Raw genomic sequence first — 55,155 nt, 5'->3', positions numbered from 1 at the left:
CCGCTCACCTGGTACCCGCCGCTGCTGAACTGGCTCGGCGGCTCCATAGGCCTGCCCGAGCCGTTCGGCCTGCGGCACGCCTGGGCCGACCAGCCCTGGCGGCACCGCTTCATGGCCGACGACGCCCTGCGCGCCGCGACGCCCGTGCTGCGGGTCGTGCACTCGGCGGCGATCAAGGTGCTGGAGGACAACGGCGTGAACACCGAGAAGTTCGGCGCGCGCTCGGCGTTCCTCAGCACGGCGGTGCAGGACGTCTCGCCCAGGAAGGCCGACGTGTACGACGCGTGACGCCCTCGGTGGGGAGCGTTACGCGGGCCAGGCCTCCGCCAGCATCTTCCGGGTGTCGGCCAGCAGCTGCGGCAGCACGCGCGTGTGGCCGACGACCGGCATGAAGTTCGTGTCGCCGCCCCAGCGCGGGACGATGTGCTGGTGGAGGTGGGCGGCGATGCCCGCGCCGGCCACCGAGCCCTGGTTCATGCCGATGTTGAACCCCTGCGCGCCGGAGGCGGTGCGCAGCGCCGTCATCGCCTGCTTGGTCAGCTCCCCGAGCTCGGCCGTCTCCGCCGTGGTCAGGTCGGTGTAGTCGGCGACATGGCGGTAGGGCACGGTCATCAGGTGACCGCCGTTGTACGGGTAGAGGTTCAGGACCGCGTACACCTGCTCACCGCGCCTGACGACCAGCCCGTCCTCGTCGGACTTGGCCGGGATGGAGCAGAAGGGGCAGCCGTCGTCGGCACCCGGGCCGGTCGGCTTGTTCTCGCCCTGGATGTAGGCCATCCGGTGGGGCGTCCACAGACGCTGGAACGCGTCCTGGGTCCCCACTCCCCACTGCTGCTCCGGCTCACTCGTCATGCGTGCAGCATATGGCTTCGCCCGTTCGCGACGTGGCGCCGGGGCTCCCGCCCGACCGCCCCGGGCCAAGCTGGGCCGATGGACGACGACAGCCGGCAACTGCGCTGGGAACGCCGGGCCGAGATCCCCCTCGCGGTCGGCTCGCTGCTCTTCCTGGGCTCCTACGCGGTCTGGGTTCTCTGGCCCGGCCGGCCCAGCGCCTGGCGCGACCTGTGTCTGGCGGTGACCTTCGCGACGTGGGCGATGTTCCTCGTCGACTACGCGGTGCGCTGGCGGCTCAGCGGCGAGGGTCCGCGTTTCGTGCGGCGGCACTGGATGGACACGGTGGTGGCGGCGCTGCCCCTGCTGCGGCCCGTGCGGATCGTCAAGATGTACGAGACCGTGCAGCGTCGCCGGGGAGAGCCCCGCCTCGCCCTGCACCTGCGGGTGATCGCGTACGCGGGGCTGTCGACCTCACTGCTCGGGTTCGCGGGCGCCCTCGTCGTATACGACCAGGAGCACACGGCGCCGAACGCGTCGATCAGGACGTTCGGCGACTCGATCTGGTTCGCCTGTTCCACCCTCGCGACCGTCGGCTACGGCGACGTCGTCCCCGTCACCTCCGGCGGCCGCGTCGTCGCCGTCGCCCTCATGGCCTGCGGCCTGGCCCTCCTGGGCGCCGTGACGGGCTCCTTCTCGTCCTGGCTCCTCCAGACCTTCGCCCGCGGGGACGAGGAGAGGCCCCCGGGGAGCTGAACCACACCGTTGGCGAATTCCGGGGCGGGCGCGGGGCAAGGCGTGCGGACGTCAGCCTGTGCGGCGTTCCGCGACGGCTGTAACCGCCAGGGCGGCGACGGTCAGCAGCAACAGCAGTGCCCAGGCCGGGGTGAAGCTGCTGGTGAGGTCGACCAGCAGGCCAAGCACGGGCGGCACCGTGACTATGGCGATCTGGTTGACGGACATGGCCAGACCCAGGGCGAAGCCGGTCTTGCCCGGTGGGGCCGCTTCGGTGACGTAGGCGACCCACGGGCCGTACCAGCCGAATCCGAAGAAACCGAGCCAGACGAAGACGCCGGAAGCGACGACCGGTGCCCGCCCTGCCGGTGTCATCAGCACGGTCAGCCCGGCGATCACGGCGACCATGCAGACCAGCACGATGGCATAGCGTCCCGAACCGCTCCGGTCGCTCCAGGCCGCCAGGCATATCCGGCCCGCAACGCCCGCACCCTGGGATGCCACCAGGATCAGGGCCGCCTGCCCGGCGCCGACCGATGACGCCTGGTGGAGGTGGAGCACGGTCAGGATGCCCACGCCGTACTGCACCGAGATCAGGCTGGTCCCCGACAGCATGATCTTCACCGTGGACGGTTCACGGAGCATGCGTAGCCGGCCGCGGAGCTGAGCCGCGAGCGAGGCCGACGGTTCCTTGTCCTGTGGGACGGGCAGCGTGGGCGGCCGACGGTAGCAGCCCATGAAGAGGCCGGCTCCGAGCAGCGCGACGAAGCCGCCGGTCAGCAGTGTCGCCCGCCAGCCGAACTCCTCAGCGATGAGTGGGAGTACGGCCGAGGCGAGCGCCGCGCCCAGCGGCAGCCCGGCCTGCCGGATACCCATGGCGAAGCCTCGCTGTGACGCGTCGAACCAAGACGCAACCGATTTGCTCCCACCCGGCTGGACGGTGCTGTAACCCATGCCGACCACCAACAGTGCGACCAGCAGGGCCGCGTATCCCGGCGCCAGGCTCCCCGCGCCCAGAGCCAGCCCGACCGCGCCGGCCCCGATCCCGACCACCCAGCGCTCGCTGTAGCGGTCCAGCAGCTCACCGGCCACCAACAGCCCGGCCAGCGGCACGAGTTGAGCCGCTGAGATCAGCAGCCCCAGCTGCGCCGTGCTCAGGTCCAGGGCACTCCGAAGGTGGACGCCGAGGGCTCCGATGCCGCCCACGAAGAACCCGGACGCGGCCTGGGTGAAGGTGGCGATGCCGAGCACGATCCAGCGATAGCGCCACGGGTCGCGGGCCTGGGATCCGGTGAGTCCGGCGGTTTGTTGTGTCATGCCGACCACACTGTTGTAATGGTCTTATGCTGCTCAACCCTTACGGCGAGGATGCGGTGAACCTGGCCGCGGACCTGGTCAACCGCCGGCCCCAGAGCGCGGATGAGCTGGCGGACCGCTGCCGCGCCGCCGGTCTCATGCTGGAGCGCCCGGTGACGGCGGACGATCTCGGCCGCGCCCAGGCCGCACTCGATGCCTGGGAGAGGGTCGTCGACGCCGCCGGAGAGCAGGAGCGCGCCGATCTGCTGAACCGGATGCTGGCCGAGGCCGCCGCCTACCCGCGGCTGACCTCCCATGCCGGTTCCGGCTGGCATCTGCATTACCGGGACTCGGAACAGCCACTCGGCTCCGTACTGTTCACGCTGTTCGCGGTCGGTACCGCACTGCATCTGGCCGGCCGGGGCATGCACCGGCTGCGGCGCTGCGAGACGACTGAATGCGACACGGCCTTCGCGGACACCTCACGCACCGGACGACAGCGCTACTGCTCCCAACGCTGTGCCAACCGCGACGCCGTCCGCAGGCACCGGGCGCGAGCCGCTGACTACTCCTCCCCGGGCTCGAAGTCTTCCAGGAAGTAGCTGTCGTGCCGGATGCGAAACTGCTTGAGCTCTTCGCCGCCGCGCTGCGCGATCTCCGCGACCTGCTCGAAGTACTCCTCGCGTGGGGCGCCCGGGGAGAAGAGCATGAGCATGGACATGGGCTCGTCGGTCACGTTCTTGAAGGCGTGCAGGCCGCCAACCGGTACGTACAGGAAGCCGCCCGCGCGGCCCGTGACCCACTTCTCGCCGTTGTACAGCTCCAGTTCGCCGGAGAGGATGTAGAAGGACTCCGACATCGCCTTGTGGAAGTGGGTCTTGGCCCCCGCGGACCGTGCGCCCAGCTCGACCTTGTACAGGCCGAATTCGCCGCCGGTCGACTCGTTGGTGGCGAGGTAGTGGGTGGAAGCGCCGGGTGAGGAGATGTCCGGTGGGCTGTCGGCCGGGCGGAAGGCCGCGTTCACTTCGCCCTTGGTGCCGTGGTAGCGGGCTTCCGGGTACTTGAGGTGTTCCGGGTACGACATGATGCGCTCCTCTTGGCAGGTCTCCACCAGCATGGTGGCTCCCACATCAAGTCGGCATCGGGCTTGCGGATGATCTTGGGTTTGCCCGGGCTGAGGTCTGCGGACCTAGTACTGCCGGGAGAAGCCGCCCCAGGAGGCGGACACGACGTCGGCCTTCACGACCCGGGCGGGTCATGAAGGCCGACGTCACGCTCGCCCCGGAATTTCGCGAACGGTGTCAGCTGAAATCCCGGGGACCCGCACACGTTGCCCGATCAGACCTGCGTACGCTCCTCGACGACCTTCGCGATCTTCTCGATGGCCTCGTCGAACGGGATGCCGTTCTCCTGGGAACCGTCGCGGTAGCGGAAGGACACCGAACCGTTCGACATGTCCTCGTCGCCCGCGATGACCATGAAGGGCACCTTCTGCTTCTGGGCGTTGCGGATCTTCTTCTGCATGCGGTCGGAGGAGGAGTCCACCTCCACGCGCAGCCCCTTCTTCTTCGCCGCGGCGGCGAACTTCTCCAGGTACTCGACGTGACCGTCGCCGATCGGGATACCGATCGCCTGCACCGGCGCCAGCCACGCCGGGAACGCGCCCGCGTAGTGCTCCAGGAGGACGGCGAAGAACCGCTCGATCGAGCCGAACAGGGCTCGGTGGATCATGACCGGGCGCTGCTTGGTGCCGTCCGGACCCGTGTACTCCAGGTCGAAGCGCTCCGGCAGGTTGAAGTCGAGCTGGATCGTCGACATCTGCCAGGTGCGGCCGATGGCGTCCTTGGTCTGGACGGAGATCTTCGGCCCGTAGAAGGCGGCGCCGCCCGGGTCGGGGACGAGGGGCAGGCCCTGCTTCTCGGCGACCTGGCGGAGCGTTTCGGTGGCCTCCTCCCACACCTCGTCGGTGCCGACGAACTTCTCCGGGTCCTTGGTGGAGAGCTCCAGGTAGAAGTCGGTCAGGCCGTAGTCGCGCAGCAGGCCGAGGACGAAGGTGAGCGTCTTGTCGAGCTCCTCCGACATCTGCTCGCGCGTGCAGTAGATGTGCGCGTCGTCCTGGGTGAAGCCACGTGCCCGGGTCAGACCGTGCACGACGCCCGACTTCTCGTACCGGTACACGGTCCCGAACTCGAAGAGGCGCAGCGGCAGTTCACGGTAGGAGCGGCCGCGCGCGTCGAAGATCAGGTTGTGCATCGGGCAGTTCATGGGCTTGAGGTAGTAGTCCACGCCCTCGTCGAGCTGCATGGGCGGGTACATGCCGTCGGCGTACCAGTCCAGGTGCCCCGACGTCTCGAAGAGCTTCCCCTTCGTCGCGTGCGGGGTGTAGACGAACTCGTAGCCCTCCTCCTCGTGGCGGCGGCGCGAGTAGTCCTCCATCACGCGGCGGACGATGCCGCCCTTGGGGTGGAAGACGGCGAGGCCGGAGCCGATCTGCTCCGGGATGGAGAACAGGTCGAGCTCGCTGCCCAGCTTGCGGTGGTCGCGCTTCTCGGCTTCGGCGAGGAAGTCGAGGTACCCCTTCAGCTCGTCCTTGGTCGGCCAGGCGGTGCCGTAGATGCGCTGGAGCATGGGGTTCTTCTCGCTGCCGCGCCAGTAGGCGGCCGCGTTGCGCATCAGCTTGAACGCAGGAATGGCACGGGTCGACGGCAGGTGGGGACCGCGGCAGAGGTCCTTCCAGCACAGGTCGCCGGTCTTGGCGTCCAGGTTGTCGTAGATCGTCAGCTCGCCGGCGCCGACCTCGACGTCCGCGCCGTCGTCGGAGGAGGCCGAGCCCTTCAGGCCGATCAGCTCCAGCTTGTACGGCTCGTCGGCCAGCTCCTCGCGGGCGGCGTCGTCGGTGACAACGCGGCGGGCGAACTTCTGGCCGCGCTTCTGGATCTCCTGCATCTTCTTCTCGATGGCCTTGAGATCCTCGGGCGTGAACGGCTTCTCCACGTCGAAGTCGTAGTAGAAGCCGTCCTTGACCGGAGGGCCGATGCCCAGCTTGGCCTCGGGGAAGAGCTCCTGTACGGCCTGGGCCATGACGTGCGCGGTGGAGTGGCGCAGGATGTTCAGGCCGTCCTCGGAGGAGATCTCGACGCCCTCGACCTCGTCGCCCTCCGAGACCTCGTACGACAGGTCCTTCAGCTCACCGGCCACTCGCGCGGCGATGATCGAGCGCTCGCCGGCGAAGAGGTCCGCGGCCGTGGTGCCCGTCGTCACCGTGCGCTCTTCCCGCTCGGAATCGCGTTGGATGATCACACGGACGTCTGACACCGGTCTCTCCTGACTGAAGGTGGAAGCGCATCCCTGGACGTATTGCATGCGCAATAGGGGATCGTACCGACCCCGGGCCACCCTCTGCGAAATCACTCCCCTCCGCAGGCCTCCTCGAAGAAGGCCGCGATCTCGGAGTTCTCCTGCACCGACTTCAGCAGCCGGTCCCGCTCCGCCTCGTCCACCTGCACCGGTACGACACCGGTGGCGCCGGTGAGCCTGCGGAAGCCGCCCCTGCGCTCCAGCCGCCCCTGCACCCGCACCGGCAGTCCGACGAGGTGGGCGTGCCCGGCGATCCGGTAGGCCTCCTCGTCGAGGGTGAGCCGTATGTACGGCACGTCGGCTCCGGCGAGGACCCGCAGCCGTACGGAGCCCTCGCCGCGCGGGCCCGACCTGCGCATCCGTACCACCGCGCCGGTGATCCGCACCGGTACGCAGGGCTCCTCGCGCAGGAAGCGGGCGCCGGCCTCGCGCAGCGCGGGCAGGTCGCCGGGCGAGAACTCGACGGGGTCGGCGGTGGCCGCGCAGTCCTCGGGGACGCCTGCGGCGGGCGCCCACTCGACGGCGATGCGGGCGCCCTCGGTGCCGCGGACGAGGGCGATGAGCGCGTCGGTGAGCTCACGGCTGACGCCGGCCTCGACGGCGCCGTCGAAGGCGTCCATGCCGCCGGTGGCCCGCTGGTAGTCGATGGCCTCGCGGGCGGCGTACAGGGCCTGCTGGAGGCGGACGGCGAGCGGACGGCCGGTGGCGACGGGTACGAATGCGGTCAGCCGGCGGCCGCCGGCCGCGGTGCCGACGAGGACATCGTCCAGCATCGCGGCGGCGGAGCGCCGGTGGCGGGCGCCGTAGTAGCCCGCACGCGCGCGTGTGGCGAGCGCGCCGGCGAGCAGCATCTGGCGGGCGGCGCCGCGCAGCTGTTCCTCGACGGTCCAGGGCGCGGCGCCGGCGGGGCCGTCCGGGGCGTCCCGCCACCAGTGGATCTCGTCGCTCGGCACGGACAGCGCGACCAGCACCTCGCGGGCGGAGGGTGTGCCGCTGCGGGAGAGGGCGAGGAGCGCCTCGGCGAGCAGGTCGTCGCTGTCGGGGAACGCGCGGCTCTCGGGGACGAGGAGGCTGGTGGCGTTGGCGCCGGGCCCGGGCGGGGTCCAGCGGCCGTAGCGTCCGGCGGCGCCGCCGCGCCGCTGCCAGCCGTGCCGGCGGAGCAGGGCGCCGAGGACGGCGGGGTCGACCTCGCCGGGCCCCGGGGGGCGGTGCCACTGGTCCTCGTCGGGGTGCCGGCGGACCGGCCGCAGCGGTTCGTCCAGCGGGCGGTGGGTCATGGTCTGCCTCCCGTCCCGACCCGCGTCATGATCTCGCACAGCGCCCGGTCGTCGAAGATGCGTGAGCTCGGTATCCGCACGGTAGTGCGATACCGCCCGGTGATCGGGTGTCCGGCGAGGTTGACCCAGTAGCAGCAGTGCCGCAGGTCGAGCCGGTCGTGGCCGGCGCGCAGCCACTGGTCCTGGGACCGGGGGACGATCATCACGACGAGGATCTTGTGCACCGAGACCGGGGTGCGGGCGAGCTTCCTCAGGTGGTCGTTGTCGAGCGTGAAGGAGAAGGAGCGGCCCGGTGGGTTCGGCGGGAGCTGGTAGGTGCACTTGAGCTGCACCTTGATGGTGACCTCGTCGTCGACGGTGTGCCCGGGCGCGCTGTGACTGACGTGCCAGTCGATGCCGTTGTCCGGGAACGGCTGGGACAGCGAGCATCCCGCGGCCGCGGCGACGGCGTGCAGGTAGCCCACCTGAAGTGTCTCCATGCAGGCGGTGGTGGCGAGGGTGCCGCGATGTGGACCCATGCTCTCGGGCAGCAGCCCGCCCCGCTCGGGCTGCGCTATCGCCATGACGGAACAGCCTTTCCAGCCAGGTGAATCCCCGTGTCGAGCCGCTGAACAGCAAAGACCCGTACTCCTGTTGTGTCCTTCCGGCGTACGGCGCAAACAGCCCGGGTATCACCAAACGGGCAGAAGACGGTGCGTCAGCTGCCGTGGTTGAACGAGGGGTTGTGTTGGTATGACGTGCTGGTACGAGGGCCCTTTGGCCGCGTTCGACACGGAGACGACAGGCGTGGACGTCGAGACCGACCGGATCGTGTCGGCCGCCCTGGTCGTCCAGGACGCCGCGGGCACCCGTCCCCGGGTGAGCCGTTGGCTGGTGAATCCCGGTGTGCCGGTGCCCGCCGAGGCGACGCAGGTGCACGGGCTGACGGAGGATCATCTGCACCGCAACGGCCGCTGGCCCGCGCCGGTGATGTACGAGATAGCCGAGCTGCTGGCCGAACAGGCCACCGCGGGCCGCCCGCTGGTGGTGATGAACGCGCCGTTCGACCTGACGCTCCTGGACCGTGAGCTGCGCCGGCACCGCGCCTCGTCGCTGGAGCGCTGGTTCGAGGCGTCGCCGCTGCTGGTGCTGGATCCGCGGGTGCTGGACAAACACCTGGACCGCTACCGCAAGGGCCGCCGCACGCTCACCGACCTGTGCGCGCACTACGGCGTGACCCTGGACGAGGCGCATGACGCGGCCGCGGACGCCAAGGCCGCGATGGACGTCGTCCGCGCGGTGGGCCGGCGCTTCGCGGCCCGTCTGGAACGCCTCTCCCCCGCCGAGCTGCACACCCTCCAGTCGGCGTGGCACGCGGCGCAGGCCCGGGGCCTTCAGGCGTGGTTCGCCCGCAGCGGCTCGGAGGAGATGGTGGATCCGTCCTGGCCGTTGCGAGGGGAGATGCCTGCGGCGGCGTAGGAACGAGTACCGCGCTGAGCCGCGGACGCGGGCCACTGACCCGTCTCATCAGAAGCGGGCCGCCGCCACCAGGAGCCGCCGCCACCGCCACCGCCGCCTCCGCCGACGTCTGAGCCGCCTCCTCCGCCACCGCCACCGCCGCCTCCGCCACTGGAGGCCGGGGCGGTGCTGGAGGTCAAGGTGGAGGCGCCCAGGCCCACGGCGAGGGCGGGCCCGATCCGGGAGGCGAGGGTGGAGCGACGGCGGGGGGCGGTCGCGGTGTCGGTGACCGCCCGTTCCCAGGCTTCGGTCGCGTCGAGGGCCACGGCCCAGGCGGTGTACAGCTCCTCGCGTTCCTCGTCGAGGGGTTCGCCGGCCGGTTGTGCGGACGGATCGAGGAGGTAGCGGCGGAACGCCTCGGTCCGCAGCCAGAGGGCGGCGCCGCGGGGCGTGCGGGTCTGCAGTTTCCCAGCCGTTCAGCCGCAGCGCCAGACCGGCACCGACGGCGATCACGCCCGCCGCGAGGATCGGCCATCCGGCCGTGGCCCGGCCTCCGCCCAGCCACGCGCCGAGGATCGTCGCGACGAATCCGAGCACCACGGCGAGGGTGCCCCGGGTGCGTGCGCGCGCCGCGCGGCTCACGGTGGCCGTGTCCCACAGGCCACTGTCCTTCTGCCACTGCGTCAGCCTGCGCGTGAGGCTCTCCCAGGCCGACGCGAACTGCGGGTCGTACGCGCCCAGGACGAAGGCGTCGCGTCCGGCGAAGATACTGCCGAAGACGACGCGGGCGTCCGGGTCAACCGGTGCGTCGGCGACGTCACGACGTATCAGCATCGGACGCCGCTCGTTTCCCTCGATCGTGATGTGGCCGTCGATGGCCGCGCAGAGCAGCCAGGCCGCACAGTGACGGTTCTCGACACTCTCGTCGAGCAGGATCCCGCCCTGGGCCGGGGTCAGGCCCTCCGGGGGGAGAGCGGACGGGGTGAGCGAGGCGGCGAGCCGGCGGAGGTCCACGCGCCGGGTACGGCCGGGCGTACCGTCGGGCGCTTCCTCGACGAGCCGGTCGCGCCCTGCGAGACGCAGGAGTCCGATCGTGCCGACGGCGCAGGCAAGCGCGATGACGATCGCGGCAAGGGCCATCCGCATGGGGTCGGCCACGGTCGTGCCGTCGGCTTTCCCCGAAGGTGGCACGGGGAGTGCGGGCCCGCTCCCGGCCAGGGCCTGCCCGCGGGAGGCGTAGAGGGTGACGCCCTCCTTACCCTTGAGCTTGTCGAGCGAGACGGCGAGGTGACCGGGCGCTTTCCCGTCAGAGGTGCAGGGGTCCTCGGAACCGTCGGTGCCCCGCACGCAGCGGATGCCGGTGAGGTCGTAGGGGGCGACGACGTGGAGCCGCACGTCGGAGCGGTCGACGCGCCACCCGGTGCCGACCGCGTCCCAGGCGAGCCTGCCGTCCTTGACGACGTCCGTGAGGGTGTACTGGATTGCGGTAGCGGTGCACCCCTGTGACGGTGCGGTCCGGGTCGCCCACCTGGATGCGGGTGGCGATCCTGCGTTGGCCGTCCGGTTCTTCGTAGCGGTCGCCGACCCTGAGTTCCCACGGCACCCGGCCGCCGTCCATAGTGGCGACGACCTTGGCGGCTTCCTCGTCGTAGGGCAGGTCCGGCAGGTCGCGGTAGATGCCGTGTCGGCTGTCGGCGGGGTGCCCGAAGTCGTAGTCGATGACCTCGGTGACACGGGCACTGCCGTCCTCGGCGATCTCGGCGCCGACCCACATCGTGTTGACCCGCTCTTCGTTCCCGGTCGCCCAGAAGAGGGCGACCAGGCCCGCCGAGCAGCAGCGTGGTGAAGAAGATCCTGAACGGTCCGCGGGTCCTGCGCCGCCTGAGCGGCGCCCCAAAGGGCTTGCGGTTCCTGCTCTTTGCCACGTTCCGCACAGTTCCCCCAGCACGCCACGGGAACCTCCTGCGCCCGTGAAGATCGGAAGCGCATACCGGTCGCGGGAGAACAAGAAGAGCCGATCCGCGGAATGCGGACCGGCTCTTTCCCGGTGGGCGATACTGGGTTCGAACCAGTGACCTCTTCGGTGTGAACGAAGCGCTCTCCCACTGAGCTAATCGCCCGGGAACGGACTGAACAATACAGGGCCCCGCGCGTTTCGTTCAAACCGCTTGGAGGTGGGCGGCCAGCCCCCGCCGCCCGGCGCACATCATCAGCCGGTGGTTGGCGCGGAAGACCGGCCGCCCGGGCACGGCGAACGTCCTGAGCAGCCGCTTGTTGACGTCCACGGCCTGGTCGTAGCGGGCCAGCGTGCCGGTGCCGACCGCGGTGACCGTCCAGCGCGCCCAGCCGTCGATGTCGCCGGACAAGGCGGTCTCCAGGACGCCCGCGGCGGGGTCACGGCGCACCTCGCGGGCGGTGAAGGTGATGTCGTACGGCAGGAGCGAGCGGATGCGGATGACGCCGGTGGTGCCGTCGAGCCGGGTCACCTCGCGGACCTGGCGCCACCAGCGCGGGTAGCCCTCGACGCGCTGGAGCACCTCGTACACGGTGTCGGGGGGCGCGGGCAGGGTCCACAGGCTGCGGAAGCGGTAGTGCGTCCAGTCCATGGTCAGAGTGTGCCCGCACCGGATGGATGGCTGAGTACGTTCTGAGTACGCGCACTCATGCCGGGTGACGTGACTGGGACCACACTCCGAAGGTATGACGCACATTCCGCCACCGGCCGAGGAGTTGCGGCTCCTCGACACCGAGCTGTGGCAACTGGACGCCCGCCGGGCCCAGTTGCTCGCTCGCCGCGCCTGGCTGATCGCCCACCTCCAGCCGCCACGACCGCTCCCTCCCCCTCAGCCGGCGCCGAATGGACCAGTTCCGGAGACCACCGCCCCGCGCGTCCAGAACGTGCTCCTGCTGCTCGGCGGTGTCCTGCTCACCATCGCCGCCATCGCCTTCACGCTGGTCAGCTGGGGGCACATGGGCATCGCCGGGCGCGCCCTGGTGCTCGGCACGGTCACGGCGGTCACGCTGGCCGCGCCGGTGCCGCTGCTGCGGCGGGGGCTGCGCTCGACCGCCGAGTCGGTGGCTGGTCTCGGGGTCGCGCTGACGGTGCTGGACGCCTACGCCCTGCACGAGGTGGCGCTCACGGGCGCTGACGGAGTGTCGTACGCGGCGTTCGCGTCGGCGGTCCTGGCGCTGCTCTGGGCGGGGTACGGACTCGGGCTGGGTGCGGTCACGGCCGCACGGCCCGCGGCGGAACCCACCGCGCCGGCTCGCCCGGCCGGCCTCCGGCTGCCCTTGCCGTTCGCGTCGGTGGCGGCCCAACTGCCGCTTCCGCTGTGGGCGATCGCGGCCTCCGCGGGGACGTACGGCGTGGCGGCCGCCCTTGTGGTGACGGCCGGGTTCGACACGGCTGTGGCGCTCCTGCGGCCGACGACGACCGCCAAGTCCGTCCGTGTCACCGCCACGGTCGGGGCCTACGCCGTGGGCGGGGCGGGTGTGTCGGCGGCCGGCTGGCTGGCGTGGACGGCGGCCGGTCCGGGCGCCGCCGCCGGTGCGGCGGCACTCCTGATCCTCGCGGCGGCGATCGCGCTGGTCGCGGCGTGGCGGCTCGCGGGGCCGGCCCTCGCGACGGGCCACGCGGTCGCGGGCGGTGTGCTGCTGGTGGCGGCCTCCGGTTCCGTCCTGAGCGCCGCCCTGCCCGCCGGCTGGGCGGTGCCCGCCCATCTCGCCTGCGGCATCGCGCTGTTGGCGGCGATACGGGCCCCACTGCCCGAGCCCGTACGGCGCGGCCTCGCCTGGGCCTCCGGCTCGGTGCAGGCGTTGGCGCTGCTGTGGACGGTGCCGTTGGTCTCGGTCGCGCTGCTGGGGCCGGTGGGCTGGGCCGAGCGGCCCTGGTCGGGTGTGCCGTCGGACGCCCGTGCCGCGGTGACCGTGCACACCCCGTGGCCTCCGTACCCGCTCCAGGCACTCCTCGTCCTGGTGGCCGTCGCCGGTGTGCTGGCTCTCGTGGTCCGCGACGCGACCTGGCGTCCGAGGGCCCTGACCGGTGCGCTGGTCCTGGCCTGGGCGACGGCGGCAGCACTGCCTTCGGCACTGGGACTGCCCTACCTCGCGGCCCTGCTGGTGCTGGGCGCCCTCACGGCGGCAACGGTGTTCACGTCCCGGTCGCCGGCCACGATCCTGCTCGCCCTGGTCGGTGCCCTGAACCTCGCCTTCCTGTCCTTGGCCTCGCAGACCGCCGACCTGGTCGTGCTGTCCGCCCTGACCGTCCTGTTCGCCGCGGCCTCCTGGCGACCGCGCACGGCACCCTTCACCGCCCCGGCCGCCCTCGGGTACGCCACCGCGCTCGCCTGCGCCACTGGCGCGGCGGCGGACTGGCAGCCGCAGTACACGGCCCTGTTGGCCCTCGTGGTCCCCGGTGTCGCCGCCCTGCTCGCGGCGCGCCTCGGCGGCGCCCCGGCGACCGTGCCGGTGGAGGCGGCGGGCCTCGCCGCCGGGCTGCTCGCCGTTGCCCTCGCGGTCACCGACGGGCCGGTGCTGGCCCTGGTGCTGGCCCTGTGCGCGGTGATCACGGCGGGCACGGCGGTGCGCGCCGAGCGCCGGCCCGTGGGGTACGTGGCCGCCGCCCTGTTCCTGCTGGCCACCTGGGTCCGGCTGGCCTCCTGGGACGTCACCACCCCTGAGGCGTACACGCTCCCGGTCTCCGTCCCGGCCCTGCTCGTCGGCGCGCTGCGACGCCGCCGCGATCCGGCGGCCTCGTCCTGGACGGCGTACGGTCCCGGTCTCGCCGCCACTCTCGTGCCGAGTCTGATGGCCGCCTGGACCGACCCGCACGGGACACGTCCGCTGCTGCTGGGCGTGGGCGCGTTGCTGGTCACCCTGCTGGGGGCCCGGCACCGGCTGCGGGCGCCGCTGGTGGTGGGCGGCTCGGTGCTGGTGCTGGACGCGGTGCACGAGCTGGCCCCGTACCTGGTCCAGGTCGCCGACGCGCTCCCCCGCTGGGTGCCGCCGGCGCTGGCCGGCCTCCTGCTGCTGGCCCTCGGGGCGACGTACGAGCAGCGCCTGCGGAACGTCCGACAGGTGCGGGACGTGCTGGGCAGGATGAACTAGCCCGGAGAGGAGGTTTTGTTCCGCATCCACTGCGGGCCGCGGCCGTCGTGTCGTACGTTTTCCGGATCTGGCGGGGGCACGGGACGGGGGCGCTGTGGCGGATCCGGGGGTATCGGCGGGCTGGGACGCGGCCGGTGAGACGCGGGTGACGCTGGAGCGACTGCTCTCCGTCGTGGGGGCGGGCGCCGTGGAGTTGCACGCGGCGCCCGAGGGCCTGGGCGCCACGGTCACCGGCGTGAACGTGCTGGACCTCCTGGAGCCCCTGGTCAGACCGCGGGAGCTGCTGCTCGCCGTGGGCGTCGATCCGCGCTCGGCCCAGGCGGTCGACGTGGTGCGCCGGGCGGGCGAGTCGGGGGCGGCGGGCGTGGTGTTCGGGCCGGACCGGACCGCACCCGCCGCGGGAGCTCTCCAGACGGCCGCCGAGGAGGGTGGGACGGCGCTGCTCTTCCGTACCGCGTGGTGCACCTGGGCGCATCTGGTGGGCGTGCTGCGGGCGGGGCTGGCCTCGGCGGGCGTACCGCCGCCGGCCGGGCTCGGCGGGCCGCGCCTGGGGGACCTCAATTCGCTGGCCGACGCGGTGGCGGCCCTGGTGGGCGGCTCGGTGACCATCGAGGACACCGAGTCCCGGGTGCTCGCCTACTCCTCGACCGAGGAGAACGTGGACGAGCAGCGCCGGCTGACCATCCTGGGCCGTCGGGTCCCGCCGTGGCGGGTGGCCGCCATGCGGGAGGCGGGGTTCTTCCAGGCCCTGTGGGCCGGGGACGACGTACTGCACCGGCCGGCGCACGGGCAGAACCCGGAGCGTCTGGTGGGTGCCGTGCGGGCCGGCGGGGAGGCGCTCGGGTCGATCTGGGTGGCCGCGGTGGCCGGCCGGCCGCTGGCGCCGAACGCCTCCGAGGCCCTGCGCGCCGCGACCCGGACCGCCGCCGCCCACTTGTTGCACCACCGCACCCACAGTTCGGACGACCGCCTGGTCGAGGACGCGGCGCGCGCCCTGCTGGAGGACCGCGGCTCGGTCGAGGTGCTCGCGGAACGGGCCTCACTGCCGGCGCGGGAGCCGTGCGCCGTCCTCGCGGTCGGTACCGGGAGCGCGGGGCAGGGGGACGACGATCCGTCAAGGCCGCACGGGCTGCTGAGCCTGCACTGCGCCGCCTATGGACACCGCGCGGTGGTAGTCCCGGCGGGCGGCCGCATCCTGGTGCTGCTGAGCGCCCTGGACCGGGATCCCGGCCGGGCCGAGAGCCAGGTGACGCGACTGGGGGAATCGCTGGCGAGCCAGGTGTCGGCCGCCCTCCGCAGGCCGGTGAAGGTCGGGTTGGGCGATGTGGCCCCCGGGCTGGCGCGGGCACCCGAGTCGCGCCGCTCGGCCGAGCTCGCCCTCAGGGCGCTCACCGAGGCCGCCGGGTCGCGCACCGTGGCCCGGACCGCGGACGTGGCGGACACGGTCGGCATCCTGCATGTCATGGGCGCCCTGCGCGGGCTGGCCCTGCCGGCGCAGACCTCGGTGGCCCGGCTGCGGGCGTTCGACGCGGAGCAGGGCGGCAGTCGGCTGGTGGAGACCCTGCGCGCCTACCTCGACCACTTCGGCGACGTGTCCGCCGCCTCCCACGCGCTGGGCGTGCACTCCAACAGCCTGCGTTACCGGCTGCGGCGCATCACCCAGGTGTCGGGGCTGGACGTGGACGATCCCGACGCCCGGCTGCTGGCGCAGTTGGAGTTGCGCCTGGGCGACCAGGTCGACGACCGCCGCCTCTGAGCAGGTCACCGACCGCACTTCCGCCGCTTGTGCGCCGGCACCACGAGAACGCGGTTTCTTCGTCGGAGCGCACAACGGCACGCCTGCCCGGGGCAGTTGTTTGCCTCCGACCGCCGTGCGGCGGCCCCGCGGCTCTGCCGAACCGACGAAGACGCCCTCCCGGTGCCGGCCGCAGCCTGGTAATCCGCCCCGGGACGGTCCCGGGCGCCGGCCACACCACCCCGGAAGGCTCACCATGACCGGACTGATCCCCGCCCCCTCCCCCGCCGCCGAGCGACGCGAGCGGATCCTGCGGGAGGCGGTGCTGCAGGGGCTGCTGGACCCCGAGCGGTCGCAGCTGGCCGCCTTCGTCGACCTGGACGGCGTCGCCGCGACGGTCGAGTCCCTGCACCGCGCCTTCCCCTCCGCCCCGCCCGTGCTGCACGCGTTCGCCGCCAAGGCCAACAGCCTGGTGCCGGTGCTGGCGGAGCTGCGCCGGCTCGGCATGGGCTGCGAGGTCGCCACCGCGGGTGAGCTGGCCCGCGCCCTTGCGGCCGGCTTCGCACCGGACCGGATCGTCTTCGACTCGCCGGCCAAGACGCAGGCCGAGCTGCGGCGCGCCCTGGACCTGGGGGTGGCCGTCAACGCGGACAACTACCAGGAACTCGCCAGGATCGACCGGGCACTCGACGGCCGCGCCCCGGTCTCGAGGATCGGTGTGCGGGTCAACTCCCAGCTGGGCGGCGGCACGATCGCCGCGATGAGTACGGCCACGAGCACCTCCAAGTTCGGCGTCCCGCTGGCCGACCGGGGCAGTCGGCGGGAGTTGCTGCGCGCCTACCTCGACCGGCCGTGGCTCACCTGGGTGCACACGCACGCCGGTTCGCAGGGCTGCCCGCTGGACCTCATGGCGCGCGGGGTCGCACAGGCCGTCGAGTTCGCCGAGGAGGTCAACGCCGCCGTCGGACGGCGCCAGGTCGTCGGCATCGACATCGGCGGCGGACTGCCCGTCAACTTCGCCGACGACGAGACCACGCCGACGTTCGAGTCGTACGTCGGACAGTTGCGCACCCACGCTCCCGCGCTGTTCTCGGAGGCCTCCGGTCTGCGCGACGGGTACGAGATCGTCACCGAGTTCGGGCGCAGCGTCCTCGCCAAGAACGGTTTCACCGCCGCGTACGTCGAGTACACCAAGAGCATGGGCGGCCGGCCGATCGCGGTCACCCACGCCGGTGTGCAGGTGGCCACCCGGACCGTGTTCAATCCCGACGCCTGGCCCCTGCGGATCGAGGCGCACGACGCGAGCGGCCGGACCAAGCAGGGCCGCTCGGTCCGTCAGGACATCGCGGGCCCCGCCTGTTTCGCCGGTGACCTGCTGGCACGTGACCGCGCCTTGCCGCTGCTGGAACCCGGTGACATCGTCGCCGTTCCGGACACGGGCGCCTACTACTTCTCGACGCCGTTCCACTACAACAGCCTGCCCGAGCCGGCCGTGTACGGGGTTCGCACGGCCGGTGACGGCCGCGTCGGCTTCGAGCTCCTGCGTCGCGCGCAGGACCCGTGGGACGTGCCCGTGCTCGAGCCCGCTGTCGGAGCCAGGTAAGGAGCGCTCAGGTGCCACAGGCCAACCGTCGGCGCACCGGCCGGGGCGGGCCGCTCCTCACTCAGCGCGCCGCCATCGTCTTCCTGCTGGCAACCCTGGTGGGCATCGGTGCCACCGTTCTGTCGGCGCTGGCCGGCAACGCGTGGCCCGTCGCGGTGAGCGTCGGCGGCGGGGTGGTGGCACCGGCCGTGCTGTTCTTCCACCAGATCATCGACTAGGAGCTGACGAGCCGGCGCACCGGCTCGTCGGGTGTCGCTCGGCCACGGCGGGGACCGCCTGGACGGGCGGAACCGGGGCGTCGCCACGGTTCCGCCCGTCCGGCTCCCCGCTACGGCATCCTGTCGCCGAGCAGCGCCAGGTTCTCGATGGCGGCGAGTCCGTAGAGCGCGGTGTCGTTGGTGGAGATCCAGGCGGCCTCGCTGCCCGCGACCAGGGTGGCGGGGCCGCTCAGCTTCTCCGTCCGCCAGGGAGCGGACTCCTTGTAGCCGTCGGAGTTGTAGAACTTGTCCCACGCGCGCGTGGCGAGCTTCGTGTCCCCGGTCTTTACGGCCGCGTACGCGTCGAGGCGCGAATGGCCCTGGAAGAGCAGCAGGGAACCGAAGTTGGTGCCGTAGCGCGCCGCCTGTTCCGCCTTGGTGGCGTTGAAGTAGCGGCAGTAGTCGAAGTACGCCTCGTTGAACTTCGGCATGTCGACGAGGTGGATGAGCTCGGCGCACAGCTCGTTGAGGCCGAAGACGGCGGAGAGGTGCGAGACGCTGACGACCGGCTTGTCGGCGATGGCGAACTTGCCCGTGTCGAGGTCGTAGAGCCCGGTCCCCTGCACGAATCCGTTGGGCTGGGCGGCGATGGTCTCCATGGTCGACAGGACGCGCGCCTTGGCCTTCTCCCACTTGGGGCCCTTGCGTTCCCACTCCGTGAGCCACGCCGAGACCAGGCCGCTCCAGTCCGTGCCGAAGCCGATCGACAGGGCGTGCCGGTCGGGTGTGTAGGGCTCGGTGCGGATCTTGCGGATGGGGTCGAGGACGAGGAACGTCTCGTCGGAGTCGACGTTGGCGTGCATGAGGTCGCCGACGCGTTCGTCGGCGGTGAGGAAGTAGTAGTAGCGGCGGTAGGTGGTGTTGGCGATGCGCTGCTGCTTGGCGCTGTCGGCGAAGTGCTGGACGCCGTGCCGGGTACCGAGGCCCGCCCATTTGCCCAGGTGGTAGACGTCGACCTCGCCGGTGTGCCGGGTCATGGATTCGGCGAAGCGGAAGATGTCCGCGCGGCCGCTGCGGAGGTAGGCGAACCAGAGCCACAGGTCGGGCGACAGCTCGGAGTTGTCCCAGGCGTAGCCGCCGATGTCGTACCGCCACTGATGCCTGACGGTGTCGTAGGTGTGCATGATGTCGCCGTAGTCCCAGAAGCCGTACCAGCGGCGCTGCTCCACCTGGTCCTTGTAGTAGGTGAAGAGGAAGTCGAGGTGGTCCTCGATCTTGGCCTTGGCGGGTGTGGAGCGGTCGGGCTCGGAGTAGAGGCCGGGGCCGAAGACCTTGGCCTTGATGAGCTGCTTGGGCGGGGCGGCGAGCTGGGGCAGCACACGGACGGCCTCGACCTGCTCGGCGAGCTTCTCGGGGCTCGGGGTGGACTCGTTGGCCCAGAAGAGGAGTTCGGAGGTGCGGGCGATGCCGTAGGGGGTGCCGAAGCCGGGCTCGTAGTCCTCGTAGGTGATGTTGAGGCCCTCGAGCTGCTCGGGGAAGGTGTCCTGGCCCATGCCGTCGTGGTAGAAGCGCAGGTCCATGGGCTGCGCCTCGGGCGACCAGAGCCAGAGGGTGACCTCGGCCTCGTCGGTGTGGGCGTCGCGGATGTCGAGCTGGGCGGGGTGCTTCTCCCAGAAGTCCCGCAGGCCGAAGGAGAACCCACCGCTGACACCGCCGACGTAGCCGAAGCCGGAGGCCCGCTTGCCGCCGCCGGCGCCGATCCAGCCGTACCCCTTCTTGGTGCGCTTGCGCAGGGTGAAGCCGTCGGCGGACAGCTGGGAGAGGGTGTAGTCGCCCCACTCGGGGATGTACTGGAGGCGGGTGGTGACCCGCTGGTCCCAGGTCGACGGGTCGGGCAGCTTCTCGCCGGCGTACTGGGCCGCCTGGACGGCGGCGCCCGGGTCGCGGCGCAGTCCGGTGATGCCCTTGACGGCCTCGCGCAACAGGCCGGTGCCCTCGCCGCCGATGCGGATGTGGCGGTCGTAGGACTCGTCGCGCATCGGCACGCTGAAGCGGACGCCGAGGCCGCGGATGAAGTCGCCGCTCGCCTTGCCGGGCTCCTGCTTCCCGTCGTAGGTGATGGTGTGCACCATGCGGAAGGAGTCGGCGCCCGCGTAGAAGTAGAGGCGCAGGGAGAAGGGGAGCCAGCTGCGGTTGCCCTTGCGGTGCTTGCCGTCGATGCGGACGACCGCGCGGACGGGGCCGGTCTGCTCGACGGTGACGTGGTCGATGGCGCCGTCGAAGCGCTCGGTCCTGACCGCGCCCTGGTCCTCGTCCTCGATCTCGGGCTGGCGGATCAGGACCAGTCGGCCGTTCTTCGCGATCTCGGTGGAGCCGCGCTTGACGGACTTGATGAGGGTGGCGCCGTCCTTGCCGATCCTGACCGTGATGACGCCGGTGGAGACGGTGATGGTGCCGCCGCTCTTGTCGACGGTGACCTTCTTGGCGGGCGCGGTGGGGGTGCCGGCGGTGAGGGTGAGCTTCCCGTTGCCGGAGCTGACCGCGTGCGCGGTCCACTTGAGTGAACCGTCGGGCCAGTACGCGATGGGCCAGGACTGTACGGGCACGTCCTTGCCGTCGGCGTCCGTCACCGCGAAGGTCTGGTCCTCCTGGTGGGCGCCCATCGGCCAGGGCACGCCGAGGGTGGAGCCGGGCGCGGCGCCGAGGCCGCCGTCCTCCAGCCAGTCCAGGGTCACGGGAGAGTCGTCGGCCTCGGCGGCTCTCGGCCCGGCCTGCGCGTCCTTGGTCCCTAGCGCCCAGCTGAACTGGGCGGCGGCACCGGCGACGGCGGCGGCTTTGAGGATGGACCTGCGGGGGATGGGGGACATGGCCATTCCTTTCCATGGACAGGCTGGTCAGGGGCACGACAGAGAGAGGTGCGGCGCCCAGGGCACCGACCTTGTGACGGGGGCGCCGTCCGTCAGCGGCGCCGGTAGCGCTCCTCCACGGCGACGGCCGCCGCCGCGACGGCCCCGAGGACCGGGACCGCCAGCGGCGCGACGAACCCGGCGGACAGGGCCACGACGGCCAGACCGGCGATGATCAGGAAGGACCCGGCGGGGTCGCGCAGGGTCCGCCGTGCGGCGTCGGCGAGCAGCGCGCGCCAGGAGGCGCCCGGGGCCCAGACCGCCGCCGCGCGCAGCCCGGCCACCGCGAGGCCGATCAGCGCGAAGAGCCCGACGGCCCCGACGAGCGGGCCGCCGGGGATCCCGGCCCGAGCGGCCTGCACGTCCACCCAGACCGCGGCCGCCGCGGCCCACCCGGCCACCCCGACGAGCCACCCGCGGCGCACGGCCGTACGGAAGTCCGCGACGAACTCCCGCCAGCCGCCGCCCTCATGGCTCGTGCGCCGCCGCAGATGCCGTGCGCCGGCGGCGAAGGCAGCGGGGTAGGTGACGAGGCCGAGACAGGCCACGGCGATCCACACGCCGGTGAGCAGGGCCTCGGCGAAGACCGCGAAACGCTCACCGCCGAACACCGACGCCCTGCGGGCCTTCACACGCGCTTGCGCCATGCTGACCGCCTCACTTCAGTCCGGACGTCGCCATGCCGTCGATGAGGTAGCGCTGGAAGGCCATGAAGAAGGCGATGACCGGCACCAGCGCCACCAGCGACATCGCGATCATGCTGCCGTAGTTGGAGATGCCCTCCTGGTCGCGGAACATCATCAGGCCGAGCGAGACGGTGTACTTCTCGGGAGTGTTGAGGTAGATCAACGGCCCCATGAAGTCGTTCCACGCGTTGATGAAGGTGAAGATGGCGCTGGTGATGAGCGCCGGCCGGCACAACGGCAGGACGATGGACCAGTAGGTCCGCAGATGTCCGCAGCCGTCGAGCTTGGCGGCCTCGTCCAGCTCGCGCGGCAGCCCCCGCATGAACTGCACCATCAGGAAGACGAAGAACGCCTCCGCGGCCAGGAACTTGCCCGCGACGAGCGGCACCAGCGTGTCGACGAGTTCCAGCTTGCGGAACATCACGTACTGCGGGATAAGCAGGACGTGGTACGGCAGCAGCAGCGTGCCGATCATCAGCGTGAACAGCAGGTTCCGCCCGGCGAACCGGATCTTGGCGAAGGCGTACGCGGTCAGCGAACTGGAGATCACGACCCCGGCCACGGCGAGGCCCGCGTACGTCAGCGAGTTCAGGAAGAAGCTGCTGATGGAGATGCCGGAGATGCCGTCGGCGAGGCCGGAGAAGTTCGCCCAGACCGGCTTGGCCGGCAGCAGGTCGATGCTGGCGATGATGTCCTTGCTCGGCTTGAACGCGGCACCGACGACCCAGATCACGGGGTACAGGACGACGGCCAGGACGGCGAGCGCGCCCACGTGCCAGGCGATCGATCCGGTGCGCCGCCGTTCGTTGGCGGTGCGCACGGCAGGGGTGCTGACAGTGGTCACTTGGCGGCCTCCTCGTAGTGCACCCACTTCTTCTGCGACCAGAACAGGACCGCCGTGACCAGCGCGACCGCGACCACCAGCGACCAGGCCATCGCGGAGGCGAAGCCCATCTGGGCCTCCTTGAAGCCCTTCTGGTAGAGGTAACAGGTGTAGACGAGGGTGGCGTCGGCGGGCCCGCACCGGGTGTCGGAGACGACGTAGGCGGAGCCGAACACCTGGAACGCGTGGATGGACTCCAGCAGCACGTTGAAGAAGAGCACCGGGGAGATCATCGGCAGGGTGATGTTCCAGAACCTGCGCAGGGGGCCGGCGCCGTCCACCTCGGCCGCCTCGTACAGCTCCCGCGGGACCTGCTTGAGGCCGGCCAGGAAGATGACCATCGGCGCGCCGAACTGCCAGATGCTCAGGGCCACCAGGGAGTAGAGGACGTAGTCGGGGTTGCCGATCCAGCCGCCCACGTCGACACCGAAGATCTTCTGCGTACGGTCCACGATCGCGTCGTCCGAGAACAGCGCCCGCCACACGAAGCCCACGGAGACGCTGGCGCCGATGAGCGAGGGCATGTAGAAGGCGGCCCGGTACAGGCCCTGCCCGCGCCGCTGCTGCGCGAGCAGCAGTGCGACGCCGAGCGCGAGCAGCAGCTTCAGCGGAGTGGCCACGACGACGTACTTGAGCGTGACCTCCACCGACTTCTGCCAGCGCGGGTCCTGGAACATCGTGGTGAAGTTGTCGAAGCCGACCCACTCGGGCGGCGTGAACAGGTTGTACCGGGTGAACGCGTAGTACAGCGACGCGATCATCGGCCCCGCCGTGAGCAGCAGGAATCCCGCGATCCACGGCGACATGAACAGGTAGCCGGCGAGGTTCTCGCGGCGCCGCCCGCGCCGCCCGGCGACGGGAGCGGCGGACCGCTTCCCGGCCGGGCGCGCGGGCGCTTCCTTGACGAGCGTCATGGTGGTACGTCCCCTCAGCCCGCGAACGCGGCCTTGGCCTCGCTGAACAGCGCCTTGGCGGCGTCGGCCGGCTTGGTCTTGCCCTGGGTGACCTCACCGCCGAGACGCAGGAACGCCGCCTCGATGACATCGGCGCCGGACGGGTGCGGGGTGATCTTCCCGAGCACACCGGCCTTGGCGACCTCGTCCTCGTAGGCCGCGACACCCTTGTTGTTGGGGTCGGTGGGCTTGAACGCGTCGTACTGCTCGGTGGTGGCGAGGATGCCGCGGTCGTAGCCCATGATCTTGCCGACCTCGGGGTCGTGGACCATGAAGGAGATGAACTGGGCGGCTTCCTTGGGGTGCTTGGTCCCGGCGAAGGCGCTCAGCATCAGCGAGCCGAGGTACTGGCCGGTCTGCTTGCCGTCCGTGGTGGGGATCGGCGCGAGCCCGTAGTCCGACTCGCCCTCGCCCTCGTAGCGGATGGAGAAGTTGTCCCAGGTGAACTCGGAGGCGGCGAGGCCTGCCGAGAGCCCGGACTTGGGCTTGACCTGCTCGATCTTCTTCGGGTCGGCGATGAGCCCGGACTTCACGCGCTTGTAGCCGTCCGCCCACCACTGCGTCAGGTCGTCCTCGGTGAAGCCGAGATCGGACTCGGTGAAGAACGCCTTGCCGTTCTGCCGCAGGTACAGGTCGTAGAGGTACATGATGCTGCAGTAGCCGGTGTCACCGGCGATCTTCAGCTTGTCCTGGATGGTCTGGAGCGCGTCGAAATACTCGTCCCAGGTCCAGCCGAACTTCGCCTCGACGCCCGCCTTCTTGAAGGCCTTGAGGTCGATGACCAGCGCCATGGTGTTGGCGCCGACCGGGACGGCGATCTGCTTGCCGTCGACCTGACCGTTGGCCAGAACGCCGTTGCGGAAGTTGTCCAGGTTCAGATTCCCGGCGTCCGCCTGCGGCTTGAGGTCCAGCAGGACACCGCGCTTGTCGTACTTGCGCAGGAAGCCGACCGCATTCTGGAAAACGTCCGGCGGATTCCCGCCGGAGGCCTGGGTCTGGAACTTCTCCCAGAACGCCTCGTAGTCGGTGAATTCAGGCTTGATCTTGATCTTCGGGTACTTCTTCTCGAAGAGCGCGATCGTCTTCTTGATGGCGATGGTGCGCGGCTCACCGCCCCACCACGCGTAACGCAGTGTCACCGTTCCGTCTCCGGAACCGCCACTGTCCCCACCGCACCCCGTCGTCGCGGCCAGCCCGAGCGTGGCCGCCGTGGCACTGGCCGCCTTCAGGATCGTACGCCTCTCAACTTTCCTGCTGGTTCCCACAGTCGGACCCTCCCCGCAGCGTTGCCGCCTGCATGAATCGTTTCAAGTAAGCGCTTGCTGGCACAAGTTACGGAGGGCTCGAGGGTGCGTCAATGATTCGGACAGGAATTTCTTGGACGCTGGGTGGGCGACTTGACGGGGCGCCAGGGAGGGGCGCCTCGACCGGCGGGCCAATGCCGCAGGTGAAGGGAGTGCGACCGGTGGGTCGAACGCGGGGGCGGCCGGTGAAGGATCTCGCCTTACGGCCGAAAGTCGCCTGCCGGATGGGGACTTGGGGGCCGGTGGGGCGAACGGTGACGGGGGTGTGGATGAGGTGTCTGGGGTGGCAGAGGCGGCTGGGGTGCGGCCGTCCGAGGCCGCGCCTCGACCGCCGACCTCCGCCGGGCGTCGCGTGGAGCGCGGTGACACTGAGCCCGGGAACCCGGTGCGCGGCGCGGTGGGAGGGAGCTGTCGGCGACGCTCTGGACGCGCCGGCCCGGGCCTCGGGGGGCGCGACTCGACTGCGGGACGGGACCGGTCGGCCCAGGCCCAGATCGCGACGGGGCCGCCGCCGGCCGCGGTCGGCTTGACCGCAGGCCGCGCCCAGCACCCCGAGCGCAACGTCTACCCATCTTCTCCGCCGCGCCGTGAGCCCGCGGGCGGCAACGCCCCGGCGTCGCTCTCGCACACGGCGGGTGCACCTGGCCCAGGCCTCGGCGGCAACCGGCGGGGGAAAGCCCGAACGCGCCACCGTGCTCGCACCGGCGTCCGTCCCGATCAGCGACCGCTCCACCGCCGCATACGGGCACCTGCTCCGCTCGTGCAAACGACACCGGCCCACCTGCTGTCTCGCAGGTGGGCCGGTGTTCCGGGTGGGCGATACTGGGTTCGAACCAGTGACCTCTTCGGTGTGAACGAAGCGCTCTCCCACTGAGCTAATCGCCCGGACGCAGGAAGAACATTACCCCATGTCAGGCGGTGGCCGTGACCACGGCAGACCAGCGACGAACGGCCCCCGCGCCCGGCCGGCGGATCACTGGTCCTTGATCTTCCAGGGCATCACGAGGCCGAACTTCCAGAGGTAGAACCCGATGATGGCGGCGATGATCACGAGCCCGATCGCGGTCAGTGTGATGTTGCGGCGCCGCACCTTGGGGTCGAGGGCCCGCTGGGCGGCCTCGGTGACCTTGCGCTTGGTCCAGCGGAGCACCAGCTGGGCCCAGACGAACTCGGTCGCCCAGATCGCCATGCCGCCGAAGATCACGATCCAGCCAGGCCCGGGCAGTGGCAGCATGATGATGCCGGCGACGACCACCGCGAGCCCGATGACGAAGACGCCGACCTGCCAGCTGAGGTGCAGCATGCGGCGTGCCTTGATGAACTCGGGCGCGCGGGAGCCGAGCCCCTGCTCGCCCTCGTGTGCCGCCCCGTCGGTCTTCGTCTCGTCCGCCGCCACGACCACCTCGCCCGGCCCATTACTCCCCGTGTTCATACACCCAAACCCTACCGGAGAGAAACCGGTCACTGAAATGGCGGTACCGAGGGCACGAACCCTCGGCCGGAAGAGTTACGTAAACACACGCAAAACACTCAGAGGGGTTTACAACGGCACCGTAGGTGGCATGTCGATTTCGCCGACGTGCGAATCCCCGAGCGCACACTGAGCGAAAGGCCCTGGCGCTTATGAACACCACGGTCAGCTGCGAGCTGCACCTGCGCCTCGTTGTGTCGAGCGAGTCCTCCCTGCCTGTCCCCGCAGGCCTGCGGTACGACACGGCCGACCCCTACGCCGTGCACGCCACCTTCCACACCGGAGCCGAGGAGACCGTCGAGTGGGTGTTCGCCCGCGACCTCCTCGCCGAAGGCCTCCACCGACCCACCGGCACCGGCGACGTCCGCGTCTGGCCGTCGCGCAGTCATGGCCAGGGCGTCGTGTGCATCGCCCTGAGCTCCCCCGAGGGCGAGGCCCTCCTGGAGGCCCCGGCGCGGGCCCTGGAGTCGTTTCTGAAGCGGACGGACGCCGCCGTGCCCCCCGGCACGGAGCACCGGCACTTCGATCTGGATCAGGAGCTCTCGCACATCCTGGCGGAAAGCTAGGCCGAGCCCTCTCTGAGCCGCCCGGCGCCGTCCACTCGGGGAGACGGCTCGGGCCAGGACAACCGCATACGGCATGCGCAGGCGCCGTCACCGTGAGACACCGGGTGACGGCGCCTGGCGTTCGGGCGGACCGGGGATCCGCCGGAAGGGTGATCCGCGCGCGAAGCCATTACCATCGGCCAGCATCGGCGGGCGCCCGCCCGACCCTCACGCCAGGGAGCGAAACGTGCTGATCACCCACGACACCCGGTGCGCGCTCGACGCCGTGGTGGATCTGGTGAACACCGCCCCGGAGGACGACGCGACCCCGGAGGGGCTGCCGGATGTCGACGCCCTCACGGAGTTCGTACGAAACCACGACATCAGCGACGTCGGGGTGCTCTCCGAGTTCGACCTCTCGGCGGTGCGCAAGATCCGCGGGCGGTTCGCCACGGTCTTCGCGGCCCCGGAGCCCCGGAGCGCGGCCGCGGTGATCAACGAGCTGATCGCCGCCGCGGGCACCACCCCCCGGCTCACGGACCACGACGGTTACGACTGGCATGTGCACTACTTCGCGCCCGGTGCGTCGGTCGCCGACCACCTGGCGGCCGACTGCGGGATGGCGCTGGCCTTCTTCGTGGTGGCCGGCGAGCAGGAACGACTGCGGCGCTGCGAGGCCCCCGACTGCCGACGGGCCTTCGTCGACCTCTCGCGCAACCGCTCACGCCGGTACTGCGACAGCCGCACCTGCGGCAACCGGCTGCACGTGGCCGCCTACCGGGCGAGACGCAAGGAGGCGGCGGGGTGAGCCGTCACTTCGGGCGATGACCATGGTCCGGAGGGTCTTCCTGAGGTCTGAGGTGGACGCGGCCCCGGCGGGTGGCGCCGGGGACCGCGGGTAGGGCTCACAGCAACAGCAGATCGTGCAGCGAAGCGATGAGCAGCAGACACCCGATCACCGCAAGGAAGATCATCAGCGGTGGCTGGGAAAGGGCGAAAAGGCATCCGCGAGGCTCGTCCTGAGGCGGCGCGGCATCGCTCTGTGTCGTGTCCAGCATCTCGCGGCGATGATGGCGCAGGTGACGGGGCCGACGCGATCCGGACCCCCGAATGAACGCGAGTGAGCCGGAAACCGCGCGTCGACTGTCTGGCCGAGATCATTTCCGCACGGGTCAGGGCGTTCTGTGTCGTTTCAGCGGTCGTGCGACCGTCATATGCCGTGCTTCTTCAGAATGGCCTCGATGTCGCTGAAGTCGTCCGCCGAGTCGCCGCGAGGTGCGGTGGCGGGCCTGGCGGCCGGGCGGGAACCCTGCCCCAGGGAGGGAGCGGAGGCCGTCGGGGCCACCGCATCGCCGCGGGCCTCGGCCCGGGCGGTCCTGCGCTCCCGGCGTGTCCCGCCGCGGCGGCGCTCCACTGCCCGGGTGGTCGTGAAGAGCACCCAGGCCCCGCCGAGCACCACGAATCCGGCCCACGCCGTGGGGCTGAAGGCCGTTTCGGCGACCCACTCGACGGCACCGGTCATCACCAGGCCGAGCGGCACGAGGGCGTAGGCCGCGATACGAGCGGCCGTGAGGAAACGCTTGCGCCAGGCCGTGACCACCGCGATGCCCAGGCCGGCGGCGGAGACGGCGGAACAGACGGTCTCGGCAATCATCCGGTCCTCCAGGCGGGCGCGGTTCGGGCAGGCGTCGTTTCGTCCCTTCCATCCTGCACCTCCCGCGCCCCGGCGGGCCATGCTGCGGCCTGACATCAGGGAGATCTCCGGGTCGGCTCCTCCGCAGGTGCCACGGGGTCGTACGCCCCCGACGCCCCCTCGGGGCACCCGGGAGATCATCGTGCGTGGTCCCGGTGACGCCGTCCCGGCCCGGGTCGGGGTGGCCGGGCGGGGCTGGGAGACTGTGGTCATGAGCGACTCCCCCGCATCCGCATCCGAACCCGCACGTCCTACCGCCGTCCTCGACGTCTGGTGCGAACTCCAGTGCCCGGACTGCCGTGGCGCCCTGGCCGACCTCCGCGCGCTGCGTGAGCGCTACGGCGACCGCCTGGAGCTGCGGCTGCGGCACTTTCCCCTGGAGAAGCACAAGCACGCCTTCGCCGCGGCGCAGGCCGCCGAGGAGGCCGCGGAGCAGGGCAAGGGGTGGTCGTACGTGGAGGCGGTGCTCGACCGGGTGGAGGAGCTGGACCGTCAGGGGGAACCCCTCCTGGTCGAGGTGGCCCGGGAACTGGGCCTCGACGCGGAGGAGTTGGACACCGCGCTGATCGACGGGCGGCACATCCTGATCGTGGACGCCGACCAGGCCGAGGGCAAGGCGATCGGCGTGACCGGTACGCCGACGTACGTCATCGACGGTGAGCGTCTCGACGGCGGCAAGAGCCAGGAGGGCCTGCGCGAGCGCATCGAGCGGATCGCGGACCGGCTGCTCGCCGAACAGGAGTGAGACGGCCCCGGCGACCGTCCACCCGATGGCCTCGGCCTCGACGCGCTCAGGAGCTCACGAGCTCACGAGCTCACGAGTCAGCGTCACAGGAGGTCCTTGTACATCGAGTACGCGACCGGGACGTAGCCGAGGGACTCGTAGAGCCGCTCGGCCGGGGTGTTGCCCGCGAAGACGTTCAGGCCGACGACCCGCTTGCCGGCGGCCAGGGCCTGGGCCTCGGCGAGCAGCATGAGGGTGCGGCCGTGGCCGCGGCCGCGGAACGGCTCGTCGGTCTCGACGTCGTAGACGAAGGCCCGGTCCTGCTGAAAGGACATCCAGAGGGTGCCCACCCGCGTGCCCTCGTGCTCCAGGACGCTGAAGGTCAGGCCCTCCGTCGCCAGACCCCGCGGCAGCAGCTGTTCGTGGTCCCGTCGCGACTTGGCCCACGCCTCGTCCTCGGGGACGCCGCGTTCTGCCCAGTCCCGGGCGTAGTCCGCGAGCGCCTTGTCGTACCACCGCACGTACTCGGCCTCCGTCAGCGGCCGGGCCCTGCTGCCCGGGGGAAGTTCCGGGGCGGTGGCGCCGAGGGGCTTCTCCATGCCGCGGTTTCGGTGGACGTAGCCGAGGGCCGTCGCCAGCCGCAGGGCGGGCCCGGCGTCGGCGGGCACCCTGAGCTCGATGCGCTTGCAGCCCCAGCCCCGCGCCACCTCCTCGGCGGCGAGTGCGGCCACGGTGCCCCGGCCGCGTCGGCGGTCGGGCTCCTCGACGCGCAGATCGTCGATCCGGGCGACGGTCGGACCGAAGGCGGGCGAGGTCGAGAGGTGTATCGCTCCGACGGGACGGCTGTTCACGCACACCTGGTAGTGGCGGGACAGCGCCCCGTCGGCGGCACGCTGAAGCGGCTCGGTCGGCCGCAGGGTCGTGGTCATCAGGGGTGTTCTACCCGCCGCGCAGACCCGCGTCAGCCTCTTTTTCCCGGCTCTTAACCGACCTGCGGGATTCACGGGTCCGCAGGTCTCGCTTCTTCCCGGTCCTGCGGGCCTCGCTGCTTCCGGCCCCTACGGGTCCAGGTCGTTGCCCGACCGCTCGTCGAAGATCCGCATGGCCTTGGCGGTCACCGGGCCCGGCGCGCCGGGGAGTTCGCGGTCGTCGACGCGGTGCACGGCCTGAATGTCGCGCAGGGTGGACGTGAGGAAGACCTCCTCGGCCCGCTCCAGCACGTCGAGCGGCAGGTCGGTCTCGCGGGCTCCGGTCCACTCGACGGCCAGGGCGCGCGTGATGCCCGCGAGGCAGCCGGAGGCGAGCGGCGGGGTGTGGATCTCGCCGTCGAGGACGACGAAGACGTTCGACCCCGTGCCCTCGCAGAGCTGTCCGACGGTGTTGGCGAACAGGGCCTCGGTGGCGCCGTGTTGGTGCGCGCGGGCGAGGGCGACGACGTTCTCCGCGTAGGAGGTGGTCTTCAGGCCGGTGAGGGCGCCGCGCTCGTTGCGGGTCCAGGGGACCGTGATCACGGTCGTGGCGTCGGGACGGCGGGTGGTCTCGCCGAGGGCCACCACGAGTGTGGGGCCCCGCTCGCCGCGGTCGGAGCCGAGCGGGCCGTAGCCGCCGGTGTAGGTGATGCGCAGCCGGCCGAGCGGCATCGGGTTGGCCTCGAGGACGGCGGCGCAGGCGCGGCGGATCTCGTCGAGGTCCGGGTCGGGCAGGCCGAGGCCGCGTGCGGAGCGGGTGAGCCGGTCGAGGTGGCGGGTGAGCGCGAAGGGCCTCCCGTCGGTCGCCTTCACCGTCTCGAAGATGCCGTCGCCCACGGTCAGCCCGTGGTCGAAGACGGAGACGCGGGCGGAATCGATGTCCCGCAGCCCGCCGTCGAGCCAAAGCTTCACTGTTCTCCACCTCGCATGGATGTACTGGGCACCTGCGGTCGGCCGGGGGTCCGGCCCGCGGCGGAGCCGCTGTGGATCACAACGCCCCCGGGTCGGCTCAGCACGTCGGTCCCTCTTCACTCACCTCGTACGTTCCCGACGCTACCGCGAGCAGCCGCGACGCCTTCAGCTCGGTCTCGCGCCACTCCCCCTCGGGGTCCGAACCCCAGGTGATACCGGCGCCGGTCCCGAAGCGGAGCATCCCCTCGTCCCGGTCGATCCAGAAGGTGCGGATGCCGACGGCCAGCTCTCCGGCGCCCCGGTCGGCGTCGACCCATCCGATGCCCCCGCAGTACGGGCCCCGGGGCGCCGTCTCCAACGTGTCGAGGATCCGCAGCGCGCTCGACTTGGGGGCACCGGTGACCGAGCCGGGCGGGAAGGCGGCGGCGATCAGCTCGGGCCAGCCCGCGCCGTCGCGCAGTTCGCCGCGGACCGTCGAGACGAGGTGGACGAGACCTGGGTGCTTCTCGACGACACAGAGGTCCGGGACGCTCACGCTGCCGGTGGCGCAGACCCGCCCGATGTCGTTGCGGACGAGGTCCACGATCATCACGTTCTCGGCGTAGTCCTTCTCCAGCAGGTCCGCCTCGGTGCGTCCAGTGCCCTTGATGGGGCCGGATTCAATGGTCCGGCCGTAGCGGCGCAGGAAGAGTTCGGGGGAGGCGGTGGCCGCCTCTACCCCGTGACCGGGCAGCCGAATCGTTCCTGCATACGGTGCCGGGTTGCCGCGGGCCAGCAGGGCGGTGAGGTCGTCCACGTCGGCGTCGGGGTGGACCGGTGCCGACAGGATTCGGCAGAGGTTGGCCTGGTAGACCTCGCCCCTCGCGATGTGCTCGCGGATGCGCCGCACGCCCGCCGTGTACGCGGCGCGGTCGAGGGACGACGTCCAGTCGTCGACCCGCGGTCCGCGCCACCGCCCAGGCACCGGCGTGGGCACGGGCTCCTCCTGTACGTCCCGGAAGCGGGCGCAGGTCAGACGGCCCCCGTAGTCCGCGCAGACCGCCCAGAAGCCGGTCGAGTCGAGGGCCGCGGGGTCGCTGGTGACGTCGAGGAGACCGGTGGCGACACGGCCGCCGAAGCGGGCGAGGGGAGGGAGCTGGGGCACGGTGCCGAGTCTAGGGCGGGTGTCCGAAGGGTGACCCCGGGATGGCCACCGGGCACCGTTTCTGCTGGACTCGGGGCACTGATGGGACGCGGTCCTGGTGCGCCGACCTCGTCATGACCAGGACGTAACGCAGCACGCTGCGCAAACGCGTTTTTGTGCTGGCCCAGGAATCCGCTAGAGTTCAACACGTCGCCGGGCCGCGGGAGCGGACCGAAACGACAGGCGGACGTAGCTCAGTTGGTAGAGCGCAACCTTGCCAAGGTTGAGGTCGCGAGTTCGAACCTCGTCGTCCGCTCGAAGGAAGTGGGGATCTTCCCGGTTCCCTACACTCCTGGTGGAGTGGCCGAGAGGCGAGGCAACGGCCTGCAAAGCCGTCTACACGGGTTCAAATCCCGTCTCCACCTCCAAGGACGATTAGCTCAGCGGGAGAGCGCTTCCCTGACACGGAAGAGGTCACTGGTTCAATCCCAGTATCGTCCACTGGAGCCACAGAGCTTCGACCCGCGCGATTAGCTCAGCGGGAGAGCGCTTCCCTGACACGGAAGAGGTCACTGGTTCAATCCCAGTATCGCGCACGCAGTCCCGAGGACGATTAGCTCAGCGGGAGAGCGCTTCCCTGACACGGAAGAGGTCACTGGTTCAATCCCAGTATCGTCCACATACGAAGCCCCCAGCCTTGCGGCTGGGGGCTTCTGCGTGTGTCGGTCAGCTGGAGAACAGCATGTGCCCGAAGCTCTTGTGGCGGTGATGGCCGTAGTGCCCACCGTGTCCGCCATGGCCGCCGTGCGGGGCACCCCACGCGGGGGCCTGCGGGGCGGCCGGATACGCCTGCGGGGCGGCCGGGGGCGGGGGCCCGGGCTGCGACCACTGGGATTCGAGGCGGGTGAGCGCCTCCAGCTCACCGTAGTCGAGGAAGATTCCCCGGCAGTTGCTGCACTGCTCGATCTGTACGCCGTTGCGGTTGTACGTGTGCATGGGCGCATGGCACTTCGGACACTGCATGGTCGGCTCAACTCCTCGCCGGTCGGTCCTGCTTCGCACGTCGCCAGGACAGACTCTGTCCGGCTGCGATCGGTTGCACCCTACTTCGCTGGGTTCGATGCCAACTGCACCGGGACGGGACACATTCGGGAACATGCGTCCACGAGCGACTGCTCGACCTCGTCCAGCGGCCGGTCCTGAGCGATCGCCTTGGTCAGGGCACGGGCCGCGGTCTGCACGGTGAGGGCCCGCGCCGGGACGTCCAGGACGGGCCAGGGGTCGCCGTCGGCGGGCACGGCCGGGCCGCGCGCCTCGCGGTAGGCCGTCAGGAAGCGGGTCCACTCCTCGGGCGGGAGCAGTCCACAGGCGTACCAGGCCGCGGGCCGCGCGAGGTCCCAGGCCGGGGTGCCCACGCCCAGGTCGTCGACGTCGATGAGGTGCCAGGGCCCGTCGGGCGCGGGATGGCGGACGAGCTGACCCAGGTGGAGGTCGCCGTGGCAGAGGGTGGACGTGTCGGGCATGGGGGCCTCCGCCCGGGCCCAGGCCGGCAGCAGGCGCCAGGCGCGGAGGATCGGCAGGGCGGCGGGGTGGTCGCCGGTTCCGCCGAGGCGGACCACGGCGAGGGCCGCCTTGACCGGGCCCCGCATCGGAGGAAGCGAGGCCGGGGCGGGCGTGCGGTGCAGGCGGGCGAGCAGGCTGCCCGCGGCTTCCCAGGGGGCGGCGTCCGGATCCACGGGGTCCACCGGGACGCCGTACGGCCAGAAGGTGACCAGGCGGCCGTGGAGGAGGGTGGGGGCGGGGGCGAGTGGCGGCAGGAACACGTCCGGGAGCCGGGCGGCCGTGGTGAGGCGGAGGGCCAGGTCGGTGGGGCTCGTGTCCGGGGCGTGCGCCTTGGCGACGGTGTCCCCGTGGCGAATCACAGTGGCGTCGGTGCGGTCCGCGAGGGTGTCGGTCCCGCAATCGCACTGGTCGAGGGCGGGGTGAGCGGTGCTGCGCACGCGGGCGGTGAGGGCCGGGAGCAGGGGGGCGAGGGGCATGGGGCTCCCTTGGCGGCGGGTGCGGTAGGTCCGGGGACGGGTGTTTTCAAAAACGGGGCTCCGTGGGCCGCGACCCGTGGGCCGGTGCGTGTGGGCCGGTGCGTGCGGGCCGGAGGCTCATGGGGGCGTGTGGGCCGGAGGCGTGGCGGCGGGCCCGCTGATGAGGGTACGGGCAGTGGTGGGGCGCCGGGCGGCTTCGAGGGCCCGTGGGCGGGAGAGTACGCGGGTTCTGGTGCCTCGGCGCGCGGCGCTGTCGTTGGGGGAAAAGCAATGCCGGCGCAGCTCCCCAGCTGCGCCGGCATTTTTTGCCGTCCGCCGCACCCCCGTCCCCACGGGGTTTCATGGATGGATGTCCCCGCCCGGACCGCTCTTCCGGGCCTGGGGTCGCCGCTCAGCGCCCCAGCATCACACCCACGGACGACGCCTGTGTGGCCACCGCCTCCCACCCGTCGAAGACGAAGAGGAGGAGGGCCGCCAGGGGAAGGGCCATGAGTGTCGCCACCAGCGGGTGGCGACGGCCCGTGCGGCGGGGTCGCGTGGTGCGTCCCTCGGGGCGGATCATCGTCCGCGGTGCCGTGTGGGCCATGGTCCCTCTCCTGACCGTTCTTGCGTTGTGGTTGGCAGCGGCGAGTGTCTGACCTCGGGGGACGAGTGCTGCACCCGCCGCTTGACCTCAAATCTAGGCTCGGCGGGCTCCCGGGTCGTCATGCCCTCGTACCGATTGCCGGGCCTCCCCGAGGATGAGCCATGACCTGCGGAGTACTCCTCTGGGTGGAGACGGGGGCCCATGTCTCGGGGTCTTCCCGGAGGGGGTGTCCGCTCCGGCCTGCTTTTTCCGAGCTGTCCTCGCGGGGTACCGGCTGCTCGACCAGGTGACTTCGCTCACTTCCACGGCCCCTTCGCGGGCCGCCGTCTCCACTCGGCGGCCCGCCCGGCGCGCCACCCTCTCAGAGGTGCCGGTCGTGTCCCCCGCGTCCACGACCATCTCCACGCGGTCGCCCTTCACGCGTCCAATCCGCCTTATTCGACGGGTGGTTGGAACGACGTACTGGGCGAAGTCTCCCGGTTCGCCCGTTCTCTGACCATTCTTCAGGTCTCCTGCCAGGCGCTGACAATCGGCCGGGGCGAGAGGGCGCGGCCTCTGCGCGCGAGCGGCCCCGGAAACGTAAGCTGTGCCACGTCACACGGACCGGGCAGCGGGGATGAACATGGCGATGATGCGCCTGAGGCGCGAGGACCCGCGCGTCGTCGGCTCGTTCAAGCTTCACCGACGGCTCGGCGCGGGCGGGATGGGCGTTGTCTATCTGGGCTCCGACAAGAAGGGGCAGCGGGTCGCCCTGAAGGTGATCCGTCCCGATCTGGCGGAGGATCAGGAGTTCCGGTCGCGGTTCGCTCGCGAGGTCTCGGCGGCGCGGCGGATCAGGGGCGGGTGCACCGCCCGGCTGGTCGCGGCGGACCTGGAGGCCGACCGGCCGTGGTTCGCCACGCAGTACGTGCCCGGTCCGTCCCTGCACGACAAGGTCGCCGAGGAGGGGCCGCTGGGTGCCGCGCAGGTCGCCGCCATCGGGGCCGCCCTGTCCGAGGGGCTCGTCGCCGTCCATGAGGCCGGGGTCGTGCACCGGGACCTGAAGCCGTCCAACATCCTGCTCTCCCCCAAGGGACCGCGGATCATCGACTTCGGCATCGCCTGGGCCACCGGTGCCTCCACGCTGACGCATGTCGGCACGGCGGTCGGCTCGCCCGGCTTCCTCGCGCCGGAGCAGGTGCGCGGGGCCGCGGTCACCCCGGCCACGGACGTGTTCTCGCTGGGTGCCACGCTCGCGTACGCCTCGATGGCCGACTCCCCCTTCGGTCAGGGCAGTTCCGAGGTGATGCTGTACCGCGTCGTGCACGAGGAGGCACAGCTGCACGGCGTACCGGACGCGTTGGGCCCGCTGGTGCGGGCGTGTCTGGCCAAGAATCCCGAGGAACGGCCCAGCACCCTCGACCTCTCCCTGCGGCTGAAGGAGATCGCCGCTCGGGAGGCCCATGGCGTCGTGGACGGGCGGCCGCCTTCGCCGCGCGCGGCTGAGGCGGACCGGCCCACCGGGCGGCTGCACGACACCACGTACCCGGACCGTGCCCAGCGGCGTCCGCAGGGGCAGCCGGGGACTCCGGCCCCCCGCGGGGCGGCCACCCCCTCGCGCGGGCCCGCGCCGGTGCGCGGCGGGTCGGGCTCACGGGGTGGCGGCTCCGCGCAGAACGGTGCCCCGTCCCGGAGTGGGACCGCCTCGCGGGGCACGGGCGCCGGACGCGGTGGAGGTGCGCCGTCGTCCCGGTCGGGGTCGCGGCCCACACCCGCCTCCCGGAACACGCCGGTCCCCCGCTCCCGTCCCGGCACCGGCAGCCGTCCCGCGCCTCGTAGCGGTACCGGCCGTCCTGCGCCCCGGACCACGGGGACCTGGCTGCGACCGGCCAATCCGCGCCTGCTGCGGCAACGGCTGTTCGTGTTCGTCGTGGTGACCCTGCTGGTGGCGCTGGGCATCGGCGTCGTACAGGGCTGCCAGGGACCGGCCCGTGGGCTCGGCGGCACCGGTGACGTCGTACGGGAGCCGCGGGCGGAGCAGGCACAGCACGAGCGGGTGCAGCACGAGCGGGTGCCGCCGGCCCCCGTACAGCAGCAGGAGCAGGCGGCCGTACGGGGGTGAGGGGCCCGAGGTCGCGCGGCCGGGTTCCTAAGGTGCAGGGCGGCCCGTGGCCACGGCGTAGAAGGCAACGGCTGCCGCGGCGCCGACGTTGAGGGAGTCGACGCCGTGGGACATGGGAATGCGGACCCATTCGTCGGCGGCGACCAGGGCCTGGGTGGACAGACCGTCGCCCTCGGCGCCGAGCATGAGGGCGACCCGGTCCATCCTGTGCGGAGCCGCCTCGTCGAGGGACCGGGCCTTCTCGTCGGGGGTGAGGGCGAGCAGGGTGAAGCCCGCCTCCCGGACCGAGTCGAGGCCCTTGGGCCAGGTGTCGAGGCGGGCGTACGGGACCGAGAAGACCGCGCCCATCGAGACCTTCACGCTGCGGCGGTAGAGGGGATCCGCGCAGTCCGGTGAGAGCAGGACGGCGTCCATCCCCAGGGCGGCCGCGGAGCGGAAGATCGCGCCGATGTTGGTGTGGTCGTTGACCGACTCCATGACGACGACGCGGCGGGCGGTCCGCAGGAGTTCGGTCGCCGTCGGCAGCGGCTTGCGCTGCATGGAGGCCAGCGCACCACGGTGCACGTGATAGCCGGTGACCTGCTCGGCCAGCTCGGGACTGACCGCGTAGACGGGGGCCGGGAGCTCGTCGATGACGTCGCGCATGACGTCGACCCACTTGGCGGAGAGCAGCATCGAGCGCATCTCGTAGCCCGCTTCCTTGGCCCTGCGGATGACCTTCTCGCCCTCGGCGATGAACAGGCCCTCGGCGGGCTCGCGCTTGCGGCGCAGCTCGACGTCGGTCAGGCCCGTGTAGTCGCGCAGGCGCGGGTCGTCGGGATCCTCAACGGTGATGAGATCGGCCACAGGGTGATACTGCCTTGTCCTGGATGCGGTGCCAACGGCTCGGTACGGGTTGTGTTACCCGGGGTTACTTGGTTGGCCGGGAACCCACCGTGACGACCTCGCCGATGACGATGACCGCCGGGGGCCTCACCTCCTCGGCGCGGACCGTCTCCGCGACCGTGGCGAGGGTCGCGTCCACCCTGCGCTGGGCGGCCGTGGTCCCCTCCTGCACGAGGGCGACGGGAGTGTCGGCGGGCTTTCCGTGCGCCACGAGTGTCTCGGCGATCCTGCCGATCTTGTCGACGCCCATGAGGATCACCAGCGTGCCGGTCAGCTTGGCCAGGGACGGCCAGTCGACCAGGGAGCGCTCGTCGTCGGGGGCGACATGGCCGCTGACCACGGTGAACTCGTGGGCCACACCGCGGTGGGTGACCGGGATGCCGGCCGCGCCCGGAACCGAGATCGAGCTGGAGATGCCCGGGACGACCGTGCAGGGGATGCCGGCCTCGGCGAGTGCCTGGAGCTCCTCCATGCCGCGGCCGAAGACGTACGGGTCACCGCCCTTCAGGCGGACGACCGACTTGCCCTGCTTGGCGTGCTCGATCAGCGCGTTGTTGATGGCCTCCTGGGCCATGTACCGGCCGTACGGGATCTTCGCCGCGTCGATCACCTCGACGTGGGGCGGGAGTTCGGCGAGGAGGTCGCGCGGGCCCAGGCGGTCCGCGATGACGACGTCCGCCTCGGCGAGGAGGCGGCGGCCGCGGACCGTGATCAGGTCCGGGTCGCCGGGGCCGCCGCCGACGAGGGCGACGCCGGTGGTGCGGGTGCGGTGGTGCGGGGCGACGAGGGTGCCGTCGCGCAGGCCCTCGACGACCGCGTCGCGGATGGCGGCGGTGTGGCGGGGGTCGCGGCCGCGGGCGTCGGAGGTGAGGACGGCCACCGTGACTCCCTCGGAGGTTCCGGTGGCAGGGGTCCATGCCGTCGCCTGGTCGGCGTCGTCGGAGCGGACACACCAGACGCGGTGGCGCTCCGCTTCGGCCGAGGCGTGGGTGTTGGCCTGGGTGTCGCTGGTGGCGATGAGGGCGTACCAGGCTTCGGTGAGGTCGCCTTCGGCGTAGGGACGTCGGTGCCAGGTGATCTCGCCTGCGTCCGCCATGGCTTCGACGGAGGGGGTGGCTTCGGGTGATACGAGGTGGATGTCGGCGCCTGCGGCGATGAGGGCCGGAAGGCGGCGCTGGGCTACCTGGCCGCCGCCGAGGACGACTACTCGGCGGCCGGTGAGGCGGAGGCCTACGGGGTAGGCGGGGTGTTCGGCCATGAGGGTGCGGCTCCTGTTGCGGCGGTGCGGTGGCCCTGACGTGCGGATCTTAAAGTGCGGGCGGGTGGGGCGGCCCGGGTGGTCCAGTAACTGGGCACCGTTGAGAAAGGGCCCAGGGCTGCCGTCCCGGGCTCCTCCCCCGCACTTCAGTGACCGCTACTTCTCCGTTACCCCCGCCGAGTCGAACGTCGCGACCTCGTGCATGGCGCGGGCCGTGCTCTGGACCAGCGGGAGGGCCAGAAGGGCTCCGGTGCCTTCGCCGAGGCGGAGGTCGAGGTCGACCAGGGGGCGGAGGCCCAGCTTGTTGAGGGCGGCCACGTGGCCCGGTTCGGCACTGCGGTGGCCGGCGATGCAGGCGGCGAGGACCTCGGGGGCGATCGCGCGGGCGACGAGCGCGGCGGCGCCGGCGCTGACGCCGTCGAGGATCACCGGTGTACGCAGGGAGGCGCCGCCGAGGAGGAGGCCGACCATCGCCGCGTGTTCGAAGCCGCCGATCGCGGCGAGGACGCCGATGGGGTCGGCCGGGTCCGGCTGGTGGACGTCGAGGGCGCGGCGGACGACCTCGGTCTTGCGGGCGAGGGTCTCGTCGTTGATGCCGGTGCCCCGGCCGGTGACCTCGGCGGGGTCGGCGCCGGTGAAGACGGAGATCAACGCCGCGGACGCGGTGGTGTTCGCGATGCCCATCTCACCGGTGAGCAGCGCCTTGTTGCCGGCCGCCACCAGGTCGCGGGCCGTCTCGATGCCCACCTCGATGGCCTGCTTGGCCTCCTCGCGGGTCATCGCGGGTCCGGTGGTCATGTCGGAGGTGCCCGCGCGGACCTTGCGGGGCAGCAGGCCGGGGGTCGCGGGGAGGTCCGCCGCGACGCCGACGTCGACGACGCAGACCTCGGCGCCGACCTGGGTGGCGAACGCGTTGCAGACCGCGCCGCCGCCGAGGAAGTTGGCGACCATCTGGGCCGTCACCTCCTGCGGCCAGGGGGTCACGCCCTGCGCGTGCACGCCGTGGTCACCGGCGAAGATCGCGACGGCCGCGGGCTCCGGGATCGGCGGCGGGCACTGCCGGGACAGGCCGGACAGCTGCGCGGAGATGATCTCCAGCATGCCGAGCGCGCCGGCCGGCTTGGTCATGCGCTTCTGCCGCTCCCAGGCCTCGCCGAGCGCCTTGGCGTCCAGCGGGCGGATCTGCGCGACGGTCTCGGCGAGCAGGTCGTGGGGCTCCTCTCCAGGCAGGGCGCGGCGGCCGTACGTCTCCTCGTGGACCACCCAGGACAGCGGGCGGCGCTTGGACCAGCCCGCCTGGAGCAGCTCGGGCTCGTCCGGGAACTCGTCGACGTAGCCCACGCAGAGGTAGGCGACGACCTCCAGGTGCTCGGGCAGCCCGAGCGCGCGGACCATCTCCCGCTCGTCGAAGAAGCTGACCCAGCCGACGCCGAGGCCCTCCGCACGGGCGGCGAGCCACAGGTTCTCCACGGCGAGCGCGGAGGAGTACGGGGCCATCTGCGGCTGCGTGTGACGGCCGAGGGTGTGGCGGCCGCCGCGGGTCGGGTCGGCGGTGACGACGATGTTCACCGGGGTGTCGAGGATGGCCTCGATCTTCAGTTCCTTGAACTGCTTCGCCCGGCCCTTCGGGAGGGACTTGGCGTAGGCCTCGCGCTGGCGCGTGGCCAGTTCGTGCATCGTGCGCCGGGTCTCGGCGGAGCGGATGACGACGAAGTCCCAGGGCTGGGAGTGGCCCACGGAGGGTGCGGTGTGGGCCGCCTCCAGGACGCGGAGCAGCACCTCGTGCGGGATGGGGTCGCTGCGGAAGCCGTTGCGGATGTCCCGGCGTTCGCGCATGACCTTGAGGACGGCCTCGCGTTCGGCTTCGTCGTAGGCGGGTGCGGCCGGACCGGTGGACTGTGCTGTTTCTTCCACTGCGGCCTTGCTCTCTTCCTGGTCGGCGGCCCTGGTGTCCAGGTCCTCCGCGTTCTGTACGACGTCCGGGTCGGGCTCGGCCACGCGGGGGGCGGGGACCGTCGCGGGTCCCTCCGGGGGGAGGGCGACCGGGTGGGGCGGGGTGGGGGCCAGGTGCGGGGCCGTCGGCACGGAGCCCTCGACCGGTACGAACTGGTTCAGGGGCTGGTGGGCGTGGTCCTGTCCGGGGCCCGACGGGATGGTGCTGGGGAGCAGGGCGGCCGCTGCTTCGTCCGGGGCCGGACCGGCGGCCTGGGCGGAGACGGCGTCCGGGGCGTGGGCCGGCGCGGGCTCTGCGTGCTCGGGGGCCGCGTCCTCGGGGGCGGACGCGGGTGCCTGCTGTACGTCAGGGGCTTCGACGACCACGGCGGTCTCGGCGGTCTCGGCGGCCTCGGCTCCGGGTGACTGCGTGTCCTGCTCCGGCCGCTGAGCGGGGCTCGCGTCCTGGGCGGGCGTGGTGACCGGTGTCGGCATCTGCTGCGGACCCTGGCTGGGCTGGACGTCCCCGGTGGGCTGGGGGGCCGCGGGGGGCCGGGTGTCCGGGGCCGGTTGACCGTCCGGGGTGGGCAGGGCGCTCTGGCCCTGGGGGGCGTGGCCCGCTTCCGCCGCCCGCGGAGACGGCTGCTCGGCGGAGACAGCGAGGGGCGTCTCGGCGAGGGGGGCCTCCGGGGCGGGCGGTGCTGAGCCTTCGGCGAAGTGCGGCGCCGTGGTCGTCCCGGCTGCCGGAGGGAAGGGCACGGCCTCGGGGGTGTGAGGCGCGACCTCGGGGGTGTGAGGCGCGACCTCGGGGGTGTGGGGCGCTGCCTCGGGGGCGTCAGGTGTGGGGACAGCCGTCTCCGGCGTGGGGGCAGTGGTCTCGAACACAGGAGTTACGGCTTCGGGGGTTGCGGCTTCCGGGGTGGGTGCTGCGGCCTCGGGGGCGATCGCGACGGGCGGTGCTTCTGCGGCGGCCACTTCGGCTTCAGCAGCCGGCACGGGTGCGCCGGCGGCGGTCGGCTCAGCGGCGGGTACGGGCGCACCGGGAACGGTCGGCTCAGCGGGCAGCACGGACGCGGCGGGGGCGGTCGGCTCAGCAGGCGGCACGGACGCGCCGGGAACGGTCGGCTCAGCAACCGGCGCGGCGCCAGGCACAACTCCCTCAGCGGCAGCCACGTCGGCACCAGCCACCGGCGCCTCAGCGGGCGCGGGCGCGCCTGGCGCGGTGGCCTCAGCGGCGGCCACAGCCGCAGCGGGCACCGCACCGTCAGAGAGGGCCACGGCTGCGTCCGGCGCCGGGGCAGCCGGCACCTCGGTCGCCTCGGTCGCCTCAGCCGCGTCGGCCTGCGGCGCTACGGGCGCGGTGTCGGCGTCCTGTTCCGATGCCTGCGGAGTCTCGGGGGCTGCCGCGCCGGTCGGCGGAACGCTCTCGGGGTCGACGGCTCCGTCGGCGGCCTGCGGTGCCTCCGGGTCGGTTCCCTCGGCAGCGTGCGGAGCCGCGGCCACGGTCACGGCAGGGGTGGGCGCGGTTTCCGCTACGGCGTTCCCGGCACCCTCCTCCGAGGCGTGCGCTGGGTCGGGGGACTGCCCCACTTCCGGCGTTCGCTCGGCTTCGTGGTGGGTGGCGTCGGCGGTGGTGGCTGCTCCAGGCACCTGCTGTACGGCATCCGCGGCCACGGCCTCACCAGGGACCTGGCCGCCATCGGCTTCGGGAGCCTCCGGATCGGCACCGGCAACCACTGCGGCCTGGGTGACCTCCTGACCGGCACCGGCACCGGCGACGACTGTGGCGTCGGGCACCTGCCCGGCCTCATCACCTGGAGCAACCTCGGGAGCCTCGGCCTCACCGGTGACGGCACCGGCGTCGGCGACGGGCTCGCCCTCCGCGGCGGCACCCTCGGTCGTCCGAGCAGCACCCGCGACAGCCGGCGCGTCCGCGTCGGCGCCCTCGGCAGCCGTCCCGGCGCCCACGTCGGCACCCTCGGCCTCGGCAACTCCCTCCGCGGCCGCTCCGTCACCGTCGACCGGCGCCACAGTCGCCCCGGCCTCCTCGACGGAAGCCGCGGGGACCTCGGCCGCCGCGGCGTCACCGGTCACACCGTCCCCAGTGCCCGGCGCCGCGGCGACCCCGGCCGCGCCCTCCCCGGCATCCGGCGCTCCAGAGACCCCCGCCTCCGTGTCGTACGCCGGTTGTGGGGCCGTAGCGGCCACGGCCTCCGTCGCGACGCGGGCGACGAGGGCCTGGGCCGCGCCCGGCGGCTCGGGGTCGTGCCCGGCTGTGTGCTCGAGCGTGGGCGCCGGTGCCGGAACAACCGTTTCGGCAGCTGGGGCCCCTGCGCTCACCTGGGTCTGTGCCACAGCCTGTGCGCCCCACGGTGGAGCGCCCTGCGGGGGCACGTCGAGGTACTCGGGGCCGGTCGTCGGCGGGCCCGGGTGGCGTACCGGGGCGCCCGCGGGGCCGCGGTCGGCGAGGGAGCGGACCGGGCTGGCGGAGGTGTCGGGGATGGGCGGGCCCAGGTGCAGGGGGCGGCGCGGCGGGACCGAGGCCGAGGAGGGCGTCGGGTTGGGCAGGCGGACGGCGCTGAGGTCGACGGAGCCGCTGTCGCGGCCGGACATCTCGTGCGGTCCGGGCTCGTGGACGGCCTCGACCACCGGCTCGGGGGGCGGTGGTGCGACCTCGTTGCCCCACGCGCTCTGGGCGCCGGGCAGGAGCAACAGGTCCTCGTCCTCGGCTGTGGTCTCGGAGAGGTAGGCGTACGCGCCGGGTGCGGAGACGCCCGGCTGTTCCACCGTGCCTGCGCTCTCCGGCTGTCCCTCGGCCGGGACCTGGCCGGTGTCCGTCATGCGTACCCCTCGCCCATCGGTTAGTGCTCCTACGACCAGCTCACCCGGAACGGCGCACCGACCGCCCCGCAGTGAAGAACGAGCGTGCGTGCCCAGCGGCACGAACGACCCGCCCGGAAAAGGCGACAAAGCCATTCAGTGGCATTGTCGCGGTCGTTCCCCCGTCACGACAGCTTGATCCGCAACAGCTCGCTGTGGACTGCGCCACGTTGCGCGTCCTCCGGTTCTGCCGTACCACACCCACCCCAAAAGGGGCGTGTTTTCCGGACATTGGTGAACGAAGTTCGGGCCACCCGGTGCGGTACAACGATCGGCCAGCCTACCGCGCGCGGTATGACAACAGGATCACGGGGCGCGATCCGGGAGAGCCCCACTGAGCAGGAACGAGACGCTCCGCTCCTTCTCCGTCCAGGCCCTGATGTCGAGTTCCACGGACTGCAGGAGGGCGCACTCGGCGACGTAGCCGTGCTCGGTGAGGGTGCGGCCGACGAGTTCGGCGGTGTCACGGCTGACGGCGTGCGTGACGATGCGCTGGGGGCGCCGGTCGGCCACCGCGGACACCACCGCCGCTCCCCCGCCGCCGACGCGTACGACGTCCGGTTCGGGAAGGTTCTCCAGGACGTGCGGGGCGGTGCCTTGGACGATCTGGAGCTGGACACCGAAACGGCGTGCGGTGGCGTCCGTGCGGGCGCACGCCCCCGGGTCCTGGTCGACGGCGATGACGGCGGCGCCGGCCCGGGCGGCCTCGACGGAGAAGGCGCCGCCGCCGCAGCCGATGTCCCACACGAGGTCGCCGACGCGCGGGCCCAGGCGGGCGAGTTGTGCGGCACGCAGCATGTCCGTCTCGCCCTCGCCCAGGTGCCCGCCGCAGGCCTGTGCGGGCAGGGCCCAGCCGCGCGGGCCGACGCCGGGGTCGCGTCCGGAGATCCAGCCGCCGTCTCCGCCGGCGCCGACGGGGCCGCCGATGACGATGACGACGTTGGGGTCGCGCCAGGTGTGGTCGGCGGCCTTGTCGGAGGTGACGACGGTGACCTGCTCGCGCGCGGTGCCGAGTTCCTCGCAGATGACGAAGGTGCGGTGGACGCCCTCCATGAGCAGGCCGAGTTCGGCGGGTCCCGCGCCGGGCGAGGTGAGGACGGCGACCTTGGTGTGGGCCCGGCATACGTTGACCGCGCGTCGCAGGGTGCGGCGGTGTGCGACGACCACCTGGGCGTCGTCCCAGGGCATCCCGGCGCGGGCGAAGGCGGCGGCGACGGAGGAGACGGCGGGGACGACCTCGACCTCGAGGCCGAACTCGGGCGCGCGCAGGGTCCGTACGACGCCGAAGAAGCCGGGGTCGCCGTCGGCGAGCACGACCGCGCTGCCGCGGTGGGCGGCGATGCGGCGGGCGGCGAGGGCGACGCTGCCGAGGCGGATGCGTTCGGCGGAAGGGGGCAGCTCGGGCAGCGCCAGATGGTGGGCGGCGCCGGCCACGAGGGTGGCGGCACCCAGGGCGGCGCGTGCCGCGGCGGTCAGCGGCGAGCCGTCCCAGCCGATCACCGTGACCCGATCGGCCATCGTCGTCAGTCTCCTGGGGTTTCACGCAGGTCGTCAGTGGCCGGCCCGGGGGCGGGCGGGCTCCGTGAGAGTACCTGGTCGTGCCGGGAGCGAGCGGAGGCGACTGCGCCTGCCTCGGTCCGGGTCGGTCAGTTCCAGTCGGAGTAGCTCGTGAACCCGCCGCTCTCGGCGAGCTCTTCGCCCGTGCCGTGCAGGTCCTCCAGGTCCTCCGGCAGGAGGCTCCACACGATGAAGTCGGTGCGTACGTCGGTCCACGTGCCGTCCTCGGCACGTGCGCGGGCTATACAGGCGTTGCGCAGGACGCCCTCGCTGATACACCCGATCTTCTGGGCGACCTGCTGCGAGGCGGTGTTCCCGGCCGCCGTGCGCAGTTCGATGCGCTCGAACTTCTGGTCCGTGAAGAGCCACTGGGCGGCGGCGAGGGCGCCCTCGGAGGCGTAGCCCTCGCCTCGGGCCCAGGGGGCGATGACGTACGACAACTCGGTGGAGCGGATGTGCCAGTTGGTCTTGCCGAGCTGGATGACGCCGACCAGGCGCTGGGTGAGGAACTCGGTGACCGCGAGCTGGAGGCCGCGTCCCGCGGTGCGCTCGGTGGGGGCGTGCCCGGTGACCCAGGCGCGGGCGACGTCCTCGGTGAAGGGCTGGGGGACGCTGGTCCAGGCCACCACCTGTTCATCGTTCATCATCTCGGTCAGGGCGGCGACGTCGTCTTCGTCAAGGGGACGCAGCACCAACCGCTCCGTGCTGATGGAGATGTTGGGGAAGGTGCTCGTCATGCGCCGCTCCGTAACCTTCGAAACCTTCGGGACCTGCTGAACTGCCCAGCATGCAGCATGGAAGCACCGAACCGCACCCCTGGGGCCCACTCCCGGTGAGGAAGCGGACCCCGTGCGTGGTCATGCGGGGGCGACGGCTCAGAAGGAGGGAAGGACCGAGCCGGCGTACTTGTCCTGGATGAACTTCTCCACCTCGGGCGAGGTGAGGAGCTTGGCGAGCTTCTTGACCCGCGGGTCCTTCTCCTGGCCCTCCTTGACGGCGAGGAAGTTGCCGTAGGGGTTGTCCTTCGGGGACTCCAGGACGAGGGCGTCCTTGGAGGGCTTCAGGTCGGCCTCGATGGCGTAGTTGCCGTTGACGACGGCGGCGTCCACGTCGTTGAGGGAGCGCGGGGTCTGGGCGGCTTCCAGCTCCTTGAACTTGAGCTTCCTGGGGTTCTTGGCGATGTCCGCGGGGGTCGCCGAGTTGCCCGCGCCGTCCTTGAGGGTGATGAGACCGTGGGCGGCGAGCAGCTTCAGGGCGCGCCCCTCGTTGACGGTGTCGTTCGGGACGGCGACGGTGGCGCCGCTCTTGAGGTCGTCGGCCTTCTTGACCTTGTGGGAGTAGAGGCCGAGGGGCTCCAGGTGGACCGTGACGACGGGCACGATGTGGGTGCCGTTCTTCTTGTTGAAGTCGTCGAGGTACGGCTGGTTCTGGAAGTAGTTGGCGCCCACGGAGCCGTCCTCCGTCGCCGTGTTCGGCGTGACGTAGTCGGTGAACTCCTTGACCTCCAGGTCGAGGCCCGCCTTCTTCGCCAGGTTGTCCTTGACGAAGTTCAGGATCTCGGCGTGCGGGGTGGGGCTCGCCGCGACGATCAGCGGGCCGTCGGTGGAGGCGGAGTCCTGGCCCCCGCCGCAGGCGGTGAGCCCGAGGGTGAGGGCTCCGGCGGCGAGGGCGGCGGTGGCGAGCTTGGCGGCGTTACGCACGAAAAGTGCCTTTCCTTATGGGTGGTACGGCCCCGCGACGGGTGAGCGGGGAGACTGAGGGGGGTCGGAGCGGCCCGAGGGTGATCGGAGCGGCCCGAGGGTGCTCAGGCGACCTTGCTGACGTCCGCGGCCGGGGAGGAGACCCCGGCCTTGAGCAGGCGCAGCTTCGGCGCGGGACCCGAGCGGCCGCCGCGGCGGTGCAGGGAGCGGGCCGCGAAGTCGCCGGCGAACTGGATGACCGAGATGACGACGGCGAGGATCGCGACGGTGATCCACATGAGGTCGGTCTCGAAGCGCTGGTAGCCGTAGCGGATGGCGATGTCGCCGAGGCCGCCGGCGCCGACCGTGCCGGCCATCGCGGAGTAGCCGATGAGGGCGACGATCGTGGTGGTGGTGCTGGAGATCAGGGACGGCAGGGACTCCGGTACGAGCACCTTGCGCACGACCGTCCAAGTGTTGCCGCCCATCGACTGCACGGCTTCGACGAGCCCGCCGTCCACTTCGCGGACAGCCGTCTCGACCAGACGCGCGAAGAAGGGGATGGCGCCGATGGCGAGGGGCACGATGGCGGCCTCACGGCCGATGGTCGTCCCGGTGATCGAGCGTGTGAAGTTCATCAGCGCGACCATCAGGATGATGAACGGCATGGAGCGGGCCACGTTCACGATCTGCCCGATGACCTTGTTGGCGACGACGTTCTGGAGCAGTCCGCCCCGGTCGGTGAGGACGAGCAGCACGCCGAGCGGGAGTCCGCCGACGACGGCGATGAGCGTGGACCAGCCGACCATGTAGAGCGTGTCCCAGCATGCCTGGGACAGCAGGGGCTGCATCTGGGACCAGGTCACTTCGCGCCCTCCTGCACCAGCGCGGGCCGCTCCTGGCCCACCACGTCGATCTGAAGGCCCTGTTCGCGCAGGAAGCCGATGGGCACGACGTTGTCCTCGTACTGGCCGGGCAGTTCGATGCGCATCCGGCCGACCTGGAGGCCGCCGACGGTGTCGATGGCGGCGCCGAGGATCGATATGTCGATGTTGTAGGTGCGCGCGAGCTGGGAGATGACGGGCTGGGTGGCGGCCTCGCCCTGGAAGGTGACGTCCACGACGGTGCTGTCCTCGCCTTCGGCCTCGCCGTCGACCGGGAAGAGGGCGGCGGCCAGTTCGGAGTCCGGGGTGGCGAGCAGCTCGCTGACCGTGCCGGACTCGACGATGCGGCCCTGTTCCATGAGGGCGGCCGAGTCGCAGATGCTCTTGACGACGTCCATCTCGTGGGTGATGAGCAGGACGGTCAGTCCCAGCTGCCGGTTCAGGTCGCGCAACAGCTGGAGGATCGAGCGGGTGGTCTCCGGGTCGAGGGCGCTGGTGGCCTCGTCGGAGAGCAGCACCTTGGGGTCGCCGGCGAGGGCGCGGGCGATGCCGACCCGCTGCTTCTGGCCGCCGGACAGCTGGGCCGGGTAGGACTTGGCCTTGTCTGCGAGACCGACCAGGTCGAGGAGTTCGAGCGCCTTGCGGGAACGTTCCTTCCCTGATGTGCCGAGGATTTCCAGCGGCAGCTCGACGTTGTCCTGCACGGTCCGCGTGGAGAGCAGGTTGAAGTGCTGGAAGACCATGCCGATACGGCTGCGCGCCTGCCGCAGCTCGCGGCCGGCGCGGGGTCCGCGGCCGGCGAGTGCGGTGAGGTCCTGGCCGGCGACCGTGACCGTGCCGGAGGTGGGGCGTTCCAGGAGGTTGACGCAGCGGATGAGCGAGGACTTGCCGGCGCCGGACTGGCCGATGACGCCGTAGACCTCGCCCTCGCGGACGTGCAGGTCGACGCCGTCGAGGGCGGTGACCTCGCGTCCGCGTGAGCGGTAGACCTTGGTGAGGCCCGATGTGGTGATCACTGGGTTTCCGTCACTGTCGAGGGCGGGCGTGGGTGTGCCCGCGCGCGGGGTGGGGGGAGGCATACGTCCGCGCACGGTTCTCGTCTGTGCCGTGCTACCGGGGAGAACGTGTGCGCGGGGCGGCTTCGTCACGTACGGCGACAGCGCACGGACATGCCACGGCGGCTCGCTTCGGGGCGCGAGCTCGGGGTGGTGCGGGGGCCCTCTAGAAGGCGCACATTCGACACGTACAACGAGCACCGGGCGTCAGGGTCGCCTCGGTCGCAGGGATGCGGCAGCTCGTGGTGGTCATGCGATCAGTAAAGCAGACCCATGGTCCTGACCAAGCACGAGTGTCCGCATGCTGGACGGTGGTGGACAGGGGGCGCCGATGGTGGGGCCGGCCCGCGCGGCGGCCGATGACCAGTGACGACAAGACGTACGGGTTCTTGATCGACGAGGCCCGTCGAAGGCGGCGGACCTGCCCGGCTGTGGTCAAGCCCACGGCCGTGGGCCCGGCGGCGGGGGTCCGTTTCGGCCGTAATAAGGTCGCAGCATGCTTGATGCCCTGACGCTGGCGACCGGTGTCGCCGCGCTGCTGCTCGCCGCCTGGTGCGGCTGGGCGGCCTACCGCGACCAGCCGACGAAGGACTGGCACTTCATCGGGATGGCCGTGGTCTCCGTACTGGCACTGGTCCAGCTGGTGATCGGGATCGTGCAGCTGGCGCGGGGCGAGAAGCCGGAGCAGGGCACGACGATCTTCGTGGCGTATCTGCTGGGGGCGTTCGCCTGCATCCCGGCGGCCGGGTTCATGTCGCTGGCCGAGCGGACGCGGTGGGGGTCGGTGACGGTCGCCGCCGGCGGTGTGGTGCTGGCGGTGCTGGAGGTGCGTCTCTATGACATCTGGGGCGGATGAGATGGAAGCGACCAGGACGCGGCTGATCAGCGGGCCGGGCATCCTGCTGGTGTGGCTCTACGGCGTGATGGTCGTCGGGGCGGTGTCGCGCTCCGTGTACCAGATCGCGACGGAGTTCGACCGGGCGCCACTGGCGTACTCACTGTCGGCCGTCGCCGGGGTGGTGTACGGGTTCATCACATACACATTGGTGCGAGGTGGGGAGACCGCCCGCAAGGCTGCGCTGGTGTGTTGTGCGGCCGAGCTGGCGGGCGTGCTGATCGTGGGGACGTGGACGCTGCTGGAGCCGTCCGCCTTCCCCGACGCGACTGTGTGGTCGAAGTACGGGATGGGGTACGTGTTCATTCCCGTGCTGCTGCCGGTGTCCGCGCTGTACTGGTTGCGGAAGGCTCGCACGGAGCAGCAGGTGGACTGAGGGGCGCCTCGCGCCCCTCTTGGTCATGCCGTTTGCGCGTAAGCCCCCGCCGGCTTCTCCAGGACGATCATGAGGACGCCGTCGTTGCCCTGGGACGTGCCCACCGTTTCGTAGCCCACGCGGCGGTAGAGGCGGAGGTTGCCCTCGCTGCGGTGGCCGGTGTGGAGGCGGAACTTCGTGGCGCCGCGTTCCCCGGCGAGGGCGGCTTCGGCGGCGCGCAGGAGTCTCGCGCCGATGCCGTGGCCCTGGAGGCGCGGGTGGACGCAGAGCTTGCCGATGGAGGCCGCGCCGTCCTCGGTGACGCTGCCGCGGACCGAGCCGACCACCTCCTCACCGAGCCGGGCGACGAAGACGCAGTCGGAGGCGACCTCCTGCCGGACCGAGTCCAGGGTTTGGACGAGCGGGTCGATGCGGTAATTCCCGTACAGCGCCGCTTCGCTCTGGAAGCACAGGTACTGCAGCCTGAAGATCTGCTCGACATCCTGCTCGGTCGCCACCGAGATGGTCACGCTCATGCCCATGTGCGCACGCCTCCCGCTCACCTGATCGCCATTCGTCCCTCACTCCTATCCCCGCGCTTCGCGGGCCGCAACCTCCGATACGAGCAAACGACGGAGACATCCCAGACATCTGGAGCGTTCCGGTCCGAGACTTCCCTGTGAGATACCCAACTCCCCCGCGATCTCCCGGTATGTGAGGTCATGCGGAGAGAGCAGTGCCTCCATCAGACGCGGGCAGCGGCCGGGCAGCCGGCGCACCGCCTCGCGCAGGGCGCGGCGGCGGGCGGCGGCGAGGGCGAGGTGCTCGGGGCCGCGGTCGGTCTCGTCGGCGGGCTCGGTGACGTACGGCCGTTCGAGGCGGGTGGTGCGCCGGGTGCGGCGCGACTCGGAGCGGACGGCCCTGCGCAGCCAGCCCGGTGGGTCGAGGGGCGGGCCGTCGGCGTCCAGGCGCTCCAGGAGGCGCAGCCAGACCGTCTGTTCCAGGTCGCCCGGTTCAGTACCGGTGGCGTGGGCCTCGGCGGAGGCCTCCGCGGCGAGCAGGGGACTCAGGGTGGCCAGCAGTTGGTGCTTCATGTGCGGCACGACGCGGCCGCCCGGGCTGAGGTTGCCCGGGCGGGCCGGCTGTCACCCCAACGAGTCGATCAGCCGTTGACGAAGTCCTCGCGGGCCAGCAGGCCCGTGTCGGGGTTGTCGGTGAAGACGCCGTCGATGCCCGTGGCGAAGTACGTTCGGAAGGCGCCGAAGGAGTCCCCGTAGGCGTCCGCGTCCGTGCCCTTGCGGAAGTCGGCGGGCAGGAAGGGGTTCTCGTTGCGCATGGTGTACGGGTGCAGGATCAGGCCCCGCTTGTGGGCGTCGGCGACGAGCGTGGTCGGCGTGGTGAGGTTGCCGTCGGCGTCCTTCGGGATGACCAGGTCGAGGGTCGGGCCGATGCCCTGCGCGTAGCCGGCGATCTCCCGGAGGCCCTTGGGCGTGATCAGGTCGGCGACCGTGCGCGGGTCACCCGTCTCGACGAAGTCCCACGGGCGGCTGTTCGCGCCGGAGAGCAGGACGACGAGGGGGTTGTCGACGAGCTTGTTGAGGCGCTGGATGCTGGTCGGTTCGAAGGACTGCAGGATGACGGGTGAGGTGCGCCGGTCCTTGCCGTACTTGTGGAGCAGCTTGGCGACCCGCTCCTCCAGTCCCAGGCCCAGCTTGCGGAAATAGGTGGGGTGCTTGGTCTCGGGGTAGATCCAGACCTGCTTCCCGCGCTTGCGGGTCTGCTCGTCCTGCCACTTCAGGACCTCTTCGAAGGTGGGGATGTCCCAGCGGCCGTCGTAGAGGGTGTTGTGCGGCCGGTTGGCCGGGATGCGCTCGATCGCGCGCAGGGTCTTGAGCTCGCCGAGGGTGAAGTCCTCGGTGAACCAGCCGGTGGTGGGGACGCCGTCGAGGACCTTGGTGGTCTTCCGGCCGGCGAACTCGGGGTGGTCCGCGACGTCGGTGGTGCCGCCGATCTCCGGTTCGTGACGGCAGACCAGGTGGCCGTCCCTGGTGGGGACGAGGTCGCCGGCCTCGACGATGTCGGCACCGAGGTCGAGGGCGAGCTGGTAGGAGCCGAAGGTGTGTTCCGGCCGGTAGCCGCTGGCTCCGCGGTGCCCGATGACCGTCGGCACGGGCAGGCTCTTCAGACCGCCGCCCGTGTATTGCGCGCCCGCGGCTCTCGCCGGACCGGCCATCCCCAGGACCGCTCCGCCGGCGCCGAGGACCGCCGCGCCGAGGAGTGCCCGGCGTCCGGTCGTGCCCGTTTGTCCGTTCGACTCCTGCGTTCCCATGAGCGCCCTCCTTGGCGTCGACCTGTCAGTGCGCGCCGATCGTAGGGGCGTGCACATGACGGAAGGGAGGCCTTGTACGGAACACAGGGGTGACACGTGATGGCGTATGGGAGGCGAGTGATGACGGTCCGTCGGCTTCGGGCGGGCCGACAGGGGTACGCGGAGGTCGGAGGCGGTCGGACCGCGGTGGGGCGATGTCCGTCACATCGTGGCGTCCCGGTTACCCGCGGGCGGCCCAACGACGCCGCAGGTAAACGTACGTCAACAGTGCGTAAGACCTCGGTGTCCCGATGTGCGCCACCCCGGGGACCGCGAGTATCGTCCTCACCTGCACAGACTCATACAGTTCTCGGCATCGGAGGAACCGTTGTCCCGCTTCGCGCTCATCAAGGCAGTGCTCGGACCGATCATGCGCCTGATGTTCCGCCCCCGGGTGGAAGGCGTGGAGCACATCCCGGGGGACGGCCCGGTGATCCTCGCCGGGAACCACCTCACGTTCATCGACTCGATGATCCTCCCGCTGGTGTGCGACCGGCAGGTCTTCTTCATCGGCAAGGACGAGTACGTCACCGGCAAGAGCCTCAAGGGCCGGCTGATGGCCTGGTTCTTCACCGGCGTCGGCATGATCCCGGTGGACCGCGACGGCGGCCGGGGCGGTGTGGCCGCGCTGATGACCGGCCGCCGGATCCTCGAGGAGGGCAAGGTCTTCGGCATCTACCCGGAGGGCACCCGCTCCCCCGACGGCCGTCTCTACCGCGGCCGCACCGGCATCGCCCGCCTCACCCTCATGACGGGAGCGCCCGTCGTGCCGTTCGCCATGATCGGCACCGACAAACTCCAGCCGGGCGGTGCGGGTATGCCGCGGCCGGGGCGGGTCACGGTCCGGTTCGGGGAGGCGATGGAGTTCTCCCGCTACGACGGCATGGACCGCGACCGCTATGTGCTGCGGGCGGTGACCGACTCCGTGATGGCCGAGGTCATGCGGCTGTCGGGGCAGGAGTACGTCGACATGTATGCGACGAAGGCGAAGGCGGCGTAAGTCGTCTTCAGGGCGCGGGTGCGCGGGGGGTTCACCCCCGCGGCAGAGCCGCACCGTGACGGCCCTACTGTTCGGTGTCCAACCGTTGACCTCGCAGCAGGAACCACGCTGCCACCGCCGTCGCCAGCAGGATCGCCGCGCCCGCGCCCGAGGCGATCGCGAGGCCGTCGACGAAGGACTCCCGGGCCGCGGAGAGCAATTCGTGCGCCGTGTCGGACGGCATCGTCGCCGCCGCCTCCATCGCACCGCCCAGTGACTCGTGGGCCTCGTCCGGTGCGCCCGCGGGGGCGGGGAAGCCTCGGTACACCCCCGTCACGATGGAGCCCAGTACGGCGATGCCCAGGGCGGCGCCGAGTTCGTAGGCCGTCTCGGAGACCGCCGAGGCGGCTCCCGCCTGTTCCTTGGGGACCGAGGACAGGATGACGTCGGCGGTCACCGTGAACGAGAAGCCGGCGCCGACGCCGACGAGCAGCAGGGCCGTGCCCAGGGCCGGGTAGCCGGTGGACTGGTCGATCAACGTCAGGACACCCAGGGCCACGCCGATCGCCGCGAGGCCGGCGGAGACCACCGCGCGTACGGAGAAGCGGCGGGCCGCGCGACCCGCCACCAGTCCTGCCGCCACCGCGCCCACTGCGGCGGGGAGTTCGGCCAGGCCCGCCTCCAGTGGGCCTCGGCCCTGGACGAGTTGCAGGTACTGGGAGAGGAAGAACACCAGACCCGACATGCCGAGGATGGTCAGCAGATCGGACAGGACCGCCGCGCTGAGGCCACGGTTGCGGAACAGGCGCATGTCCAGCAACGGGACCGGCAGGCTGAGCTGACGGCGTACGAAGCCGACCAGCGCGGCCGCGCCGAGCAGACCCACGGCCACGCCCTCCCCGGTGACGCCGTGGGCGGCGGCCTCCTTGACCGCGTAGACCACGCCGATCATGCCGACCAGGGACAGCAGGACGCTGGGCAGGTCCCACGGGCCGGGGTCCGGGTTGCGGGACTCCGGCAGCATGCGGATGCCGACCAGGACGAGGACCGCCATCACGGGCAGGTTGATGAGGAAGACCGAGCCCCACCAGAAGTGTTCGAGCAGGAAGCCGCCGACGATCGGGCCGACGGCCGTGCCCGCGGACGCGGTGGCGCCCCAGATCCCGATGGCGAGGCTGCGCTCGCGCGGATCGTGGAACAGGTTGCGGATCAGCGCGAGCGTCGCGGGCATCAGGGTGGCGCCCGCGACACCGAGGAGCGCCCGGGCCAGGATCAGCAGCTCGGGGCTGCCCGCGTAGGCGTTGAGGACGGACACCGCGCCGAACACCGTGGCGCCGACGAGCAGGATCCGCTTGCGGCCGATGCGGTCGCCGAGGCTGCCCATCGACACCAGCAGGCCGGCGATGACGAAGGAGTAGACGTCACCGATCCACAGCAGTTGGGTGCCGGTCGGCTTCAGGTCCTCGCTGATGTAAGGGGTGGCGAGACCGAGGACGGTCGCGTCCACGGCCACCAGCAGCACGGCGAGCACGAGGACGCCGAGCGCGAGCCAGCGGCCCGGGCGCTTCACCGCCTCGGTCGGGGTGTCCCCCGAGCTCTCGGCTTCGCTCGAGCAGGGGGTGCCCCCACGCCGCACGGTGCTGGTCATGATTCCTCTCTCCGGAGTGCGCCGCCGAGCATCAGCTCGACGATCATGTGGGTGAAGTCCCTGGGGGCCACGCGGCCTTCCAGCACCGCCCAGGCGCCGGAGGCCAGCAGGCCGTAGAGCGCCTCGGTGAGCCAGGCCGGGGTGAGGTCGATACGGAACTCGCCGGTCGCCTGGCCGCGCCGGAACAGGGCCGCGATGCGGTCGTCGATCCGGGTCCAGCCGGCGTTCTGCTGCTCGGCCTCGAAGAGCTGGTTCTCGGTGTAGAGGAAGGCGAGGAGGCCGGCGGACGGCTCGATCTCCCGCACCAGCCGC

The 55,155-nt window shown here is 71.6% G+C and carries 51 protein-coding genes, 7 tRNA genes and 1 pseudogene (2 of these 59 cut by a window edge); 20 read left to right on the top strand and 39 right to left on the bottom strand.

Annotation, left to right across the window (positions count from 1 at the left end; all coding sequences use genetic code 11):
- Positions 1-288 carry the final stretch of a hypothetical protein gene (locus IG99_RS06580; protein ID WP_037670729.1) on the top strand. 1,374 nt of this gene lie to the left of the window's left edge, so the window shows 288 of its 1,662 coding nt (coding positions 1,375-1,662); its start codon lies beyond the left edge, outside the window; it ends in the stop codon at positions 286-288.
- Between the two features lie 18 nt (positions 289-306).
- Here the strand turns inward: IG99_RS06580 and IG99_RS06575 are convergent, their stop codons facing one another.
- Positions 307-852 (bottom strand): HIT family protein, encoded by a 546-nt coding sequence (locus IG99_RS06575; protein ID WP_037670727.1) that lies wholly within the window; start codon positions 850-852, stop codon positions 307-309.
- A 78-nt stretch (positions 853-930) separates the two neighbouring features.
- On the opposite strand from IG99_RS06575, the gene IG99_RS06570 reads away from it, so the two are divergent.
- Entirely contained in the window at positions 931-1,587 is a 657-nt protein-coding gene (locus IG99_RS06570; RefSeq protein WP_037670726.1) for a potassium channel family protein, read from the top strand.
- A 51-nt stretch (positions 1,588-1,638) separates the two neighbouring features.
- Here IG99_RS06570 and IG99_RS06565 read toward each other — a convergent pair whose 3' ends face one another.
- Positions 1,639-2,883, bottom strand: coding sequence for an MFS transporter (locus IG99_RS06565; protein ID WP_037670725.1), 1,245 nt, complete (start codon positions 2,881-2,883; stop codon positions 1,639-1,641).
- 26 nt (positions 2,884-2,909) lie between these two features.
- Between IG99_RS06565 and IG99_RS06560 the strand changes: the two genes are divergently transcribed.
- The gene (locus IG99_RS06560) at positions 2,910-3,464 is read left to right on the top strand and encodes a CGNR zinc finger domain-containing protein (RefSeq protein ID WP_037670723.1); all 555 of its coding nucleotides are present in this window, start codon (positions 2,910-2,912) and stop codon (positions 3,462-3,464) included.
- On the opposite strand, the gene IG99_RS06555 is transcribed toward IG99_RS06560, so the two are convergent.
- From IG99_RS06555 to IG99_RS06540, 4 genes are all read right to left on the bottom strand, one after another.
- Positions 3,428-3,946, bottom strand: a complete 519-nt coding sequence (locus IG99_RS06555) for a cupin domain-containing protein (RefSeq protein ID WP_037670996.1) — start codon at positions 3,944-3,946, stop codon at positions 3,428-3,430. The genes IG99_RS06560 and IG99_RS06555 overlap by 37 nt on opposite strands.
- 254 nt (positions 3,947-4,200) lie before the next feature.
- Positions 4,201-6,177 carry a threonine--tRNA ligase gene (gene thrS, locus IG99_RS06550; RefSeq protein ID WP_037670722.1) on the bottom strand — a complete coding sequence of 659 codons (1,977 nt, stop codon included), beginning with the start codon at positions 6,175-6,177 and terminating at the stop codon, positions 4,201-4,203.
- 92 nt (positions 6,178-6,269) lie between these two features.
- Positions 6,270-7,496: a hypothetical protein gene (locus tag IG99_RS06545; protein ID WP_037670721.1), complete on the bottom strand. Its 1,227-nt coding sequence runs from the start codon at positions 7,494-7,496 to the stop codon at positions 6,270-6,272.
- On the bottom strand, positions 7,493-8,059 hold the full coding sequence (locus IG99_RS06540; RefSeq protein ID WP_037670719.1) for a DUF4365 domain-containing protein: 567 nt from the start codon (positions 8,057-8,059) through the stop codon (positions 7,493-7,495). The genes IG99_RS06545 and IG99_RS06540 overlap by 4 nt, the downstream gene beginning before the upstream one ends.
- Before the next feature lie 169 nt (positions 8,060-8,228).
- Here IG99_RS06540 and IG99_RS06535 point away from each other — a divergent pair, with 169 nt between their 5' ends.
- Positions 8,229-8,954, top strand: coding sequence for a 3'-5' exonuclease (locus tag IG99_RS06535; RefSeq protein ID WP_037670717.1), 726 nt, complete (start codon positions 8,229-8,231; stop codon positions 8,952-8,954).
- Between the two features lie 48 nt (positions 8,955-9,002).
- On the opposite strand, the gene IG99_RS51370 is transcribed toward IG99_RS06535, so the two are convergent.
- The 4 genes from IG99_RS51370 to IG99_RS06515 all read right to left on the bottom strand — a co-directional run bounded on the left by IG99_RS51370 (position 9,003) and on the right by IG99_RS06515 (position 11,539).
- Entirely contained in the window at positions 9,003-10,328 is a 1,326-nt protein-coding gene (locus IG99_RS51370) for a DUF2207 family protein (protein ID WP_037670716.1), read from the bottom strand.
- Entirely contained in the window at positions 10,240-10,707 is a 468-nt protein-coding gene (locus IG99_RS51615; RefSeq protein ID WP_107055839.1) for a DUF2207 domain-containing protein, read from the bottom strand. The genes IG99_RS51370 and IG99_RS51615 overlap by 89 nt, the downstream gene beginning before the upstream one ends.
- A 274-nt stretch (positions 10,708-10,981) precedes the next feature.
- Positions 10,982-11,053, bottom strand: a tRNA-Val gene (locus IG99_RS06520).
- Between the two features lie 39 nt (positions 11,054-11,092).
- A complete protein-coding gene (locus IG99_RS06515) occupies positions 11,093-11,539 on the bottom strand; it encodes an SRPBCC family protein (protein ID WP_037670714.1) in 447 nt (148 codons plus the stop codon).
- 94 nt (positions 11,540-11,633) lie between these two features.
- On the opposite strand from IG99_RS06515, the gene IG99_RS06510 reads away from it, so the two are divergent.
- From IG99_RS06510 to IG99_RS06495, 4 genes are all read left to right on the top strand, one after another.
- Complete coding sequence (locus IG99_RS06510; RefSeq protein WP_051864967.1) at positions 11,634-14,039, top strand: SCO7613 C-terminal domain-containing membrane protein; 2,406 nt, start codon at positions 11,634-11,636, stop codon at positions 14,037-14,039.
- 94 nt (positions 14,040-14,133) lie between these two features.
- The gene (locus IG99_RS06505) at positions 14,134-15,795 is read left to right on the top strand and encodes a helix-turn-helix domain-containing protein (protein ID WP_051864966.1); all 1,662 of its coding nucleotides are present in this window, start codon (positions 14,134-14,136) and stop codon (positions 15,793-15,795) included.
- A 235-nt stretch (positions 15,796-16,030) separates the two neighbouring features.
- Positions 16,031-17,377 carry a type III PLP-dependent enzyme domain-containing protein gene (locus IG99_RS06500; protein WP_051864964.1) on the top strand — a complete coding sequence of 449 codons (1,347 nt, stop codon included), beginning with the start codon at positions 16,031-16,033 and terminating at the stop codon, positions 17,375-17,377.
- An 11-nt stretch (positions 17,378-17,388) separates the two neighbouring features.
- Positions 17,389-17,595, top strand: coding sequence for a hypothetical protein (locus IG99_RS06495; protein WP_037670712.1), 207 nt, complete (start codon positions 17,389-17,391; stop codon positions 17,593-17,595).
- Positions 17,596-17,705: 110 nt separating this feature from the next.
- Here the strand turns inward: IG99_RS06495 and IG99_RS06490 are convergent, their stop codons facing one another.
- The 7 genes from IG99_RS06490 to IG99_RS06460 form a co-directional block, all read right to left on the bottom strand.
- Entirely contained in the window at positions 17,706-20,441 is a 2,736-nt protein-coding gene (locus IG99_RS06490; RefSeq protein WP_037670710.1) for an exo-rhamnogalacturonan lyase family protein, read from the bottom strand.
- Between the two features lie 92 nt (positions 20,442-20,533).
- Complete coding sequence (locus IG99_RS06485; protein ID WP_199815460.1) at positions 20,534-21,127, bottom strand: hypothetical protein; 594 nt, start codon at positions 21,125-21,127, stop codon at positions 20,534-20,536.
- A 10-nt stretch (positions 21,128-21,137) separates the two neighbouring features.
- Positions 21,138-22,010: a carbohydrate ABC transporter permease gene (locus tag IG99_RS06480; protein ID WP_037670706.1), complete on the bottom strand. Its 873-nt coding sequence runs from the start codon at positions 22,008-22,010 to the stop codon at positions 21,138-21,140.
- Entirely contained in the window at positions 22,007-22,963 is a 957-nt protein-coding gene (locus tag IG99_RS06475; RefSeq protein ID WP_037670699.1) for a carbohydrate ABC transporter permease, read from the bottom strand. The genes IG99_RS06480 and IG99_RS06475 overlap by 4 nt, the downstream gene beginning before the upstream one ends.
- A 14-nt stretch (positions 22,964-22,977) precedes the next feature.
- A complete protein-coding gene (locus tag IG99_RS06470; RefSeq protein WP_037670698.1) occupies positions 22,978-24,267 on the bottom strand; it encodes an extracellular solute-binding protein in 1,290 nt (429 codons plus the stop codon).
- An 852-nt stretch (positions 24,268-25,119) separates the two neighbouring features.
- A tRNA-Val gene (locus IG99_RS06465) sits at positions 25,120-25,191 on the bottom strand.
- 88 nt (positions 25,192-25,279) lie between these two features.
- Positions 25,280-25,738, bottom strand: coding sequence for a TIGR02611 family protein (locus tag IG99_RS06460; RefSeq protein ID WP_037670697.1), 459 nt, complete (start codon positions 25,736-25,738; stop codon positions 25,280-25,282).
- A gap of 191 nt (positions 25,739-25,929) precedes the next feature.
- Here IG99_RS06460 and IG99_RS06455 point away from each other — a divergent pair, with 191 nt between their 5' ends.
- Positions 25,930-26,343, top strand: coding sequence for an SsgA family sporulation/cell division regulator (locus tag IG99_RS06455; RefSeq protein WP_004002642.1), 414 nt, complete (start codon positions 25,930-25,932; stop codon positions 26,341-26,343).
- Positions 26,344-26,569: 226 nt separating this feature from the next.
- A complete protein-coding gene (locus tag IG99_RS06450; protein ID WP_037670695.1) occupies positions 26,570-27,130 on the top strand; it encodes a CGNR zinc finger domain-containing protein in 561 nt (186 codons plus the stop codon).
- A gap of 97 nt (positions 27,131-27,227) precedes the next feature.
- Here the strand turns inward: IG99_RS06450 and IG99_RS49510 are convergent, their stop codons facing one another.
- Positions 27,228-27,380: a hypothetical protein gene (locus IG99_RS49510; RefSeq protein ID WP_166662397.1), complete on the bottom strand. Its 153-nt coding sequence runs from the start codon at positions 27,378-27,380 to the stop codon at positions 27,228-27,230.
- A 152-nt stretch (positions 27,381-27,532) separates the two neighbouring features.
- A complete protein-coding gene (locus IG99_RS06445; protein ID WP_037670694.1) occupies positions 27,533-27,976 on the bottom strand; it encodes a hypothetical protein in 444 nt (147 codons plus the stop codon).
- Between the two features lie 250 nt (positions 27,977-28,226).
- Between IG99_RS06445 and IG99_RS06440 the strand changes: the two genes are divergently transcribed.
- On the top strand, positions 28,227-28,760 hold the full coding sequence (locus tag IG99_RS06440) for a DsbA family protein (protein WP_037670990.1): 534 nt from the start codon (positions 28,227-28,229) through the stop codon (positions 28,758-28,760).
- An 83-nt stretch (positions 28,761-28,843) separates the two neighbouring features.
- Here the strand turns inward: IG99_RS06440 and IG99_RS06435 are convergent, their stop codons facing one another.
- The 3 genes from IG99_RS06435 to IG99_RS06425 form a co-directional block, all read right to left on the bottom strand.
- Positions 28,844-29,668 (bottom strand): GNAT family N-acetyltransferase, encoded by an 825-nt coding sequence (locus IG99_RS06435; RefSeq protein WP_199815459.1) that lies wholly within the window; start codon positions 29,666-29,668, stop codon positions 28,844-28,846.
- A gap of 129 nt (positions 29,669-29,797) precedes the next feature.
- Entirely contained in the window at positions 29,798-30,619 is an 822-nt protein-coding gene (locus IG99_RS06430) for an aminotransferase class IV (protein WP_037670692.1), read from the bottom strand.
- Positions 30,620-30,716: 97 nt separating this feature from the next.
- Positions 30,717-31,763, bottom strand: coding sequence for a chorismate-binding protein (locus tag IG99_RS06425; RefSeq protein ID WP_037670691.1), 1,047 nt, complete (start codon positions 31,761-31,763; stop codon positions 30,717-30,719).
- 222 nt (positions 31,764-31,985) lie between these two features.
- Here IG99_RS06425 and IG99_RS06420 point away from each other — a divergent pair.
- The 5 genes from IG99_RS06420 to IG99_RS06400 all read left to right on the top strand — a co-directional run bounded on the left by IG99_RS06420 (position 31,986) and on the right by IG99_RS06400 (position 32,421).
- A tRNA-Gly gene (locus tag IG99_RS06420) sits at positions 31,986-32,058 on the top strand.
- Between the two features lie 38 nt (positions 32,059-32,096).
- Positions 32,097-32,170: transfer RNA gene (locus IG99_RS06415), tRNA-Cys, on the top strand.
- Position 32,171: 1 nt separating this feature from the next.
- Positions 32,172-32,243: transfer RNA gene (locus IG99_RS06410), tRNA-Val, on the top strand.
- Positions 32,244-32,266: 23 nt separating this feature from the next.
- Positions 32,267-32,338, top strand: a tRNA-Val gene (locus IG99_RS06405).
- Between the two features lie 11 nt (positions 32,339-32,349).
- Positions 32,350-32,421 (top strand) — tRNA-Val (locus IG99_RS06400).
- A 47-nt stretch (positions 32,422-32,468) separates the two neighbouring features.
- Here the strand turns inward: IG99_RS06400 and IG99_RS06395 are convergent.
- From IG99_RS06395 to IG99_RS50110, 4 genes and pseudogenes are all read right to left on the bottom strand, one after another.
- Positions 32,469-32,765, bottom strand: coding sequence for a TFIIB-type zinc ribbon-containing protein (locus IG99_RS06395; RefSeq protein ID WP_078947559.1), 297 nt, complete (start codon positions 32,763-32,765; stop codon positions 32,469-32,471).
- 80 nt (positions 32,766-32,845) lie between these two features.
- Positions 32,846-33,781, bottom strand: coding sequence for a phosphotransferase family protein (locus IG99_RS06390; protein WP_037670685.1), 936 nt, complete (start codon positions 33,779-33,781; stop codon positions 32,846-32,848).
- A gap of 391 nt (positions 33,782-34,172) precedes the next feature.
- On the bottom strand, positions 34,173-34,367 hold the full coding sequence (locus IG99_RS06385; protein ID WP_037670683.1) for a hypothetical protein: 195 nt from the start codon (positions 34,365-34,367) through the stop codon (positions 34,173-34,175).
- Between the two features lie 202 nt (positions 34,368-34,569).
- Positions 34,570-34,787, bottom strand: a pseudogene (locus IG99_RS50110) (hypothetical protein); the annotation flags it as partial.
- Between the two features lie 196 nt (positions 34,788-34,983).
- On the opposite strand from IG99_RS50110, the gene IG99_RS06380 reads away from it, so the two are divergent.
- Positions 34,984-36,468, top strand: coding sequence for a serine/threonine-protein kinase (locus IG99_RS06380; RefSeq protein WP_051864962.1), 1,485 nt, complete (start codon positions 34,984-34,986; stop codon positions 36,466-36,468).
- A gap of 27 nt (positions 36,469-36,495) precedes the next feature.
- Here IG99_RS06380 and IG99_RS06375 read toward each other — a convergent pair whose 3' ends face one another.
- The 8 genes from IG99_RS06375 to IG99_RS06330 form a co-directional block, all read right to left on the bottom strand.
- Positions 36,496-37,314 carry a TrmH family RNA methyltransferase gene (locus tag IG99_RS06375; RefSeq protein ID WP_037670681.1) on the bottom strand — a complete coding sequence of 273 codons (819 nt, stop codon included), beginning with the start codon at positions 37,312-37,314 and terminating at the stop codon, positions 36,496-36,498.
- Between the two features lie 64 nt (positions 37,315-37,378).
- Positions 37,379-38,611, bottom strand: coding sequence for a uroporphyrinogen-III C-methyltransferase (cobA, locus tag IG99_RS06370; RefSeq protein WP_037670679.1), 1,233 nt, complete (start codon positions 38,609-38,611; stop codon positions 37,379-37,381).
- A gap of 156 nt (positions 38,612-38,767) precedes the next feature.
- Entirely contained in the window at positions 38,768-43,384 is a 4,617-nt protein-coding gene (gene cobT / locus IG99_RS44080; protein WP_051864961.1) for a nicotinate-nucleotide--dimethylbenzimidazole phosphoribosyltransferase, read from the bottom strand.
- A 345-nt stretch (positions 43,385-43,729) separates the two neighbouring features.
- On the bottom strand, positions 43,730-44,941 hold the full coding sequence (cbiE, locus tag IG99_RS06350; RefSeq protein ID WP_037670678.1) for a precorrin-6y C5,15-methyltransferase (decarboxylating) subunit CbiE: 1,212 nt from the start codon (positions 44,939-44,941) through the stop codon (positions 43,730-43,732).
- 128 nt (positions 44,942-45,069) lie between these two features.
- On the bottom strand, positions 45,070-45,717 hold the full coding sequence (locus IG99_RS06345) for a GNAT family N-acetyltransferase (protein ID WP_037670675.1): 648 nt from the start codon (positions 45,715-45,717) through the stop codon (positions 45,070-45,072).
- Positions 45,718-45,855: 138 nt separating this feature from the next.
- On the bottom strand, positions 45,856-46,680 hold the full coding sequence (locus IG99_RS06340) for a MetQ/NlpA family ABC transporter substrate-binding protein (protein WP_037670674.1): 825 nt from the start codon (positions 46,678-46,680) through the stop codon (positions 45,856-45,858).
- 104 nt (positions 46,681-46,784) lie between these two features.
- Positions 46,785-47,525 carry a methionine ABC transporter permease gene (locus IG99_RS06335; RefSeq protein ID WP_037670673.1) on the bottom strand — a complete coding sequence of 247 codons (741 nt, stop codon included), beginning with the start codon at positions 47,523-47,525 and terminating at the stop codon, positions 46,785-46,787.
- Entirely contained in the window at positions 47,522-48,559 is a 1,038-nt protein-coding gene (locus IG99_RS06330) for a methionine ABC transporter ATP-binding protein (protein WP_037670671.1), read from the bottom strand. The genes IG99_RS06335 and IG99_RS06330 overlap by 4 nt, the downstream gene beginning before the upstream one ends.
- Positions 48,560-49,094: 535 nt before the next feature.
- Here IG99_RS06330 and IG99_RS06325 point away from each other — a divergent pair.
- Together IG99_RS06325 and IG99_RS06320 are read left to right on the top strand one after the other, a co-directional pair.
- Positions 49,095-49,454, top strand: a complete 360-nt coding sequence (locus tag IG99_RS06325; protein WP_037670670.1) for a hypothetical protein — start codon at positions 49,095-49,097, stop codon at positions 49,452-49,454.
- Entirely contained in the window at positions 49,435-49,869 is a 435-nt protein-coding gene (locus IG99_RS06320) for a hypothetical protein (protein WP_199815458.1), read from the top strand. Before IG99_RS06325 ends, IG99_RS06320 begins: the two co-directional genes overlap by 20 nt.
- Positions 49,870-49,892: 23 nt before the next feature.
- Here IG99_RS06320 and IG99_RS06315 read toward each other — a convergent pair whose 3' ends face one another.
- From IG99_RS06315 to IG99_RS06305, 3 genes are all read right to left on the bottom strand, one after another.
- Positions 49,893-50,390, bottom strand: coding sequence for a GNAT family N-acetyltransferase (locus IG99_RS06315; protein WP_037670668.1), 498 nt, complete (start codon positions 50,388-50,390; stop codon positions 49,893-49,895).
- Positions 50,391-50,435: 45 nt separating this feature from the next.
- A complete protein-coding gene (locus IG99_RS06310; RefSeq protein WP_037670667.1) occupies positions 50,436-50,942 on the bottom strand; it encodes a sigma-70 family RNA polymerase sigma factor in 507 nt (168 codons plus the stop codon).
- Between the two features lie 68 nt (positions 50,943-51,010).
- A complete protein-coding gene (locus IG99_RS06305) occupies positions 51,011-52,177 on the bottom strand; it encodes a glycerophosphodiester phosphodiesterase (RefSeq protein ID WP_037670665.1) in 1,167 nt (388 codons plus the stop codon).
- Between the two features lie 367 nt (positions 52,178-52,544).
- Between IG99_RS06305 and IG99_RS06300 the strand changes: the two genes are divergently transcribed.
- Entirely contained in the window at positions 52,545-53,216 is a 672-nt protein-coding gene (locus IG99_RS06300; RefSeq protein ID WP_037670663.1) for a lysophospholipid acyltransferase family protein, read from the top strand.
- Positions 53,217-53,280: 64 nt separating this feature from the next.
- On the opposite strand, the gene IG99_RS06295 is transcribed toward IG99_RS06300, so the two are convergent.
- On the bottom strand, positions 53,281-54,843 hold the full coding sequence (locus IG99_RS06295; RefSeq protein ID WP_078947558.1) for an MFS transporter: 1,563 nt from the start codon (positions 54,841-54,843) through the stop codon (positions 53,281-53,283).
- A protein-coding gene (locus IG99_RS06290) for a TetR/AcrR family transcriptional regulator (RefSeq protein WP_037670661.1) crosses the window boundary here: on the bottom strand, positions 54,840-55,155 show its 3' portion. The gene runs 236 nt beyond the window's last position; the window shows 316 of its 552 coding nt (coding positions 237-552); its start codon lies beyond the right edge, outside the window; it ends in the stop codon at positions 54,840-54,842. Before IG99_RS06290 ends, IG99_RS06295 begins: the two co-directional genes overlap by 4 nt.

Origin of the sequence: Streptomyces griseus subsp. griseus (genome assembly GCF_000720255.1) — a bacterium.
In the GTDB taxonomy this organism is placed as follows: domain Bacteria; phylum Actinomycetota; class Actinomycetes; order Streptomycetales; family Streptomycetaceae; genus Streptomyces; species Streptomyces griseus_I.
This window is presented reverse-complemented; position numbering and strand designations above follow the sequence as displayed.

What these genes read in the sequence shown, in the direction of transcription:
- IG99_RS06555 (WP_037670996.1), bottom strand. Translation starts at nt 3,946, where the DNA reads ATGTCGTACCCGGAACACCTCAAGTACCCGGAAGCCCGCTACCACGGC.
- IG99_RS06305 (WP_037670665.1), bottom strand. Translation starts at nt 52,177, where the DNA reads ATGGGAACGCAGGAGTCGAACGGACAAACGGGCACGACCGGACGCCGG.
- cobA (WP_037670679.1), bottom strand. Translation starts at nt 38,611, where the DNA reads ATGGCCGAACACCCCGCCTACCCCGTAGGCCTCCGCCTCACCGGCCGC.
- IG99_RS06440 (WP_037670990.1), top strand. Translation starts at nt 28,227, where the DNA reads ATGAGCGACTCCCCCGCATCCGCATCCGAACCCGCACGTCCTACCGCC.
- IG99_RS06560 (WP_037670723.1), top strand. Translation starts at nt 2,910, where the DNA reads ATGCTGCTCAACCCTTACGGCGAGGATGCGGTGAACCTGGCCGCGGAC.
- IG99_RS06310 (WP_037670667.1), bottom strand. Translation starts at nt 50,942, where the DNA reads ATGAAGCACCAACTGCTGGCCACCCTGAGTCCCCTGCTCGCCGCGGAG.
- IG99_RS06500 (WP_051864964.1), top strand. Translation starts at nt 16,031, where the DNA reads ATGACCGGACTGATCCCCGCCCCCTCCCCCGCCGCCGAGCGACGCGAG.
- IG99_RS06540 (WP_037670719.1), bottom strand. Translation starts at nt 8,059, where the DNA reads ATGGCGATAGCGCAGCCCGAGCGGGGCGGGCTGCTGCCCGAGAGCATG.
- IG99_RS06455 (WP_004002642.1), top strand. Translation starts at nt 25,930, where the DNA reads ATGAACACCACGGTCAGCTGCGAGCTGCACCTGCGCCTCGTTGTGTCG.
- IG99_RS06380 (WP_051864962.1), top strand. Translation starts at nt 34,984, where the DNA reads ATGAACATGGCGATGATGCGCCTGAGGCGCGAGGACCCGCGCGTCGTC.
- cobT (WP_051864961.1), bottom strand. Translation starts at nt 43,384, where the DNA reads ATGACGGACACCGGCCAGGTCCCGGCCGAGGGACAGCCGGAGAGCGCA.
- IG99_RS06575 (WP_037670727.1), bottom strand. Translation starts at nt 852, where the DNA reads ATGACGAGTGAGCCGGAGCAGCAGTGGGGAGTGGGGACCCAGGACGCG.
- cbiE (WP_037670678.1), bottom strand. Translation starts at nt 44,941, where the DNA reads ATGGCCGATCGGGTCACGGTGATCGGCTGGGACGGCTCGCCGCTGACC.
- IG99_RS06545 (WP_037670721.1), bottom strand. Translation starts at nt 7,496, where the DNA reads ATGACCCACCGCCCGCTGGACGAACCGCTGCGGCCGGTCCGCCGGCAC.
- IG99_RS49510 (WP_166662397.1), bottom strand. Translation starts at nt 27,380, where the DNA reads ATGCTGGACACGACACAGAGCGATGCCGCGCCGCCTCAGGACGAGCCT.
- IG99_RS51615 (WP_107055839.1), bottom strand. Translation starts at nt 10,707, where the DNA reads ATGTGGGTCGGCGCCGAGATCGCCGAGGACGGCAGTGCCCGTGTCACC.
- IG99_RS06435 (WP_199815459.1), bottom strand. Translation starts at nt 29,668, where the DNA reads ATGACCACGACCCTGCGGCCGACCGAGCCGCTTCAGCGTGCCGCCGAC.
- IG99_RS06490 (WP_037670710.1), bottom strand. Translation starts at nt 20,441, where the DNA reads ATGTCCCCCATCCCCCGCAGGTCCATCCTCAAAGCCGCCGCCGTCGCC.
- IG99_RS06565 (WP_037670725.1), bottom strand. Translation starts at nt 2,883, where the DNA reads ATGACACAACAAACCGCCGGACTCACCGGATCCCAGGCCCGCGACCCG.
- IG99_RS06485 (WP_199815460.1), bottom strand. Translation starts at nt 21,127, where the DNA reads ATGGCGCAAGCGCGTGTGAAGGCCCGCAGGGCGTCGGTGTTCGGCGGT.
- IG99_RS06445 (WP_037670694.1), bottom strand. Translation starts at nt 27,976, where the DNA reads ATGATTGCCGAGACCGTCTGTTCCGCCGTCTCCGCCGCCGGCCTGGGC.
- IG99_RS06315 (WP_037670668.1), bottom strand. Translation starts at nt 50,390, where the DNA reads ATGGGCATGAGCGTGACCATCTCGGTGGCGACCGAGCAGGATGTCGAG.
- IG99_RS06510 (WP_051864967.1), top strand. Translation starts at nt 11,634, where the DNA reads ATGACGCACATTCCGCCACCGGCCGAGGAGTTGCGGCTCCTCGACACC.
- IG99_RS06345 (WP_037670675.1), bottom strand. Translation starts at nt 45,717, where the DNA reads ATGACGAGCACCTTCCCCAACATCTCCATCAGCACGGAGCGGTTGGTG.
- IG99_RS06295 (WP_078947558.1), bottom strand. Translation starts at nt 54,843, where the DNA reads ATGACCAGCACCGTGCGGCGTGGGGGCACCCCCTGCTCGAGCGAAGCC.
- IG99_RS06390 (WP_037670685.1), bottom strand. Translation starts at nt 33,781, where the DNA reads ATGCCCCTCGCCCCCCTGCTCCCGGCCCTCACCGCCCGCGTGCGCAGC.
- IG99_RS06325 (WP_037670670.1), top strand. Translation starts at nt 49,095, where the DNA reads ATGCTTGATGCCCTGACGCTGGCGACCGGTGTCGCCGCGCTGCTGCTC.
- IG99_RS06460 (WP_037670697.1), bottom strand. Translation starts at nt 25,738, where the DNA reads ATGAACACGGGGAGTAATGGGCCGGGCGAGGTGGTCGTGGCGGCGGAC.
- IG99_RS06535 (WP_037670717.1), top strand. Translation starts at nt 8,229, where the DNA reads ATGACGTGCTGGTACGAGGGCCCTTTGGCCGCGTTCGACACGGAGACG.
- IG99_RS06395 (WP_078947559.1), bottom strand. Translation starts at nt 32,765, where the DNA reads ATGCAGTGTCCGAAGTGCCATGCGCCCATGCACACGTACAACCGCAAC.
- IG99_RS06570 (WP_037670726.1), top strand. Translation starts at nt 931, where the DNA reads ATGGACGACGACAGCCGGCAACTGCGCTGGGAACGCCGGGCCGAGATC.
- IG99_RS06320 (WP_199815458.1), top strand. Translation starts at nt 49,435, where the DNA reads ATGACATCTGGGGCGGATGAGATGGAAGCGACCAGGACGCGGCTGATC.
- IG99_RS06385 (WP_037670683.1), bottom strand. Translation starts at nt 34,367, where the DNA reads ATGGCCCACACGGCACCGCGGACGATGATCCGCCCCGAGGGACGCACC.
- IG99_RS06515 (WP_037670714.1), bottom strand. Translation starts at nt 11,539, where the DNA reads ATGGACTGGACGCACTACCGCTTCCGCAGCCTGTGGACCCTGCCCGCG.
- IG99_RS06475 (WP_037670699.1), bottom strand. Translation starts at nt 22,963, where the DNA reads ATGACGCTCGTCAAGGAAGCGCCCGCGCGCCCGGCCGGGAAGCGGTCC.